Annotated in this window: 49 protein-coding genes and 1 tRNA gene (1 of these 50 running past the window's edge); 25 read left to right on the top strand and 25 right to left on the bottom strand. The window is 32.6% G+C overall.

All coding sequences use genetic code 11. The features are described from left to right. Both mce and ABJD66_RS07515 read left to right on the top strand, forming a co-directional pair. Positions 1-370 carry the 3' portion of a methylmalonyl-CoA epimerase gene (gene mce, locus ABJD66_RS07520; RefSeq protein WP_100894434.1) on the top strand. It extends 44 nt beyond the left edge of the window, so the window shows 370 of its 414 coding nt (coding positions 45-414); its start codon lies beyond the left edge, outside the window; it ends in the stop codon at positions 368-370. Positions 371-443: 73 nt separating this feature from the next. After that, positions 444-517 (top strand) — tRNA-Ile (locus ABJD66_RS07515). A gap of 68 nt (positions 518-585) precedes the next feature. Here ABJD66_RS07515 and ABJD66_RS07510 read toward each other — a convergent pair. Further along, entirely contained in the window at positions 586-1599 is a 1014-nt protein-coding gene (locus tag ABJD66_RS07510; RefSeq protein WP_348129980.1) for a WYL domain-containing protein, read from the bottom strand. Positions 1600-1759: 160 nt separating this feature from the next. Between ABJD66_RS07510 and ABJD66_RS07505 the strand changes: the two genes are divergently transcribed. Beyond that, complete coding sequence (locus ABJD66_RS07505; protein WP_348129977.1) at positions 1760-3139, top strand: RtcB family protein; 1380 nt, start codon at positions 1760-1762, stop codon at positions 3137-3139. A gap of 79 nt (positions 3140-3218) precedes the next feature. Here ABJD66_RS07505 and ABJD66_RS07500 read toward each other — a convergent pair whose 3' ends face one another. Next, on the bottom strand, positions 3219-3554 hold the full coding sequence (locus ABJD66_RS07500) for a YegP family protein (RefSeq protein ID WP_303542253.1): 336 nt from the start codon (positions 3552-3554) through the stop codon (positions 3219-3221). Positions 3555-3887: 333 nt separating this feature from the next. Here ABJD66_RS07500 and ABJD66_RS07495 point away from each other — a divergent pair, with 333 nt between their 5' ends. Further along, positions 3888-4703 (top strand): endonuclease/exonuclease/phosphatase family protein, encoded by an 816-nt coding sequence (locus ABJD66_RS07495; protein ID WP_348129973.1) that lies wholly within the window; start codon positions 3888-3890, stop codon positions 4701-4703. A 17-nt stretch (positions 4704-4720) separates the two neighbouring features. Here ABJD66_RS07495 and ABJD66_RS07490 read toward each other — a convergent pair whose 3' ends face one another. The 3 genes from ABJD66_RS07490 to ABJD66_RS07480 form a co-directional block, all read right to left on the bottom strand. After that, positions 4721-5386: a DNA-binding response regulator gene (locus tag ABJD66_RS07490; RefSeq protein WP_348129970.1), complete on the bottom strand. Its 666-nt coding sequence runs from the start codon at positions 5384-5386 to the stop codon at positions 4721-4723. Between the two features lie 14 nt (positions 5387-5400). Further along, positions 5401-7344: a hypothetical protein gene (locus tag ABJD66_RS07485; protein WP_348129967.1), complete on the bottom strand. Its 1944-nt coding sequence runs from the start codon at positions 7342-7344 to the stop codon at positions 5401-5403. Between the two features lie 69 nt (positions 7345-7413). Further along, positions 7414-7590 carry a hypothetical protein gene (locus ABJD66_RS07480; protein WP_157811082.1) on the bottom strand — a complete coding sequence of 59 codons (177 nt, stop codon included), beginning with the start codon at positions 7588-7590 and terminating at the stop codon, positions 7414-7416. A gap of 387 nt (positions 7591-7977) precedes the next feature. Between ABJD66_RS07480 and ABJD66_RS07475 the strand changes: the two genes are divergently transcribed. The 6 genes from ABJD66_RS07475 (at position 7978) to ABJD66_RS07450 (ending at position 17706) form a co-directional block, all read left to right on the top strand. Further along, a complete protein-coding gene (locus tag ABJD66_RS07475) occupies positions 7978-8727 on the top strand; it encodes a hypothetical protein (RefSeq protein WP_348129964.1) in 750 nt (249 codons plus the stop codon). 77 nt (positions 8728-8804) lie between these two features. Then, positions 8805-9884: a metallophosphoesterase gene (locus ABJD66_RS07470; RefSeq protein WP_348129961.1), complete on the top strand. Its 1080-nt coding sequence runs from the start codon at positions 8805-8807 to the stop codon at positions 9882-9884. Positions 9885-9987: 103 nt separating this feature from the next. Further along, positions 9988-11163, top strand: a complete 1176-nt coding sequence (locus ABJD66_RS07465) for a dicarboxylate/amino acid:cation symporter (protein ID WP_348129958.1) — start codon at positions 9988-9990, stop codon at positions 11161-11163. A 263-nt stretch (positions 11164-11426) separates the two neighbouring features. After that, entirely contained in the window at positions 11427-14570 is a 3144-nt protein-coding gene (locus ABJD66_RS07460; RefSeq protein WP_348129955.1) for a SusC/RagA family TonB-linked outer membrane protein, read from the top strand. 13 nt (positions 14571-14583) lie between these two features. Beyond that, positions 14584-16065 (top strand): SusD/RagB family nutrient-binding outer membrane lipoprotein, encoded by a 1482-nt coding sequence (locus tag ABJD66_RS07455; RefSeq protein WP_348129952.1) that lies wholly within the window; start codon positions 14584-14586, stop codon positions 16063-16065. Between the two features lie 48 nt (positions 16066-16113). Beyond that, a complete protein-coding gene (locus ABJD66_RS07450) occupies positions 16114-17706 on the top strand; it encodes a fibronectin type III domain-containing protein (RefSeq protein ID WP_348129949.1) in 1593 nt (530 codons plus the stop codon). Positions 17707-17843: 137 nt separating this feature from the next. Here the strand turns inward: ABJD66_RS07450 and ABJD66_RS07445 are convergent, their stop codons facing one another. The 10 genes from ABJD66_RS07445 to ABJD66_RS07400 all read right to left on the bottom strand — a co-directional run bounded on the left by ABJD66_RS07445 (position 17844) and on the right by ABJD66_RS07400 (position 35630). Then, entirely contained in the window at positions 17844-19481 is a 1638-nt protein-coding gene (locus ABJD66_RS07445) for a sulfatase (protein WP_348129946.1), read from the bottom strand. A 2-nt stretch (positions 19482-19483) separates the two neighbouring features. Continuing rightward, positions 19484-20413: a carboxylesterase family protein gene (locus ABJD66_RS07440; protein WP_348129943.1), complete on the bottom strand. Its 930-nt coding sequence runs from the start codon at positions 20411-20413 to the stop codon at positions 19484-19486. A gap of 9 nt (positions 20414-20422) precedes the next feature. Then, complete coding sequence (gene bglX / locus ABJD66_RS07435; RefSeq protein ID WP_348129940.1) at positions 20423-22687, bottom strand: beta-glucosidase BglX; 2265 nt, start codon at positions 22685-22687, stop codon at positions 20423-20425. A gap of 58 nt (positions 22688-22745) precedes the next feature. Further along, positions 22746-24128, bottom strand: a complete 1383-nt coding sequence (locus tag ABJD66_RS07430) for a glucoamylase family protein (RefSeq protein WP_348129937.1) — start codon at positions 24126-24128, stop codon at positions 22746-22748. Then, a complete protein-coding gene (locus ABJD66_RS07425) occupies positions 24118-25455 on the bottom strand; it encodes a glucoamylase family protein (protein ID WP_348129934.1) in 1338 nt (445 codons plus the stop codon). The genes ABJD66_RS07430 and ABJD66_RS07425 overlap by 11 nt, the downstream gene beginning before the upstream one ends. Positions 25456-25490: 35 nt before the next feature. After that, positions 25491-27215 (bottom strand): LamG domain-containing protein, encoded by a 1725-nt coding sequence (locus ABJD66_RS07420; RefSeq protein WP_348129931.1) that lies wholly within the window; start codon positions 27213-27215, stop codon positions 25491-25493. A 12-nt stretch (positions 27216-27227) separates the two neighbouring features. After that, the gene (locus tag ABJD66_RS07415) at positions 27228-28778 is read right to left on the bottom strand and encodes a RagB/SusD family nutrient uptake outer membrane protein (protein WP_348129928.1); all 1551 of its coding nucleotides are present in this window, start codon (positions 28776-28778) and stop codon (positions 27228-27230) included. A gap of 5 nt (positions 28779-28783) precedes the next feature. Next, the gene (locus ABJD66_RS07410) at positions 28784-31810 is read right to left on the bottom strand and encodes a TonB-dependent receptor (protein WP_348129925.1); all 3027 of its coding nucleotides are present in this window, start codon (positions 31808-31810) and stop codon (positions 28784-28786) included. Between the two features lie 232 nt (positions 31811-32042). Continuing rightward, positions 32043-34808, bottom strand: a complete 2766-nt coding sequence (locus ABJD66_RS07405; protein WP_348129922.1) for a Two component regulator three Y domain-containing protein — start codon at positions 34806-34808, stop codon at positions 32043-32045. A 66-nt stretch (positions 34809-34874) separates the two neighbouring features. Next, positions 34875-35630, bottom strand: a complete 756-nt coding sequence (locus ABJD66_RS07400; RefSeq protein ID WP_348129919.1) for a sulfite exporter TauE/SafE family protein — start codon at positions 35628-35630, stop codon at positions 34875-34877. Positions 35631-35704: 74 nt separating this feature from the next. On the opposite strand from ABJD66_RS07400, the gene ABJD66_RS07395 reads away from it, so the two are divergent. Next, a complete protein-coding gene (locus ABJD66_RS07395) occupies positions 35705-37516 on the top strand; it encodes a sodium:solute symporter family protein (protein ID WP_348129916.1) in 1812 nt (603 codons plus the stop codon). A 68-nt stretch (positions 37517-37584) separates the two neighbouring features. Here ABJD66_RS07395 and ABJD66_RS07390 read toward each other — a convergent pair whose 3' ends face one another. Then, positions 37585-38169, bottom strand: a complete 585-nt coding sequence (locus ABJD66_RS07390; protein WP_348129913.1) for a riboflavin synthase — start codon at positions 38167-38169, stop codon at positions 37585-37587. Between the two features lie 55 nt (positions 38170-38224). Between ABJD66_RS07390 and pdxA the strand changes: the two genes are divergently transcribed. The 12 genes from pdxA (at position 38225) to ABJD66_RS07330 (ending at position 49952) form a co-directional block, all read left to right on the top strand. After that, a complete protein-coding gene (gene pdxA, locus ABJD66_RS07385) occupies positions 38225-39277 on the top strand; it encodes a 4-hydroxythreonine-4-phosphate dehydrogenase PdxA (RefSeq protein WP_348129910.1) in 1053 nt (350 codons plus the stop codon). A 166-nt stretch (positions 39278-39443) separates the two neighbouring features. Beyond that, positions 39444-39977, top strand: coding sequence for a DUF177 domain-containing protein (locus tag ABJD66_RS07380; protein WP_348129907.1), 534 nt, complete (start codon positions 39444-39446; stop codon positions 39975-39977). A gap of 9 nt (positions 39978-39986) precedes the next feature. After that, on the top strand, positions 39987-40184 hold the full coding sequence (gene rpmF / locus ABJD66_RS07375) for a 50S ribosomal protein L32 (RefSeq protein ID WP_100894471.1): 198 nt from the start codon (positions 39987-39989) through the stop codon (positions 40182-40184). A gap of 174 nt (positions 40185-40358) precedes the next feature. Beyond that, positions 40359-41354, top strand: a complete 996-nt coding sequence (locus ABJD66_RS07370; RefSeq protein WP_100894472.1) for a beta-ketoacyl-ACP synthase III — start codon at positions 40359-40361, stop codon at positions 41352-41354. A 41-nt stretch (positions 41355-41395) separates the two neighbouring features. Beyond that, the gene (accB, locus tag ABJD66_RS07365) at positions 41396-41881 is read left to right on the top strand and encodes an acetyl-CoA carboxylase biotin carboxyl carrier protein (protein WP_100894473.1); all 486 of its coding nucleotides are present in this window, start codon (positions 41396-41398) and stop codon (positions 41879-41881) included. Between the two features lie 66 nt (positions 41882-41947). Further along, on the top strand, positions 41948-43303 hold the full coding sequence (gene accC, locus ABJD66_RS07360) for an acetyl-CoA carboxylase biotin carboxylase subunit (protein ID WP_100894474.1): 1356 nt from the start codon (positions 41948-41950) through the stop codon (positions 43301-43303). Between the two features lie 144 nt (positions 43304-43447). Further along, positions 43448-44212, top strand: coding sequence for a DUF2314 domain-containing protein (locus ABJD66_RS07355; RefSeq protein WP_100894475.1), 765 nt, complete (start codon positions 43448-43450; stop codon positions 44210-44212). Between the two features lie 97 nt (positions 44213-44309). Then, positions 44310-44999: a hypothetical protein gene (locus ABJD66_RS07350; RefSeq protein WP_348129900.1), complete on the top strand. Its 690-nt coding sequence runs from the start codon at positions 44310-44312 to the stop codon at positions 44997-44999. Between the two features lie 4 nt (positions 45000-45003). Further along, the gene (locus ABJD66_RS07345) at positions 45004-46935 is read left to right on the top strand and encodes a hypothetical protein (RefSeq protein ID WP_348129897.1); all 1932 of its coding nucleotides are present in this window, start codon (positions 45004-45006) and stop codon (positions 46933-46935) included. Between the two features lie 12 nt (positions 46936-46947). Continuing rightward, positions 46948-48345, top strand: coding sequence for a hypothetical protein (locus ABJD66_RS07340; RefSeq protein ID WP_348129894.1), 1398 nt, complete (start codon positions 46948-46950; stop codon positions 48343-48345). Positions 48346-48390: 45 nt separating this feature from the next. Beyond that, a complete protein-coding gene (locus ABJD66_RS07335; RefSeq protein WP_348129891.1) occupies positions 48391-49509 on the top strand; it encodes an FAD-dependent oxidoreductase in 1119 nt (372 codons plus the stop codon). Next, the gene (locus ABJD66_RS07330; RefSeq protein ID WP_348129889.1) at positions 49503-49952 is read left to right on the top strand and encodes a 3-oxoacyl-ACP synthase; all 450 of its coding nucleotides are present in this window, start codon (positions 49503-49505) and stop codon (positions 49950-49952) included. Before ABJD66_RS07335 ends, ABJD66_RS07330 begins: the two co-directional genes overlap by 7 nt. Before the next feature lie 68 nt (positions 49953-50020). Here ABJD66_RS07330 and ABJD66_RS07325 read toward each other — a convergent pair whose 3' ends face one another. From ABJD66_RS07325 to ABJD66_RS07285, 9 genes are all read right to left on the bottom strand, one after another. Further along, on the bottom strand, positions 50021-50407 hold the full coding sequence (locus ABJD66_RS07325; RefSeq protein ID WP_348129886.1) for a plastocyanin/azurin family copper-binding protein: 387 nt from the start codon (positions 50405-50407) through the stop codon (positions 50021-50023). Between the two features lie 45 nt (positions 50408-50452). Next, positions 50453-50986: a carboxymuconolactone decarboxylase family protein gene (locus tag ABJD66_RS07320; protein WP_348129883.1), complete on the bottom strand. Its 534-nt coding sequence runs from the start codon at positions 50984-50986 to the stop codon at positions 50453-50455. Positions 50987-51039: 53 nt separating this feature from the next. Next, positions 51040-51201, bottom strand: coding sequence for a hypothetical protein (locus tag ABJD66_RS07315; RefSeq protein WP_157811084.1), 162 nt, complete (start codon positions 51199-51201; stop codon positions 51040-51042). A 98-nt stretch (positions 51202-51299) separates the two neighbouring features. Continuing rightward, the gene (locus ABJD66_RS07310; RefSeq protein WP_348129880.1) at positions 51300-52142 is read right to left on the bottom strand and encodes a helix-turn-helix domain-containing protein; all 843 of its coding nucleotides are present in this window, start codon (positions 52140-52142) and stop codon (positions 51300-51302) included. A gap of 127 nt (positions 52143-52269) precedes the next feature. Next, positions 52270-53718: a pyruvate kinase gene (gene pyk, locus ABJD66_RS07305; protein ID WP_100894482.1), complete on the bottom strand. Its 1449-nt coding sequence runs from the start codon at positions 53716-53718 to the stop codon at positions 52270-52272. 2 nt (positions 53719-53720) lie between these two features. Then, positions 53721-54185: an IPExxxVDY family protein gene (locus tag ABJD66_RS07300; RefSeq protein WP_303542199.1), complete on the bottom strand. Its 465-nt coding sequence runs from the start codon at positions 54183-54185 to the stop codon at positions 53721-53723. Positions 54186-54295: 110 nt separating this feature from the next. Beyond that, complete coding sequence (gene rnc, locus ABJD66_RS07295; RefSeq protein WP_100894484.1) at positions 54296-55036, bottom strand: ribonuclease III; 741 nt, start codon at positions 55034-55036, stop codon at positions 54296-54298. A gap of 4 nt (positions 55037-55040) precedes the next feature. Continuing rightward, positions 55041-56291, bottom strand: coding sequence for a beta-ketoacyl-ACP synthase II (gene fabF / locus ABJD66_RS07290; RefSeq protein WP_100894485.1), 1251 nt, complete (start codon positions 56289-56291; stop codon positions 55041-55043). A 114-nt stretch (positions 56292-56405) separates the two neighbouring features. Continuing rightward, entirely contained in the window at positions 56406-56639 is a 234-nt protein-coding gene (locus ABJD66_RS07285; protein WP_008269813.1) for an acyl carrier protein, read from the bottom strand. Between the two features lie 162 nt (positions 56640-56801). Here ABJD66_RS07285 and purN point away from each other — a divergent pair, with 162 nt between their 5' ends. Together purN and ABJD66_RS07275 are read left to right on the top strand one after the other, a co-directional pair. After that, the gene (gene purN, locus ABJD66_RS07280) at positions 56802-57368 is read left to right on the top strand and encodes a phosphoribosylglycinamide formyltransferase (RefSeq protein WP_348129874.1); all 567 of its coding nucleotides are present in this window, start codon (positions 56802-56804) and stop codon (positions 57366-57368) included. Beyond that, positions 57369-57671: ribonuclease H family protein (locus ABJD66_RS07275; RefSeq protein WP_348129871.1), on the top strand; the 303-nt coding region annotated here is incomplete at its 3' end.

Here is a 57671-nt window from a genome sequence, read left to right as displayed (position 1 = left end):
AGCGTCTAATTTGCTGTTTGAAAAATTGTTGGGCACACCAAGTTATAAAGAAGAAGAAGTAGCGTCTGAGGGTGTTAAAACCTCTTTTTTTATGCAAGGCCCAAATAAAATTGAACTGTTAGAGGCAACTAAAGAAGATAGTCCTATTGCAAAATTTATAGCTAAAAAAGGTGAAGGTGTACACCATATAGCATTTGCAGTAGATGATATTGTTGCAGAAATTGCACGTTTAAAAGCCGAAGGTTTTGTGGTTTTAAATGAAACACCTAAAAAAGGTGCAGATAATAAACTAGTTGCTTTTTTACATCCAAAGGGTACAAATGGCACATTAATAGAGCTTTGCCAAGAAGCACCAGCACCATTAAAATAAAAAAGTTAATATAACTACAATCTTCTTTTGGATTGTAACAAAATAAATAGTAATATTGCATCCGCAATTTGCGGGTCCTATAGCTCAGCTGGTTAGAGCACCTGACTCATAATCAGGGGGTCCATGGTTCGAGCCCATGTGGGACCACAAGCAAACAAAAGCCTTTACAGAAATGTAAAGGCTTTTTTGGTTTTAACTAGTTTATAATAAAATTTTTAGTTACGCTTTTTATAGAGCTTATTAGCATTTTGCAACTTTGTATGTATTCTATCTCTTAAGTTTTTTGGCTTAATAACTTCTATAGAGTCACCAAAACCTAAAATTATTCTTTCTAGTTCAAAGTTTATTTTTACAAAAATGTTAAAAATAACACCATCATCTTTTTTTTCAATTATTCGTTGAGATTTATGAAAGGGTTTTGTCTCTACATAGGGAGCATTTTTTTTATCTACCCAAAATTGTATACGTTCTGCTCTTTTGTTTGTAACGGTAACACCAATTACGTCTTTATAATATTTATCACCGTTAAAATTTTCTAATATATACTCTATAGATGTATTATAATCTATATCAATAATTCTATCTAAAGCAAAAGTTACTATTTGTTTATATTTAGAGCTTCTACCCACTAAAAACCACCTATTATTAAATTCTTTTAAAATATAAGGATGAAAGCTAATTACAGAGGGAGTCTCTGCTTTAAAGGATTGATAAGTTAATTTTATTACTATTTTTTTTAATATTGCTTGATATAGAACATCTAAAAACTCAAGTCCTTTTAATTTTTCATTTTTGTCTAAATGAATAATTGAAGACTGTTGAGTTTTTTCAGAATAGACTTTGTCTTCTAACCTTTGTATAATTCCACCAAGTTCACTAAAAAGCGAAAAATCTTTAAATTGTTTTAGCATTTCAACTGTTTCAGATAACACATTTATGTCATTTTTATTTAAAGGGATATTAGTTATTGAAAAGTTTTCATCTTCATATTTATAAAATTTTTTGTCATAAACTACTATTGGAGCATTGTAACCAAGTTTATCACTCCTCATCATTTGTATATCTAATTGTACGGTACGCTTGCTTACATTAATTTCTCTCCCTTCGTATTCATAAAGGGCATCAGAACAAGAAGAAATTAAACTTTCTAAAGTCCATTTACGGTATCTATTTTGAAGGCATTTATCAATTGTTTTATACCTAATTAGAGCATTTTTGTTAACAGACATAGTTTATTTTTATAGAAAAGTATAACTTTTTTTTAACTACGCAAAATGATTGCGTACTTGGGTTTAATATTTGTACCGGAATCATAATTAAGACCTTAACTAAGGTTATAAGTAGTACTCCGCCGAACGAGGAGTCGGCGGAGTTAAAAGAAAAATTAATATGGAAAACAAAAACAGAATTACAGGAGAAGATTTAATTAAAATGGGTTATACGCCAGCTAAATGGTTTAAGGAAGCTCTAAATTTTATTAATGAAAACGATTTAAAAGGAAATGAATTAACAACATATTTAGCCAATTTTAAATTTCCAAAGCCTATAGGGTTGAATATCAATAAAGTTCCATTTAATATTAATATAAGAGCAGAGAATGAGATAGAGGAGATAAATGTAAAGAATGTTACAGATACAATGGTAGAGTTAATGAGAACACCAACCATTGTATCAGGAGCTATAATGCCAGATGCTTGCCCAACTGGTCCAACAGGTACTATTCCTGTAGGTGGAGTAGCTGTAGCAAATAATGCAATTCATCCAGGTATGCATAGTGCAGACATTTGTTGTTCCGTTATGTTAACTGACTTTGGAAAAGTTAGTCCAAAAGATGTTTTAGATATAGCACAAAGTATTACACATTTTGGACCAGGTGGTAGGTCTAGAGATTCTCAGTTCAGGTTACCCTCAGATTTACTGAAAGAAATAGAAGGTAATTATTTTTTAAATAATCAAAAATGTATATCTGTTGCTAGATCGCACTTAGGAACTCAAGGAGATGGTAATCATTTTTTATTTGTTGGTACATCTAAAAAAACAGGAAATACTATGATGGTTACACATCACGGTAGTAGAGGTTTTGGTGCTAATCTGTACTCTAAAGGTATGAAAGTAGCAGAACGTTTTAGAAAAGAGTTATCTCCAGAAACATTAAAACAAAACGCTTGGATTCCTTATAACACAGAAGAAGGACAAGAATATTGGAAAGCTTTACAAATTATAAGAAAATGGACTAAAAAGAATCATGAATGTTTGCATAACACTACTTTAGAAAAGCTTGGTGTAGAAAGGAAAGATAGGTATTGGAACGAGCATAATTTTGTTTTTAAAGATGGTGATTTGTTTTACCATGCAAAAGGAGCAACTCCGTTGGATAAAAAATTTATGCCAGACATTACAGGTCCTAGATTAATACCGTTAAATATGGCGGAACCGGTTTTAATTGTTGAAGGAGAAACCACCTCAACAAATTTAGGATTTGCACCTCACGGAGCAGGCAGAAATATGAGTAGAACACAGCATAGAAAAAGTAAATTAGGTACTTTAGAAGATATTTTTACTGAAGAGACTAAAAATTTAGATGTTCGTTTTTATTCTAATGAAATTGATATAACGGAATTACCAAGTGCATATAAAAATGCAGCTAGTGTACGTAGGCAGATGAACGATTTTAACTTAGGAAAAGTTGTAGATGAAGTTTTACCATATGGTTGTATAATGGCGGGTAACTGGAAAAAGAATGCCCCGTGGAAGAAAAAAAGAAAATAGTTAAGACCTCTCTAATTTAGAAATTATGAGAGGTTTTTTATGCAAAATGTTTGTCATAATAACAATAATCTACTTTTTCTCACTTAAAATGCTTAATAGTAGCTATTGTTGCGTATAACATTACTGTTGCTATGGCCATTTCTTTAGCTTCTATAGTTTTATATTTTTTACTTTTTCCTAGTAGCGTATCTTCATTTAAACACAAATAAAAATAGTACTCGTTATTTTGGGTTACTTTGCTATGGTAGTAATCATAGTCGTAGGCGTGTTGTTTTACAAAAATAATTTGTTGTTTGCACTTGGCTATATTTTTAAAAGTTTCGCCATATAATACTATTTCCCCTTCACTATTTTTTAAGTTAAAACAGTACTCATTAGTATTGGTTTTTTTAATTTCATAAAATGGTTTGGACATAGTGTTTGTGAGTAGAAAAATACAAATTTACATTATTTAACTTACAATAAAATACAGAAACTAATAAAGAAAAGGTCTTACCTACTAACTTGAATAACTTCCCCATTACCGCATTAGCAAGCAGACCAAATACTTTAATAATTAGAACTATTAATAATAACATTGCAAAAATAAACTTACTGCTAAAAATAGTTTTACGGATATCCGTAATGATGTTTGTTATTATTGGTTATTGGCTATAAAGAAAAACAAGTATTGCTACCTTTTTACTACGTGTTTAAGTAATACCAAGCATTCTTTTTTAGTTACTTTTACGTTTAAATATTAATTAATATGCTAAAAAAACTATTATTACTGTGTATACTATCTTTTCATTTTTCTACATATTCTCAGTCTAGAGAAGTAAAAATAATTTCTTGGAATATTAGAGATTTTGGTAAGACAAAAAACAGTGAAGAATTAGATAAAATAGCAGATATTGTTAGAGATACAGATATTTTAGCAATACAAGAAGTTGTATCTGGTTACGGCGGTGCACAGGCAGTTGCCAAACTAGCAGATGCTTTAAACAGAAAAGGTAGTAAGTGGGACTATGTAATTAGCAACCCCACCAACAGCTCTAAATATGTAACAGAGCGATATGCCTTTATTTGGAAAACTAAATACATAAAAATAAAAAATAGAGGTTTTTTGGTAAAAGAATTAGACGAGAAGGTAGAGAGAGAACCTTTTTTATTAGATTTTTATGTAAACGGAGACAAGTTTACGGTTCTTAATTTTCACTCCAGACCATATAACAAAGACCCCGAAAGTGAAATAAAAGAAATATCAAAATATATATTAGATAGGTTTACTTCTCCAATATTGTTTGTAGGAGATTTTAATGTAAATAATAAAAACACAGCGTTTACCAACCTTAAAGATAAAGGCTACAAAGCAGCAGTAGTAAATAAGAAAACAACACTAAAAAAGAAGTGTTATAGAGGGCAGTATGTAAACCATGCTATTGATAATATTTTCTACTCTAAAAAAATAAATAAGGTAGATAGCAAGGTTTTAGATTTTATTAAAAATTGTACCAACTTAGAAACAGGAAGATATTTATCAGATCATCTTCCTGTGTATATGAAATTTTCTATTGTTAAATAGGTTCTATAGCTTAAAAACTATATAATTCCGTCTCTAGTTAATTTAGCAATTAGGTGTGTTGTATTCTTAGCCTCAAAATCATCAAATAACTTGCCAATTCTTTTGTCTATTGTACTTTCGCTATTAGGAGTAATATTGTTTTGTTTAAACTTTAATACAATTTCTTTTTTACTTAAGCCTTCTGCTAGTTCTTTTAACATAAGTATATCAAAATCATCTAACTCTATAATAGTAGTGTTAGAAGACATATTTATTTGTGGAGATACGTAGTTGGTACCGTTATAAACATCTTGTATAGCAGTCATAAGTTCGTTTAGGTTTTCTCTGCCTTTACATACAAAACCATTTATTTTTTGCTCTTCAAAAAGAGCTTTTATTTTTGTTGGGTTATCTTCCATAGAATTTACAATAACCTTAATATTTGGCTGTACTCTTTTTATAGCATTTATAAGCTCTATGCCAGAGGTAAGTTTGCGGTCTGTGTAACCTTCTTTAAATTGTAAATCTGTTACCAAGAGCTGAAAAGGAACGTTGTTTTTATATGCAACTACGGCACGGTTGTAAGCTTTGTCGCAGTACAACTCTTCTTTAATATCTGTAATAAAGAGCTTATTTGTTATGGCAGCTACAATACCATTGTTGGTGTCCTGAAAATCTTCGGCTATTAACACTTTAGTAAACATAAAACAGCTATTTTTTAATTAGGAATTTCAATTACGGATTTAAAACCCTCGTTTTTCTTGGTTTCAAATATAATTGTTCCGTTTATGGCTTTAATACGCTTTTCCGTATTCAGGAGTCCATTTTTTGTATTTAGTGCTTTTTTTGTTGCTCCAATGCCATTATCAGAACATATAATTTCTAATTTTTTAGAGTTTTGCTTAAAACTAATGTTAATAGCAGTAGCTTTACTATGCTTATTTGTATTTATTACAAGTTCTCTAAGTACCTTATAAAGTACAGTTTTGTTTATTTTATTTACAATAGTCCAGTCTATATTTTTACCACCAGTAATTACTAGTTTTATATCTTGATTATTGTTTTGTTGTAACATACCATATAAATGGTCTTTATAATTTTCACCTGTATCTACATCATTTATTTCTCTAGAAAAATCTCTGCTTTGCTTGTATAAATCTTCTAAAGAATCTAAAACCTTTGTTGTTTCTGTATTGTTTTGTAACAATACCATTGCGTGATTTATTTTTGCTCCAAAATCGTCATGTAGTTTTCTAGACAGTTGTGCTTCGGTTTCTAAAGTAGCCTGTAATTTGTCTAATTTGTTTTGTTGTTTTAGTCTTTTATTACGCTGCATATAAAAGTAAAACAGAAAGCATAAACTTAATAAAAGAATAGCAATACCAATACTATATCCTTGTTTTTGTGCACGTTGTTGGGTTAGTTCTAGTTCTTTTTGAGCTTTTTCTTTTTCAAGTTGTAAAATAGATTCTTCTTTTAAGGCATCATCATATTTATACTTAGCAAACTGAGTTTTTACTTTTAAATCATTTTTATAAAGACTATCCTGTATAAATAAATACCGATCTCTATAATTTATATTTTTAGGGTGTATTTTAATTAAAAAATTTAATGCGTCTTTTTCAGCTTTAGGGTTTTTTACCACCTTAGATAAGGTAATAACCGAATCTAAATATGAAGAAGCTTTTTTAGGGTTTGTACTCGTATAAAACTCACCCAAATGTGTATAACTAGCAATTTTACCCTTTAAATCTTTATGCTTGGTTCTTTGTAGTAAAGCGTTTAGCAAGTCTGTCTCTATATTATGTGTACTGCCGTTTAACCATTTAGTATAGGCTAAATTATCTAGTACCCTTGCTGCTTGTTTTTTATCATTTTGGGTTAAATCATTTTCATATACCTCAGTTAATAAAGTAATTGCTTTAGAATATTTTTTACTGTCTATGTAAGAAGCAGCTAAATTATTTTTATAAATAAGTATACTTTTATAGCTTGTAGTTAAATTAATAGCCTTTTTATAGTACAGTTCTGCATCATCAAAATTTAATAATTTTCTGTGGTCACTAGCCAATGTATTATAGGCATGGGCAGCGGTTATACTGTCTTTATTTGGGTTTAAATAATGCAATGCTTCTGTAATGGTTTCTTTACTCCCAAAAAAATCGCTTTTATTTTTTTGAATATTACTAATGCTAATTAAGTTTTTAGCTATCCAACTACTATCATTAACAGCTTTATACTGGTTTTTAGATAAATTGTAGTTTACAAAAGCACTATCTATATTATTAGCTATAGTGTGAAAATAGTATGCCTTTAAATAATATATAAACCCTAGATTTGTTTTGTTTTTTGTGTACTTAGAATGATTTATAAACAGTTTACTGTAAAACAACAAACTATCATATTGTTGTAGAAGAAGGTGAGTATGTGTTTTTTGAGTTAAAACAGTATTGTATAATTCATCATCTGTAAACTTTACCAGCTTATAGGCTTTGTTAACAATCTCTATTTTTTTAGAAGGTTTAAGTTTTGTGTTGGCAACCTCATTAAGGTAAAATGAAACACTATCTAATTTAGATGCTGTACTTAGTGTAGTAGCGTTTTGTTTAGAAGTACAGGAAAAAAATAGGAGAACTACTATAAGTGCAAAAAACTTACCCAAAATATAATTTTTTGTATAAATGTATTCAAAAAAAGAGAGCCACACCAAAAGGTGTAGCTCAATTTTTTTTTAGTTACCAGTATTAGGTATTGGAGGTGGTTCTGGTAAAGGAATATCTTCTCCTTCATCACCTTCTGTTGCCTGTGTTTCATACAACGCATCGTTAGCATCAGCAGAATCTACAGAGCAAGAAAACATAGACATGTTAAGAACTAGTGCCATTAAGGCTATAAATACTTTTTTCATAATTTTTTTTAAAATTTTTAGACATAGGCGTTGCTGTCCGATCTTCCGTTCGAAAGTTTTTTATAGGTTGCAACAACCCTTTAAAATGGTAGGATTACTCCTGTTTTTTGAGAAGTAGAAATTGTAATGCAGCAGTTTTTAACTACTTCTCGTCCGGCTAATCACCAACCGCATTACAGATTTCCGTAAGAAAGATTTTTCTAGAATAGCTATGTTAGCAACACACAGCTGTAAACCAATCTTGGGGCAAAGTAAATTGATTAAGAAAGTTTTGTTATAGACACAAAACAGACTTATGTAAGACAATTAGCAGACACCAATGTTTACAGCGTTTGTAGAGGGTTGTGTCTGTACTTTGTCTAATTGATAATTTGTATTTTTGAAGTAATGGAGCGTTGTTATTTAAGAGAAATTGTTTGTGAATCATTTAAAAAAGCGGAAAGTGAAATTCCATCGCATTCTAGGTATGCATTGGCTATGCATATTGCAGATAAAACAACTTTAAGCTCAAAAACGTTAGAACGGGCTTATGATAAATATGTGAGCAATAAGGAATCTAAATATAAAAAGATAGGAGATGCTAGTGTTAACTTACTATGCGAGTATTTAGGGTTTAACAATTACCAAGAATATGTAAAATCTAAGAATAGAAATATTCAAAAAAAAGAAGATGTTATAAATGGCTCTAAGCCAATTAATGTTACTAAAAACAATAAAAAAAACTTATTAATAAAAATAGCAAGCATAATTTTTATAGTTGTTGCTATAGGTTATTTTTTTAGTCAAATTACAGGTGCAAAAATTGCTAAATGTATGGTTTGGGTAAAAATGGAATATCAACAAGTAGATTGCAACACTAGTCTACAACCAGAGTATGAAGCTGATATAATGCCTTTTGATGCTAATAAATTGAAGAATTTTAAAAAACTAAACGTAACAATCACTACAGATTTTTTTGACAAAGTAACAAATAAACCACTAGTTTGGTATATTAAAAATAATGATGAAATAGAGTATTTTTCTAGTCCAGGACTGCATCCAGTTACCGGTAAAACATTAAGGGCTATTACGCCGTACATTATTAATAAATATGTGCCTGTACATACAAATAATAAAAACTCTTTTATTAGCGAGTAAATTATTTTTTGATTTATTTTGATGACTAAACAAAGAAAACAATTAACCCTTTTAAGGTTAATAATAATTACGTTGGTATGAAAAAGGTTTATCAGTATACAGCAGTCGTATTTTTAATAATAGCAGTACAGCAAGCTGTATTAGCTCAAAAAAAGTATGAAGCTCCAAAGTTATCCAATCCTAATTCTTGGACACTAATTTTAGTGCCAGACACACAAAACTATGTAAAGTACCAACGCAACCAAGGAACATTAGATTTAATGACAGCTTGGATTAGTGAAAACATAGATTCACTAAACATAAAAATGGTGCTGTGTACCGGAGATTTAGTAGAACAAAATGATATGATTGTTCCAGACGGTAAAAACGGAAACCAAACAAGCAGACAACAATGGTTGGCTGTGTCTAGAATGTTTGGTAGGTTAGATGGGCAAGTTCCTTATGTTTTAGCTGCGGGTAATCACGATTATGGTTATAAAGGAGTAGAGCACAGAGGTTCTAATTACAATACTTATTTTCCGGCACATAAAAACCAAGCTAATTATAAATTACTTAGTGCAGCTGCTAAAAATGCAGGTGGACACCCAAGTTTAGAAAACTCAGCTTTTGATTTTACAGCACCAAACGGACGCAAATTTTTGTTTATGACCTTAGAGTTTGCACCAAGAGATACTATTGTGCAATGGGCAAAAAATGTTGTTGATGAAGAGAAATATAAAAACCATACTGTAGCATTACTTACGCACTCGTATTTAAACTCTAAAAACGAGCGAATAAAAAAAGAAAATTACCCAATAAAAGATGGTAATTACGGAGAAGCTGTGTGGCAAAAATTGGTAGAACCATCTAAAAATATACAACTTGTTTTTTCTGGCCACATTGGTGGTGCAGATGATTTTAAAGCACATGTAGGTTTTAAAGAAGATAAAAACAAAGGAAGAAAAAAGGTAAATCAAATGGCATTTAACGCCCAAGCTATGGGTGGCGGTTGGCAAGGTAATGGTGGTGATGGTTGGTTACGAATTTTAGAATTTTTACCAGACAATAAAACAATTAAAGTACATACATTTTCTCCGTTTTTTGCAGCATCACCAGTAACAAAACACTTGGCTTGGAGTACAGAAAGTTACAACGACTTTACTTTTACTTTAGATTAAGAATAGTTTATAAACCTAACTAGTTAATAACTAACTGTCATTATAAATTAGTCACTAGCGTACTTAGGCTATATTTGTGTTTTTATAAACATAAAATTAAACTATGCTTAAAAAAATTACATCAAACCTGCTATTTAAAGTGTTTATCGCAATCATTTTAGGTATACTTATAGGTTTGTATTTACCAGAATCTATAAATAGGTTATTTAATACTTTTAAAGCTGTTTTTAGTCAGTTTTTAGGTTTTGCTATTCCTTTAATAATTTTAGGTTTAATAATGCCTGCTATTGCAGATTTAGGCAAAGGAGCTGGTAAACTATTACTTATTACAGCTGCTATAGCTTATGGTTCTACTTTGTTCTCTGGATTTTCAACTTACTTTGTAGCATCTGGTTTTTTCCCTTCGTTTATAGAAGCACAAACCGTAGAAAATGTTGGTGATGGCGTAGAAAAATTAAGTCCGTTTTTCTCTATAACAATTCCACCTGTGTTAGATGTAATGTCTGCCTTAGTATTGGCATTTGTTATAGGTTTAGGTTTAGCATCACAAGGAGAAAGTAGTTTAAAAAAAGTAGCTAACGATTTTCAGAAAATAATAATGATGGTTATAGAGAAGGTAATAATTCCTCTACTTCCTTTATACATCTTAGGTATTTTTTCTGCCATTGCTTATAATGGTCAAGTAGAGTCTGTATTAAGTGTGTTCCTAAAAATTATAGGAATTATTTTTGTAATGCACTTTTTACTAATGTTAGTACAGTTTATCATTGCTGGAGCAATAACCAAACAAAATCCAATAAAAGCATTGCTTAATATGGCACCTGCATACTTAACAGCTTTGGGTACACAGTCTTCTGCAGCTACCATACCAGTTACATTACAACAAGTACAAAAAAATGGTGTTTCTCCTAAGGTTGCTAATTTTGTGGTTCCGCTTTGTGCAACCATACATTTGGCTGGTAGTACAATGAAAATTGTTGCCTGTGCAGTAGCGCTTATGCTTATGCAAGGTTTAGATTTTAACTTTACAATGTTTGCAGGTTTTGTAATGATGTTGGGTATAGCAATGGTTGCTGCTCCAGGAGTTCCTGGTGGTGCAATTATGGCAGCTGTTGGTATTTTGCAAACAATGTTAGGTTTTAATGCAGAAGCGCAAGCGTTAATGATAGCACTTTACATTGCAATGGATAGTTTTGGTACTGCTGCTAATATAACAGGCGATGGTGCAATTGCACTTATTGTAAATAAGATAGTAAATAAAGATGAGGTTGTAGTTTAACCTTAACTTTTTAAATTATATGAAAAGAGCCTTGCTGTAGAGTAAGGCTTTTTCTGTTTCTTGTTTTTTAATTAACAAGAATAATTTTTCAATATATATAGTATAAAACATATGGTAACACACAAGTTATTAGGATTTTACTATTTGTTAATGTTTTTAACAAAAACCTTTTAATTACTTAATCTGTACAGATACATTACCTAACAATGAGATTTGATATTTGCGAAAGAACAACTAATAAAAGTTTCCAAATATTAAAGAAAATGAAAAAAAACCAACTAACTCTAATTATTGCTTTATTGGCAATTTTAGTAGGCTATTCCCAAGGTTCGCTTAAAGGAAAAGTCTTAGACGAGAGTAATGTTCCATTGGGTGGGGCATCAGTTATTATAAAAGGAACCAAAACAGGTGTAGCTACTGATTTTGATGGTCGTTTTGAGATTAACTCCCTGCAAGAGAACACAGTAATTTTAGTGTCATACATAGGCTATGTAACAAAAGAAGTTACTATTACTAATGAAGCTTTTGTAACAATTCAGCTTTTTCCAGATTTAGAAAAGTTAAATGAAATTGTTGTTACCGCATTGGGAATTACAAAATCTGAAAAAAAGATTGGGTATGCAACACAGAAGATAGAAACAGAGATTATAGATGAAATAAACGCTCCTAATGTTGGTAATTTATTTACAGGTCAGGTAGCAGGCCTTTCTGTTAGTAACCCAACAGGTCTTTTACAAAGTCCATCTTTTTCTTTACGAGGTAAAACACCTTTAATTGTAATAGATGGTATAGCTGTAGAAACAGATTTCTTTGACGTGTCTGCTAACAACATAGCAGATATAAATGTACTTAAAGGTACTACAGCATCTGCTTTATATGGTTCTAGAGGTAGAAATGGAGCTATTTTAATTACAACAAAAAATGCTAAAGTAGAAGGTCTAGAGGTTTCTGTAAGTCATAATACAATGGTATCTGCAGGTTTCACAGTTTTTCCAGAAACACAAACAGAGTACGGTAATGGTTCTAATGGTAAATATGAGTTTTGGGATGGTAAAGATGGCGGTATTTCTGATGGAGATATGATCTGGGGGCCAAAATTTGAGCCAGGTGTAGTTGTATCACAATGGAACAGTCCAATTTATGATAATGTTACTGGTGAAACTACACCTTGGTGGGGAGATGTTGCAGGTACACAATATGATGATAAATCTCGTTATTCTAGAGTTCCAACTCCTTGGGAATACCATAATAACTTAAAAGACTTTATGGAGACAGGAGTTATTTCATCAACAGATTTTTCTATAGCTAGCAAGTCAGATAAAGGTTCTTTTAGGTTGTCTGGTAATTACTCATCGCAAAAAGATAGGGTGCCAAATTCCGAGTTAAAAACTGGTGGTTTAAGTTTTAAAAGCAGAACTAACCTAACCAACTCACTTACTTTAGATAGTAAACTATCATATAACAAAGTTTACTCTCCTAATTATCCACGCCATGGTTACGGACCTAAAAACCATATGTACACTATTCTTATTTGGATGGGAGATGATGTAGATGGCCAAGATTTAAAAAATCATTTATACGTACCAGGTCAAGAAGGTTACAGACAAGCAAACTGGAACTATGCTTGGTATAACAATGTGTACTTTGCTGCTAATGAGCTCAACCAAAAGTATGATGCTAACCTTATTAATGCGCAGTTAAAATTAAATTATAAGATAACGGATGACTTTAAATTACAAGCCAGAGGATCTGCAGTTTTGAAAGATGTTTTTGAAGATAGAGAAAGTCCTAAAACATACTTAAATTATGGTGATGCAAGAGAGGGTGATTATAAAACTTGGAATAATGAAAGGTTAACAGTAGATTATGATATTTTAGCATCATACAACAAAGCTATTGATGATAATATTTCTTTTGATATAAATGCTGGTGCGTCTACTTTTTACAGAAAATATCAACAAGAATATAACTCTACAGATGGTCTAGTAGTTCCTTTTGTGTACAGTTTAAATAATACAAAAGGAAACTTAAACGCCAGTACGTATTTAGAAGAAAAAGCTATAAACAGCGTATATGGTACCCTAGGTTTAGACTTATATAATGCAGTGTTTTTAACCGTTGCTGCAAGGAACGACTGGTCTTCTACTTTACCAAAAGAGAATAGGTCTTATTTCTACCCTTCGGCCTCATTAAGTACCATTGTGTCTAACTACATAACAATGCCAAAAGCTATAGATTATGTTAAGTTTTTTGGATCTTGGGCAAAAGTATCTAACGATTTGAGTCCGTATAACACAGAAGCATATTACTCTAATAATGGTGTTTTTGGTGGTAATGTAAAATTACAATATCCTAATGGGTTGGTTAATGCAGATATTAAACCAGAAAGCTCTACATCTTTTGAGTTAGGTATGTCTACCGCGTTCTTAAAAAACAAACTTAGTTTAGATGTAACTTATTACAATGTAGTAGATACAAACCAGATTATAGATTTACCAATATCTAATACTTCTGGATTTGAAAACAGAAAAGTAAACGGTAATGAGTATACAACTAATGGTTTAGAAGTGGTTTTAAACGCAACACCTATACGTACAGATAACTTTAGATGGGATATTGGTACAAACTGGAGTAAAAAAGTAAAAAAAATCACTGAAATTTATGGTGATAATGATAGGTATAATAATTTAAAATTAAACGAAAGAGCAGATAGTTATTATGCTACGGTTTGGCAAAAATCTGCAGATGGTGACTTAATATTAGGATCAAACGGCTTACCTATTAAAGATAATTTCCAGAGAAACTTAGGGCATTCAGATCCTAGCTGGACATTAGGATTGCAAAACTCTTTTAAGTTTAAAAATTTATCTGTAAATGTTGGTATAGATGGTGTTTGGGGAGGATTAATGAGGTCTTTAACAGTAGAGAAAATGTGGTGGGGTGGTAAACATCCAAATTCAACCGAATTTAGAGATGCAGAATATGCAGCAGGGCAACCTGTTTATGTGCCAAAAGGAGTAAATGTAACAAGCGGAGAGTTGGTTACAGATACAGATGGTACTGTAATTTCTGATACAAGAGAATATCAAAAAAATACAACGGCAGTTAGCTGGCAGACTTGGTCGCAAAATTATCCATATAGAGCAGCTGTATCTTATAAAGAGAATAAAAAGTTTGCCAATATTTTTGATCGTAGCTTCTTTAAACTACGTACACTTTCTTTTAAGTACAATTTTACAGAGTTAGTAAATATAGAAAGTATTAAAAACCTAGATGTAACACTTAGTGGTTACAATTTATTTGTATGGAAAAAGGCAGATATTATAGACCCTGATTTTGGTAATGATAATAATTTACAAGATCCCTCTACAAGATATTTAGGGCTTGGTGTTAACGTTAAATTTTAGAAAAGAAACAAAAATGAAAAATATAAAAATTTTATTCGGTGTACTTATTTTGATAGTGGTTTCTGCTTGTCAAGATTTATCAGACATAAATGACAATCCAAATAATGTCAATCAAACTCATCCGCAGTTATTATTAACAAACATAGCGAGTAGTGCTTTTAGTGTTAATGGCACATCTTCTTTATATGCATCTCGTATGTTGGTACAAACAGATGGTGAAAATAACAATCAATATTACAATTGGGATAGAGCCAGTTTTGGCAATTACAATATGTTAGGTGAGGTTACCAAAATGATACAAGAAGGTAAAAGAATAGAAAGTAATGAATACGTAGCTATTGGTAAATTTTTTAGAGCTTATTATTTTTATAATCTAACTTTAACCTTTGGCGATATACCATATAGTGAAGCTTTACAAGGAGAGACAAATGATAGTTTTAGTCCTAAATATGACTCTCAAAAAGAAGTTTTTATTGGTATTTTAAAAGAACTTAAAGAAGCAAACACACTTTTAAAAGAGAATAATGCTATTGTAGCAGGAGATATTATTTATAATGGAGATACGTCTCAGTGGCAAAAACTTATAAATTCGTTTAGGTTAAAAGTGCTTTTAACGTTATCTAACAAAGAGGGAGATTCAGATTTAAATGTAAAAAGTACTTTTTCGTCCATTTACGATAACGAATCTATTATGCAGTCTATAGAAGATAATGGCCAGCTTGTATTTTTAGATCAAGAAGGCAGTAGGTATACAGAGTTTAATTCTAGTGGATATGGATCTGGTATGTATATGTCCTCTACATTTATTAAAAGGTTACAAGATAGAGAAGATCCTAGGTTATTTATTTTTTGTGGAAGAACAAAAAATGCTAAAGAAGCTGGCTTAGGTTTAGATGATTTTAGTGCTTATGAAGGAGGAGATCCTCTAGCTCCGTATGCAGAGGTTAATGATAAAGCTGCTGCTGGTGATGTTTCTAAAGTAAATTTAAGATATACAACAGACCCAACAACAGAGCCACACAATTTATTAAGTTATTCTGAAGTAGAATTTATTTTAGCAGAAGCAGCAGTTCGTGGTTGGATTTCTACAGATGCCAAAATGCATTATGAAAATGGAATCAAGGCGTCATTTAGTTTTTACAATACTTATGCCAATGGTTATGAGTCCTACGTAGAATCTACAGATGCAGAGACATATATAGCAGGCTCTTTGGTTGCTTTTAACACTAGTGCCAGCTTAGCAGAGAAGTTGGATTTTATTTTAACGCAAAAATATTTTACTTCTTTTCTTCAATCAGGGTGGCGTATGTATTTTGATCATTTGAGGACAGGTTATCCTACATTTGTTCAAGCTCCTGGGGTAACGCCACCAACAAGATGGATTTACCCTTTGTCAGAATACAACAACAATTCAGATAATGTCGCAAAAGCAATAGAGTCACAGTTTGGTGCTGGTAATGATAAAATTAGAGAAACAACGTGGTGGTTAAAATAAGGCAATTATAAGATAACTACAGTAATTAACATTCTAAATAGAACATTTATGAAAATAAGACACAACCTGTTATTTTTAATATACTTTACAGTTATTTTAGGTACAGCCCAAGTGGTTAAACCAGAAATAATAATTAAGCCATACATACAAGATGCTACACCCAATTCTATTATAGTTAAATGGGAAACATCTACAGGAGAAGAAAGTATTGTGGAGTATGGTTTAACTCCTAAATTAGGTAAAAAAGCTAAGGGTACAGCTTATGATATTAATTTTAGTGAAAGTAGAATTCATGAAGTTAAGTTAACCAGTTTAAAAAGGTTTACTCCTTATTATTATAGAGTTATAACAGGTAAATTAAAGTCAGATATATATCAATTTAAAACACCTCCTTTTGCAAGCGATAATAAGTCGTTTAATATTGTTGCTATGAGTGACATGCAGTATGATAGTAGCGAACCAGAAAAATTCTCAGAAGTTGTAAATCAAGGGGTTCTAGAGTATATTAAAAAGGAATATAAAGGAGATTTACCAAATAACTTAGCAATGGTTATGATTCCTGGAGACTTAGTAGTTACAGGGTCTAAATATTACCAATGGAAAGAACATTTTTTTAACCCTGCAGAAAAATTATTTGCTGAGGTTCCTTTATATCCTGTACCTGGTAATCACGAAAAGAACTCTATTTTCTATTTTAAATACTTTAGCCTACCAGAAAATGGTTCAGCTGCTTATGCAGAACATTGGTGGTACAAGGATTATGGAAATACTAGAATTCTTGGTTTAGACTCTAATAGTGGTTACCGTGATCTTAGTGAACAATTAAATTGGTTGCAAAAAGTATTAGATGAAACAGCTAAAAATGATGATATAGATTTTGTTTTTGCACAAATGCACCATCCGCATAAATCGGAATTATGGATTCCTGGTGAAGAAGATTTTTCAGGTAAAGTAGTAGCAAAACTAGAAAAATTTTCAACTAAAACCGGGAAACCAAGTGTGCACTTTTTTGGGCATACACATGGCTACTCTAGAGGGCAGTCTAAAGAGCATAAACATTTATGGGTAAACGTTGCATCTGCAGGTGGAGCTATAGATAATTGGGGTGAATTTGAAGGTAGAGATTATGACGAATTTACAGTAACGCAAGATGAGTATGGTTTTGTTATGGTAGAAGTAGATGGTAGTAAAGACGACCCTAAATTTACACTAAAAAGAATAAGTAGAGGAAACACTGTTTATCCACGTAATAATGAGCAAACAGATAGCATTACAGTATGGAAAAAAGATAGAAGACCTGAATCTCCCAAATCACTAAAAGTAATTGCTATTACAGACGGATTTAAAAATATTATTTTAAAGGCAGGGGATTTTAAAAGCAGTTTTGATAATGCGTTTCATGCAGCATCTCATTGGCAAGTCTCAGAAAAGTATAATTTTGAGAAGCTTTCTTATGATAGCTGGAAACAGTTTGAGAATTGGTATTATAAAGAGAACAGGCAAAAAGATGATGATTTAACAGACGAAAAAATAAAAAGACTAAATCCTAATACCACATATTACTGGCGAGTACGTTATAGGGATCAGAATTTAAACTGGAGCAATTGGTCTAACGTAGAAAAGTTTAAGACCCTGAAATAATTAAATAAATTATTAATACAACTTTGATATTAAATTAACATTTAACAATCCAAAAACCTTAACATTTGCGTTAGATTAATTGTTCTTTTATTAATCTAATTTAAGTCAGTTAAAGTCGGTGTGTAAGCACCGACTTTTTAATTTATTGGTGTTCCTCTTAATTTTTTAAATTGCTTGTATGCCTTGTTTATAGAAGCCTTACTGGCTTTTGTAAACTCTTTATTAGTTATACTGTATTCTTTTTGAAGTTCTTTCAATTTAGTATGCATTAGTTCAATTTCTTCTGCATACGTAGTATTATTAATTTGGTTAATCTGCTCTTTCGGGTCTGTTTTTAAGTCGTAAAATTCCCAAGTATCAATATCATCATAAAAATGAATAAGCTTATAGCGCTTTGTTCTAATACCATAATGCTTTTTTACCATATGAAAAGCAGGATAGTCATAATAGTGGTAATATATAGCATCTCTAAAGTCACTCTCATTAACAGAACCATCTAACAAACCCTTAAAAGATAATCCCTGCATATTTTTTGATTTATTGGGCACACCAGCAAAGTCTAAAATTGTAGGTGCGTAATCTAAATTTTGTACCATAGCGTTTATTTGTGTGCCTGGTTTTATTGTTTCTGGATACTTTATGAGTAGTGGTGTTCTAAAAGAGTCTTCATACATAAAACGCTTGTCAAACCAACCATTTTCACCCATATAAAAGCCTTGATCAGAAGTATAAATTACAATAGTGTTTTCTTCTAAATTATTCGTTTTTAAATATTCTAAAATTTCACCTACTCCTTCATCTACAGATGCAATAGTAGCCATATAATCTTGTAAATAGCGTTGAGCTTTCCAAATGGCAATTTCTTCATTACTAAAATTGGCATTGTAAAAAGCATTGTTTTTTGGTAAATATGCCTTGTCCCAAGTAGCTCTTTGCTTGGTAGACATGCGTTCAAAATCTGTTTTCCAAGGATTATGAGCCAGTGTAGTTTTGTTTAAGCCGCTAGATAATTTTAGGTCGTGACCCTCATACATATCTTTGTAAACGGTTTGTAACTGAGCTGTACTTGCTTGCTGATTTTTAAAATCTGGAAAGTAACTGGTTGGCAAAGGAAAACTAACCGAATCATATTTGTTTAAATGACGTAAAGCTGGCATCCAATTTCTATGAGGAGCTTTATGTTGTACCATTAAAAAGAAGGGCACACTGTCTTTCCTTTTATTTTTAAGCCAGTCTATAGCATCTGCTGTTATTAAGTCTGTAGCATAGCCTTTAACACGTGTAGTGTCTCCGTTTTCTATAAAATCCGGATTGTAATAATTACCTTGGTCTACTAGAATTTTCCAATCGTCAAAACCTTGTGGGTAATCATGTAAATGCCATTTACCCATTAAGGCAGTATGGTAGCCTTCATTTTTTAAAATTTTAGGTAGCGTTTCTTGGCTTCCATCAAAATGATCTCCGTTTTGTCTAAATCCATTTATATGGCTGTGTTTACCAGTTAATATTACGGCTCTGCTTGGCCCACAAATAGAGTTGGTAACGTAGCTACCATTAAAAATTGCACCTTCTGTAGCTATTTTATCTATGTTTGGCGTTGGTGCCAATTTACTAATAGGGTGGTTGTATGCGCTTATGGCTTGTACTGCATGATCGTCAGACATAATATAAATAATATTAGGCCTTTTGTGTACTTGCTTTTTAGGAGATTCTTTTTGCTTACAACTAATAACCGTTAGTACTAAAACTACAATATAGAACTCCTTTTTAAACATAATTAATTTTTGTGTTTTACCTTAATTGTGCTTTGTATATTTTGTTTTTCTAAAACGCTTTCTGTAATAAATTTAGCAATAAGGTTAGTGTAACTGTAAGGTATGTTAGCCCAATTATGGCTCCCATCTTTATCGCTTAAAAGTGTGTGTGCAACATCCAATTTTTCTAATTTTTCTGCAATAGTATAAGAGCCATCTAGCATCATAAAACCAGGTTTATTTTCTTCACATAAATGGTGAGGTGCTGTTGCGTATGGTACCAAATTATCTTTAGCTCCGTGAAAAAGCATTGTTGGTATAGCTGTATTTTTAGTAATGTAATTTGCATTAACTATTGCACCAGCAAAAGAGATAGCTCCCGCGTATTTAACAGTAGCATAAGGTAATTTTTTAAAGGCGTATTCATTCTTCATAAATACTGTGTTTAAAACAGCTTCTGCCCCAGCGCTACTACCAACAAGTATTATACTTTCTGGATTAAATTTTAATTTATCTTTCTTATCAATTAAAAACTGTGTTGCTTTAATAATATCTCTAGATACAGATACAAATGTTTCTATTTTTTGATCTGCCGGACAATTACAACCAAAACCAAGTGGGTTGCCTTTACGCACCAATCTATAGCTCATAGAGGCCACTGCGTAGCCTCTTTTTGCCATATCTTCACAAAACTTCACCTCTAACGGATTATCGCGTTTTCCCCCACTGAAACCGCCTCCGTGAACTAAAATTAGCAAAGGTTTGTTTGTAACTGTATCTTTTTTAATGCTATAAAAATCTAACTTTAGAGTATCTGCATAGCTATAAGTTTTTACCTTAATGTCTGAAAATACTTTTTGCGTATACCTTGTTTGCGCATAACCAAAAGTAGTTGTAAGTACAATTAAAATTAAAAAAGTAGCACGTTGTAAAAAAGTTAAATAATTAGGCATTTGTATTTTCTATTTTAAGGTTAAAGTCGCCTTTAATTGGGCGGTAGAATTTGTGCCTACAAATATCTCAAAACTCCCAGCTTCTGCAACAAAATCTAAAGTACTGTTGTAAAACTTTAAGTCGTCTGCAGTAAGTATCAATTTTACAGTTTTAGATTCTCCTTTTTTTAAGAATACTTTTTTAAATCCTTTTAGCTGTCTCATTGGCGGCGTAATACTACGTACAACATCTCTTAAATACAATTGCACAACTTCTTCACCATCAAAATTACCAGAGTTTTTTACTGTTACAGATACTGTTACGTCTTCTCCTTGTGCAATTTCTTTTTTAGATAGGTTGATGTTAGAATACTCAAAGTTGGTATAGCTAAGCCCGTAGCCAAACGGTAGTAAAGGTGCATTTTTAACATCTAAATAATTACTTTTAAACTTTTCAAAAGCAGGAGAAGGAGCTGGTCTACCTGTATTTTTTGTACTATGATAGATTGGAATTTGCCCTACGTTTCTTGGCCAAGTAGCTGTTAGTTTACCAGACGGATTATAAGCACCAAAAATAACATCAGCAACAGCATTACCTGCTTCTATACCAGGATGCCAAACCTGAAGAATACTAATAGGAAGATTAAACTCTTCTTCAATAGTTAACGGTCTGCCGCTCATTAAAACCAATACTACTGGCTTACCCGTTTTAACGAGTTCTTGTATTAGTCTTTTTTGACTATTAGGAATAGAAATATCTGTTCTACTAGCTGCTTCACCACTCATTTCTGATGCTTCACCAACTACAGCAACCACAACGTCTGATGTTTTAGCAACATCTAAAGCTTCTTGTAAAAGTTCGTCAGAAGAACGTTTATCTATGTCTACACGTGTACCAAAAACATTGACTTTTTTAGCTAGTTCGGTATCATTTGTAATATTTGCTCCCTTGGCATATGTTATTTTTGCCTTTGGCGCAACACTTTTAAAACCTTCTAAAACAGGAATAGATAATTGCGGATCTCCTGTAGGAGCCCAAGTACCCAACATATTATTTTTATTGTTAGCTAAAGGTCCAACTAATGCAATTTTAGTTGTTTTTTTAAGCGGTAATATATTGTTATGGTTTTTAAATAAAACAAAAGAACGCTTGGCTGCCTCTCTAGCTACAGCTCTACTATCTTTAGTTAGGATTTCCTTTTTAGGTCTCTTGGCATCAATATATTTATACGGATCATCAAAAAGGCCAAGTTTGTATTTTGCTTCTAAAATTCTGCGACAAGCGTTTGTAATTTCTTCTTCAGTAACACGACCTTCATCTAAAGATTTTTTAAGTGTAGTTAAAAAACCTTCGCCAACCATATCCATATCTAAACCAGCTTTTAAAGATAAAGCAGATACATCTTGTAAATCTCCAAGACCGTGTGCAATCATTTCATTTACAGAGGTGTAATCTGACACTACAAAGCCTTTAAAACCCCATTTTTTACGTAATAAGTCTGTAAGTAACCATTTGTTACCACTTGCAGGTATACCATCTACATCATTAAAAGAAGTCATAATACTTGCAGCACCGGCATCTATACCTGCTTTGTAAGGAGGTAAATATTGATTAAACATTTTTGTTCTGCTCATATCTACAGAATTATAGTCTCTACCAGCTTCTGCAGCACCGTAAAGTGCAAAGTGCTTAATTGTAGCTATCATAGTATTTTTAGCCGTTAAATCTGTTCCCTGGTAGCCGTGTACCATAGCTTTTGCAATGGCAGAGCCTAGGTAAGGATCTTCACCAGCTCCTTCTGCAATTCTTCCCCATCGTGGATCACGAGCCATATCTACCATAGGAGAAAAGTTCCAGTTTATACCATCTGCAGTAGCTTCTTGTGCTGCAATTTGAGCCATTTTTTTAATCAAATCCATATCCCAACTAGATGCAGTACCAAGTGGAATAGGAAATGTGGTTTTGTAACCATGTATTACATCAGAACCAAAGAATAAAGGAATTTTTAATCTGGTTTCTTTTACAGCAAAGTCTTGCGCTATTTTTAATTTTTCTGGACCAGAAATACCAAACATACCACCTACCTCAGCAGCTTTAATTTTTTCTTCTACATTGCTACTTACAACAGATCCTGTAGCAATACCACCACCTGGTGTTACTAAGTTTAATTGTCCAATTTTTTCCTCTATTGTCATTTTAGCAAGCAAGTCTTCTATAAAAGGAACTTTAGTTTGCCCTATAGCTAAAAAGCTGCTACAAAAAGTGACTACTAATAGTAGGTTTATTTTTTTCATATGCTGTAATTTTATTTTCCCGATACGGGTATTTTTTTATCTTTTAGATTGATGTTTTTTATTCTGTATAGCTAAATTCTAATTTGTCTAAACCGTTTTTAACATCAGTATTTTGCATAAACAGTTTCCATAGTAAACCAGTTCTGTGGTTTTCTATCATAACTATAATTGGTCCTTGGTCTATAGCTAAATATTGTTCTGCAACCCAATAATTATATTCAGGACTAAAGGCATCGTAGAAGCCAGCCGGACCCATTAACTTGTCTTTGTTTTTATAAAAATAGTGTAGTGCCTGCATAGACTCTGTTGGTGTATACGGCATAGAACTAATTGCTGCTGTTGGCGATATTACACCAGTATCGTTAGACGGACTATGAGCATTATACCCAATTGTGCCATCTGCATTTCTAGTATAACTAGCTGTTAATCCCCAGCAATCTTTTCCGTAATCTGTAAATTGCTTTGGGTTTTCTACACTATAACTGTAATTTATTTTAGCGTGATTTGTGTTTACGTTCCAGTAATTTAAATACTCATCTGATAATCCCTTAGGGTTTAAACCTAAGTACGAGTAATGTGCCCAGAATAATGGTCCGCCATAAGTTTGATTGCCAGCATGTTTAGCCAACAAAGGAAACCCATATTTTGTGTTAGATGAAGTGATGCTACCATTAGATGCCCAACCGTTTGTATACAACTCTTTAGAAACTGTATAATTGGGTGATGCAGCAGCTAAAACATAAGTAATTAGTACTTCATTATATCCTTTTAACTCTAAATTAATAGCAAAATCGTTGTTAGGAGACCAGTGCCAATACAGCGTATTTTCTCCTTTTGTATACCAATTCCACTCAACACCTTTCCATAACTCATCTGCTTTGGCAGCTATAGCTTTTTCTGTATCAGAGCCATTTTTTAAATACTCTTTTAAACAAATTAAACCTTGAGCTAAAAAAGCGGTTTCTACCAAATCTCCACCGTTGTCTAAATCGCTAAATGGCATAACCTTAGCCGTTTCTCCATTAATCCAATGTGGCCAAGCTCCGTGAAAACGATCTGCTTTTTCTAAAAAATCTAAAATTTTAGCAAACCTATCTACGCCTTCCTCTTTGGTAATAAAACCCCTTTCTATACCTACAATAAGTGCCATAATACCAAAACCTGTACCACCTGTTGTAACTGTATATTCACTATTACTTGGGTCGTTAGGATGGTAGCGTTCTCTTGCTGCGCCAGAATTTACCTCAGCAAAATTCCAAAAATATTTAAAGGTTTCAGCCTGCGTAATATTTAGCAGCTCCTCGTCTGTTATTGTAGGCGTAGAAACAGGATCTTCATCCGTAGGAAATTCAATTGGAGTATACTCGTAATCATCTCCACTTTTACAAGAGATAATTACAAGTATAAGTAGTGTTGTAAAAAGACTATTTTTAATTGTCATTTTTGTGTTTTGTAGAGAAACCAAGTTTTTCTAATCCTTTATGCAAGTCTTTGTTTTTCATAAATAAATCCCATAGTAAACCTGTTCTGTAGTTTTCTATCATTACAGGAATAGGACCTTGGTCTATAGCTAAATAGCGAGGTAAAGACCAATCACTTTCTAAACTAAAAGCATCATAAGGACCATATTTACCAATAAGAGAATCTTGTTCTGTGTACATATAGCGCAAAAATTGTAAACTCTCTTCTGGTGTATAGGCTATAGAAGATAATGCTGCAGTAGGTGATATTACACCTAGATCGTTATCTGGTCTGTGGCCAGCGTAGCCTTTTACAGAATAACTAGATGTTAACCCCCATAAATTTTTGCCATAACCTTTATATTTATTTGGATTTTCTACTGCGTGTCTGTAGTGTATTTTAGCGTGATTTACATTTAATTTCCAATAGTCTGCGTAGGCATCTGTTAACCCTTTAGGGTTTAAACCTAAGTAAGAGTAATGTGCCCAAAATAAAGGACCAACAGGTGATGCATCATGCTCATAATGATTTAACTCAGTTTCTAAACCATAATAAACAGTGTCTTTAGCTATTTCGCCTTTTAATGCCCAACCCTCGTCATAAACTTCTTTAGATACTGGGTGAGTTGGTGATGCAGCTGCAAGTATGTACATTATTAATGCTTCATTGTAACCACCCACAGGGAAATTCATTTTCCACGTTACATTAGGAGACCAGTGCCAGTATAAGGTATTTTCTCCTTTTGTGTACCAATCCCATTCTACTTCTTCCCAAAGTTTCTGAATTTTAGCAACTAGTTTTTGCTCACGTTCTCCGCCACTTGCATAGTATTCTTTTACGGTTAATAAACCCTGAATTAAAAAGGCAGTTTCTACTAAATCTCCACCATCATCATACGTACTAAAAGGAGCAACTTTACCACTTGGTAGTAACCAGTGTGGCCAAGCACCATGAAAACGATCTGCTTTTTCTAAGAAATCTACAGATTTTTCAAATCTAGATAAAGCTTCTTCTTTGGTAATATAACCACGCTCTGCACCAACAACTATTGCCATTAGTCCAAAACCAGAACCACCAATAGTTATAATGTCTTTATCGTGTGTTGGGTAAATGCTATCTAAATGTATACGTTCTCTAGCCAAACCAGAAATAGGCTCTGCACCATCCCAGAAATAGCTAAATGTTTGTTTTTGTACAGTGTCCATTAAGGCTTCATCTGTCCAAACTTGTTTTTGTACTTTTTTTGGCTTGTTGTTGCATCCTGTTAACAAAGATGCAACGGCCAATACTACTAAAATTAATCTCATATATATGAATAACTAAAAACTAAAAAATGTATTTATTATAAATCTGCGTCTCTAATAGACTGTATTTCTTCTTGTGAAAGTGCTTTGTTGTATAGGCGCAGTTCATCAATAGAACTATTATCTGATTTATGATCCCAGTAACTAAATGTTTCACCACCAGAACCAACAGTAATTAAGTCGCAGCCTGTCCAATCTATAGGAGCAGCCAAATCTGTAGAGTTAACTGCAACACCATCAAAATAAATGGTGCTTTTTGTGGAAGAAATAACTAGTGATACAAATACCCATTCATTATCTGCTACGTTTATAACATCACCATCATTCCAACTTTCATCAGTACCAATACCAATATTTGCTTTTATTCTCTGTTCTGTGTCACTACCTTCTCTAAATAGTCTTAACCCTTGAAAACGATCATCTGCATCATCACCAATAACTAAAATACCTGCCCTATCTGGATTAGCATCTACTTTGTACCAAAATGTTGCGCTAAACTCTGTACTGTTTAATAAATCATTTGTAGGATAGGTTATATAAGAGTCTGTTGTACTAGCAAAAGAATTACTACCAACAACACTTTCATCTGCAAAGCCAGGCAATCCAATTACAGTTGCTTCTTGCGTTGTAAATTTGTTTTTAGTGTCGTTATCAAAAGGAGCATAAAACATTTCACCATCATAAACGCCAGTGTATGGATTTGTAACGTTTATCATATTTTCTATGTCATTAGTGGTTAGTGCTCTATTAAAAAAGCGTAATTCATCTATAGCACTGTTGTCTGACTTATGATCCCAGTAACTAAATGTTTCTCCGCCAGCACCAATAGTAACCGTATTACAATTTGTCCAGTCTACAGGAGCTGATAGGTCTGCAGTATTTACTGGTATGCCATTAAAAAATATGGTACTTTTTGTAGCAGAAACAGCAAGTGTAATATAAACCCATTTATTATCTGCAACATTAATAACAGCTCCATCATTCCAACTTTCTCCTGCTCCAGTACCAACATTAGCTTTAATTCTTTGTTCAGCACCATTACCCTCTCTAAATAATCTAATACCTTGAAAACGGTCATCTACATCATCACCAATAACTAAAATACCAGCTCTTTCTGGACTGGCATCTACCTTGTACCAGAATGATGCACTAAACTCTGCACCGTCAATTAAACCGTCTGTAGGGTATTTTAAATAAGCATCTGTTGCACCAGAATACGCATTAGTGCCAACAACGCTTTCACCAGCAAAACCGGGTACGCCAACTTTTTCTGCTGATTGTAAACCAATAAGGTCTACGTAATCACCATCAAAAGGCATATAAAGAGTTTCCCCAGCAAATAGTGACGTGTAAGCAGGCTCTTTTTCAAAGTTTACTGATGCTTCAGTGGTCTTGCCTTCTAAATCTGTAGCGGTAATAGTTAGTTGGTGTGTACCATCAACTAAATTATCAAAAACTAAATCATCTATTAAAACACGTCTGTAGTCTTTAAAGCTTGTAAAAGATTGAATATTGTTATTATCTATAGCTACGTTAATAGAGGCAACTTCTATATCATCAGTAACTTCAAAATCTATAATAATAGAAGTAACAATGTCTAGTACCTTAATTTTTGTGCCTTCTGTAGGGTAATTTATTTTAACTGTTGGTGCCGTAGCATCTTTTCCCGGTGCTACTTGTGTAATATCATCTATACCTTGATCACAAGAATAGAAAAACAATGCAGAAACCAAACAGGTTATTGTATATTTTAAATTTTTCATTGCTTTTTGTTTTTAGTTTGATGGGTTTCCTAATATTGGAAATTGATCTACCTGTGGTTGTGGGTAAGGAAGGTATATTTTATCTTCAGAAAATGTTCTTCCGTCATAGCTTAATTCGTTATACCTACCAAGTCTAACCATATCATAATAGCGTTTGCCCCACTCCATACCTAGTTCTGCAAATTTTTCATCTATTACATCGTCTAATGTTACACCCGTAAGTGATGGCATACCAGCTCTCTCCCTTACTAAGTTTACAGCATTATCTGCAGTTATAGATGTTGCTGTTGCTCCTTGTGTAACCGCTTCTGCATACATTAATAAAACTTCTGCGTAGCGTAGTAAGTTGTAGTTTTTATTACTACCGTACTCTGTTCTGCCCTCTATAAGTTGGTTTGATGGTAAGTAGTGCTTACCGCTAGAAAAAAGTGCTCTAGCATAGTCCTCTATAACATCACCATCTCTAGTAGTTTTATTTACAAAACTTGGTAAAGTTGCGTAATCTGGATCTGTTTGAAGCTCGGCAATACCACGATCTGTAAAAAGTACGCTAGTTTCTAAACGAACCGCTTCTCCACGATCTAACATAAACTTTATAAATTTGATGCTAGGTTCATAAAATCCCCAGCCAGAACCAGCACCAGTAACTGCAGGTGTCCAGTTTTGTGGACCATAAGGTTGAAATAAATGACCTTCACGATCTCCTTCTCCCTGTCCAAAATCTGAGTACTGTAAATCCAATATGCTCTCATCACTTAACTTACCAGGAGTTTTAAAAAGTTCATAATAATCTGAGAATAAACTAAACTTACCAGAATTAATAATTTGCCCTGTAGCAGAAGCAACTTCTTGGTAATTTTTAAGCTCTTGGTTTGCTAAAGCTTTAATTGTTAAAGCAGTGTATTTAGTAACACCACCTGGGATGTCTGTACGCTCATTAGGTCTTGCGTCTGGTAAAAATGTAATTGCCTCATCCATCTGGTCAGATATATGTTGCATAACCTCATCTTTGCTAGGCAATTCTGTAACACTTAAAAGAGCACCTGTATCTGAAGATTCTGGAATAAAAACATCTCCCCATACCTGAGAAATTTGAAACAACATCATTCCTCTTAAAACTTTTGCTTCAGCAATATATTGGTTTCCTTTTTCTACACCTTCTGCATCTGCAAATTCTTGGTAACGAGCAATTTGTTCCATTGCAGTGTGTGCAGTAATTACGTCTACGTACACATTTTCCCAAAGAGAATTGTACATCCAGTAATCCTTATTGTAGGTAAAAAGGTCTGTTTCAGAAAAATCTTGTTGATCTCCTAAACCACCAGCATTAACATCATCTCCACGAACAGAAATTAATAAAGGTTGTTCCCATCCACGAGACTGAAAAGCATCATAAACACCAATGACAGATAAAATCATATCCTCGGTTTTTGTAAAATCTGTGCCACCAGCAAAATTGTTATTTTCTTGTGGCTCATCTAACTTGTCTGAACACCCTACAAATACCGCTGCAATAAATGCTAGTATAAGTAGAGGTGATATATGTTTTTTATACAGTTTCATAAGTCTTATATTTTAATGTTAACTCCCATTGTATATACTGCAGGGATAGGATATGTTTGGTTATCTATACCATTAGCAACCTCTGGGTTAAACCCGTTATAACCAAAAATGGTTAATGGTTTTTCTGCTGTTAGGTAAATACGAGTTCTAGGAACACCTTTTAGTTTACCGTTTTTGTTAATAGTATACCCAAGTGTTATGTTCTGAATTCTAAAGTAGTCACCATCTTCTACGTAGTAATCGTTTAATTTTTGGTTCCATCCTTTACGTACTGCGGCTGCAGATGGGTAAGAGTTTGTAGTACCTTCACCGTGCCAACGGTTTACAGCAAAGTCTCTGTCCCAGTTAGTATCACTAGTAAAAATTACCTCTAATCTTTTACGGTTAAGTATTTTGTTGCCACCTTGACCAGAAGCAGTAGCTGTAAAGTCAAAATTTTTGTAGTTAAACCCAAAGTTAAATCCGTACGAGTATGTTGGCAGGTAAGACCCTAAAACTACGCGGTCATCATCATCAATAGTAGTAGGGTCACCACCGTTTTCTTTGTATTTAAAATCGCCAGGAACTAAGTTATTAGCTACGGCAACAGGGTCTGCAAGTATTTCTGCTTCATTTTGGTAAATACCAACAACTTCGCGACCATAAAAAGCGTAAAGAGGTTCACCAACTATAGAACGCTGACGAAATTCTGCTGAGCCAGCATCTATGTATTGTTGGCCATCTAAACTTAATACTTCATTTTTAAGTGTAGAAAAATTACCGCCAATGTTATAACTAAAATCATCTGATACTTTTTTACTCCAGTTTAAAGACATTTCAAAACCAGAGTTTCTAATTTCCCCTACGTTTTGTCTGGTAGAACCAGGTATTAATGGTCTTTGTACAGGAATAACTGCGTCTTTTGTATCTCTAACATAATAATCTGCCTCTAAAGATAAATTGTTAGCTAAAAAACTAGCATTTATACCAATATTAGTTTCCTCTGTAACTTCCCATTTTAAAGAAGTAAAATCACTACCTGTATTTAAACCGCTAAACATAGTGTCTCCTAGCGCAGTTGTAACTACAGAAGAAGTAATAGAGCCGTTACTACCAGCAACATTGTCATTACCTAATTTACCCCAACTACCACGTAGTTTAAGAAAATCAAAAACACCATTGTTTTGCATAAAAGGTTCTTCAGACACTACCCAACCAGCACCAACAGTAGGGAAGTAACCCCATTTTTCTTGGTATTTGTTAGTTCCGTCTGCTCTAAAAGTTCCGTAAAGCAGGTATTTTCCATCATAATTATAAGATACTCTACTAAAATAAGAGAAACCATATTCTCTTGCTCCACCATCACCAACACTATTCTCTACAATAGTTTGTGCTTGGTCTAAATAATAAGCTTCTTCACCAGACAACGGAAAGTTTAATCCTGTGGCAGTTAAAAACTGATAAGACTCGTCTCTAAACGAAGTACCAGCTAAAACAGTTACATCATGATTACCAAAAGATTCTTTATAGGTTAATGTATTATCCCATATTTGGTTTGATATTGTTGTGTTACTTTTTGTTAATGAGGCATCTGGTCTCTGAAAACTATCACCAATATAGTATGGTAAATTAACACTTCTGTACTCAAAAGTTTGGTAGTTGTGATTGTATGCAGTTTTAAACTTAAGTTTAGTAGGTATTAAGTCTAGCTCTGCATAAAAATTAGCAAGTACATTTCTAATTTTTGTTCTGTTTTCATTAAAATCTAAAAGGGGAAAAGGGTTTTGGCCACCTCTGTAGCCTAAGTCTTGAGCATTAGCGTAGTTTGTAGGGAAAACATCTGGGTCGTTAGCTAAAGCCTCATCATATACAGGTAAAATAGGAACAGCAAAGTAAGCTGCACGCCAAGCAGAGTTATCACCATCATACCTAGTAGCGTTACTAATTACCGTGTTAGCACCAACTTTTAACCAGTCGTTAGCATTAAACTCTATTTTACTTCTTAAGTTAAAACGCTCGTATTCATTTTTAGTGTCTAATATACCTTGTTGTCCAAAGTAATTTGCACCTACAGAATAACTAACATCTTCACTACCACCAGTTACACCAATACTATGGTTTTGTATTAGTGCTGGCCTTATAATTTTATCATACCAATCTGTGTTAACATTAGGTATATTTGGATTAACTCTACTACGACCGTAGCGTTGCATTGCATTTAAAATATAGTCTGCATCTGGTGCAGAACCAGATTCTAAGGCTAAGGTTGTAAACTGTTCTGCATTGGCAACTTTTAAAACGTTTTGTGCAACCTGAAAACCAGTATAGCCATCATATGTAATCTCTGCTTTTTTGTTAAAAGCTCCAGATTTTGTTTCTATTAAAACAACACCGTTTGCGGCTCTAACACCATAAATTGCAGAAGCAGAAGCATCTTTTAAAACAGAAATAGATGTTATATCTGCAGTATTTAAAAAGTCTATATTGTCAAAAAACATACCATCTACAACATATAAAGGAGCAGAAGCTCCCGTGTTGTAAGATCCTATACCCCTTACTCTAATAGTTGGTCCTTGCCCAGGAGAACCACTACTTACTACTTGCATACCAGCAACCTTGCCTTGCATAGCTTGCATTGCAGAACCTGTAGGTACAGCTGCTAATTCCTCGGCTTTAACAGTGGTTATAGATGAGGTTAAATCTTTAGACTTCATTTCACCATAACCAATTACAACAACTTCATCTAAAGACTCTGCATCTTCTTCTAAGGTTATATTAATTGTGCCGGAACTATTTACAGCAATTTCTGATGTGATAAAACCAATATAGCTTACAACTAAAGTTCCGTTGTTAGGAACGCTGTTTAATTGGTAATAACCATCAAAATCTGTTTGTGTTCCTGTTGTAGTACCTTTAATAATAATACTGGCACCAAGTAAAGGTGTACCATTATTGTCTACTACTTGTCCTTTAACCGTTATATTCTCTTGGGCGTAGGCAGATATCCCGAACAGAATAAAGCAGATTAATAATATTTGATTGAGTATTTTCATAATACATTAAAAATTGAGTTAGATTTTTACTAAATTAATAAAACAAGGTGTCCAGAGGTGTTTTGGTAACTACATAAAAACTACATCAACACCTAAAATGGGCTATATACCGCCAATAGTATGGTTTGCAGTAGTGTTGTGACTTTGTTTTTTATACACTTTTAACACTTTGATGTAGTAATGATGTACCTCGTGTTAGGTAATTGTTAAGCCGTTTTTGAAAGAAAAACCTTTATTTAAAGGTGATTAAGAAGTTAGATATGTTTTCTGAACTGTCTATGTTTAACTTTTTACGTAAACGGTAACGATGTATTTCTACACCTCTAATTGTAATGGCCATTAATGGCGCTATCTCTTTGGTAGACAGGTTCATTTTTAAATAAGCACACAATTTTAAATCTTTAGGAGTTAACTTAGGGTATTGTTTAAGTAAGTTTTCAAAAAAGTCGCTATGTAACTCTTTAAAATTCATTTCAAAACGTTTCCAATCCTCTTTATTGTTAACAGAATTGTTTAACCTTTTCATAAAAGATTTATAACGTTGTTGGTTAGGGAACTTATCTTTATTTTGAGTTAGTAAGTTTTTAAGATCAAGAATTATCTCGTTCTTTTTGGCAATATTAAGTGTGGTATTAGCTAACTCTTTTTGTTTAAGTTTTATTTCTTTAGCTAGCTTTTCCTTTTCTAAAAGCGCAATTTTTTCATCTTGTTCATGCTGCAAGCGTTCCTTTAGCTTATTATGCTTTATATTTAGCTTATACTTATTATATTTTCTGATAAGAATTACGCAGACTATAGTTAGTAAAAAGTAAATTAATATTGCTGGACCAGATAAGTACCAAGGTGCTTTTATAGTAAAGTTGATGTTATTTGGAACCGATTTTTTATTATCTATACCAACACCAAATACTTCTAAAGCATAACTACCGTAGCCTAAATTTTGAAATGATATAAGTCCGTTATTTAGCTCTGCAAACTGCGCATCCTTACCATTTAAACTATAATAGTACTTTGGATGCATTATGCCCGAAGATGCAATTTTTACAGTAATGTTACGAGAATCTTTATAAGGTAAAGTTATACTTTTTGTGTGTATTGGGTAGCTATTTTCCTTACCATTAAAACTAATTAGTTTAGGAACTGGCAACCTGTTGTTATCTTTTAATTGATTGTTTAGCTTGTTAAAGTTTATTTGACTGTAACCGTCTACTAAAGTAAAATAAAATGTAGAGTCGTTTACTTTTATAATGTTTTCGGCCTCAGGAATTATACGTTTTTTTAAGCTTTGGTTTTCAATAATAATATTGTCTTCCTTAAAGTTGGTGTAAGTAATTTTTTTACTGTTTTCGTTATCTATAAACCAAAAGTGATCATTGTTGTAATACAACAGCTCATTGTTTTTAAAAGAACTAAACTCTTCTAATGTTACAATTTTGTCTAAAATAGGATCGTACTTATACCAATTTCCTTGACTGTAAAATACTATCTGGTTTTTAATATTGTATAGCTTAACATTGTATTTGTTAGGTGCGTCTTGTCCGTTATACTCTTTAGTACTAATTACAGAGTCGTAAGTACTGTTTAGTTTAAGTTTATAAAAACCTTTATATGGGTGTGCAACCCAAAGCGTTTTATCATCTTCAAAACACAATTTTTTAACAGGTAAATTAAAACCTTTGAGTCTTTCTACAGACCATTGGTTGTCATTGTCTTTACTATATTTTGCTATACCTGTATAAGTGCCTTGTAAAAAGGATGACTTATTCTCTGGTATTTTTTCTATTTGATAGCCTCCAGAAATAGTGGATACTTTAACCAAGCCATCTTTATTTAGCTTAAACGTTCCTGTGTTATGTCCGCAAAAAAGTTCATTGTTAACAACGGCAATATCCCAGACGTGACCTTGAGTTCCTTTAACAAAATGCAATACATCATTATCTACATAATACAAACCCGTATTAGAACCTAAGTATACTTTATTATTGTACAAGGCAATATCGTAAACAGTACCTAAAACACCTGTAAAATCTGTATAATAAGTAACTGCATGATCTAATTGTATATGGTCTATTCCGTTATCTAAACCAAGCCAAAGTTGATTTTTATAAGGAACCATAGATAAAATAGTGTTATTTTGTAACCCTACTTCACGGTTAATGCTTTTGTAGGTTTTAGAGTGGTTATCATATAAAAAAAGTCCGTTTTTTATAGTGCCAAAAGCAATTTTATTTTGATTTAATACTATTATTTTATTTAACTGATGTTGTTTTAATGTGTCGTTAATAGTGCTATTCCAAGTTTTAATTTCATCATTCTTAATTATATAACAACCATTTAACTTAGTGCCAATTAATAAACCTTCATTAGTAGAAGCCATATCTACTACAGTTTTATTTACAAAAGATATGTTGTTCTTTAGTACAAGAGGTTTTAGTGTGTCTCCTTTTAAATAAAATAGCCCGTCATCACCGCCAGCAACTATAATTTGGTTATTGTGTTTTGTAATGTTGTTTACTATAATATCAGCCTTAATTACTGTTATTTTATTGTCTTTGTAAACATATACTTTAGAGAAAGATCTAAATACAATAGCATCATTAAAAGGAATAATTTGCCAAAATTCTTCACTAGTAAATACGTGGTTTTTTATAAGATGAGTTAATGATGTGTATTTTAAAACACCTAGGCTATCTTTTTCCCAAAATCCAAATTCTTCATAAGAACCTGTGTATACTTTATTATTGATACAGGCAACAGAGCGTATGGTAGTTTTACTAGGCAAGGTGTTAAGTTTCCACTCCTCACCATTAAAGTGTAAAAGGCCTGCGTTGTTGGCAGAAAATAATTCGCCATCTTCATTGGTGGCTAACCCCCAATTTTTACTAGCGGCATTATAATCAAATATTTTATAATTGTGTATTGGAGGAAAAAGATTTTGACCAACAATAATGTAGCTACTAATAAAGAAAAGTAAAATAAGCGAGGTTAAATTTTTCATAGGGGATATAGAAAACTTAATGATTTTACGTATGAATATAAGATTATTACAGGGAAAACCAATTAATTATCTAAGCAAGATTAGTAAAGCGCCTATAGCTGTAAGAATTAGTATCATTTTTCTGAAAAATTTATCCTTAATGTACTTTACTAAAAAGGTGCCAACAATAAAACCAACAAAAATAGCAGGTAAAAGTTTAAGGTTTAATGTAAGCGATTCTTTTGTGATCGTATGCCAAACAAAAATGTGAAAAGGTAGCTTAAAAACATTGGTAATTAAAAAAAGCCATGCAGCAGTTCCTATAAACTGGTTTTTAGGTAAGCGCATTGCTAAAAAGTAGATATTAGAAAAAGAGCCTGCCAAATTACCAATCATAGTAGTAATACCAGCAAGTAAGCCCATAGAACCTGCAAAAGCCCAATGTGTAGGTACGTTTTTAGATTTTTTTTGGTCCCACCAAAGCATCATTAATACAGTAACTAAAATAATGCCTCCCATACAGTATTTAAAAGAGGCTTCTGGTAAGTCTTTGCCAACAAATACACCTATTAATATACCGCCAACCATCCAAGGTAAAAACTTAATAATATATTTCCATTGGGTATATTTACTATAATAAATTACGGCAAAAATATCTCCAATAACAAGCAACGGAACAAGCAGGCCTGTAGATGCTTTAGATCCAAAAGCCAAAGCCATAAGAGTAACTACAATTATAGAAATACCTTTTAGTCCAGATTTAGAAACACCCATTACAAATACGGCTGTAAAAGCCAAGACCCATGCAGTTGTAGAAATATTTGCTGTTATTAATAGACCCATAATTGGCGTTTAGCTAAAAAAGACAAAAGTATTGTAAAAAATAATATCTTTACTAATTAACCAACTACTAAAAAATGGAATTAAGTGCACTGGATTATACGCTAATCATTGTTTTTTTTACAATTGTTTTGGGTATTGGGATTGTAGTTTCTAAAAAATCAGGAAAAAGTTCATCAGAATATTTTTTATCAGGAAGAACAATGCCTTGGTGGTTGTTGGGTTTATCTATGGTTGCAACAACTTTCTCTACAGATACACCTAATTTAGTTACAGATATTGTTAGGACAGATGGTGTTTCCGGTAACTGGGTTTGGTGGGCATTTTTAATTACTGGTATGTTAACCGTTTTTGTGTACGCAAAGCTTTGGCGTAAATCTAATGTAAATACAGACTTAGAGTTTTACGAGTTACGCTATGGAGGAAAACCGGCCAGCTTTTTAAGAAAATTTAGGTCTATATACTTAGGTGTTATATTTAATGTAATTACAATGTCTGCTGTAACACTAGCAGCAATAAAAATTGGAGGAATAATGCTAGGTTTAGAGCCTTGGCAAACAGTAGTAAGCGCAGGTTTAATAACGGTTACTTTTAGTGCATTAGGCGGATTTAAAGGTGTTGTGTATACAGACTTTTTATTGTTTTTTGTAGCAATGGGTGGTGCTATAGGAGCAGCGTATTACTTAGTAAATTTACCAGAGGTAGGCGGAGTAACAAACTTACTAACACATGAAGATGTAAAAGGAAAACTATCTATTTTGCCAGATTTTAGCAATACTAAAGCTGTAATTACTTTATTAGTTATTCCTTTGGCAGTGCAATGGTGGAGTTCTTGGTATCCAGGAGCAGAGCCAGGCGGTGGCGGTTATATTGCACAGCGTATGTTAGCTGCAAAAGATGAAAACCATGCAATAGGAGCTACTTTCTTTTTTAATATTATGCATTACGCATTGCGCCCTTGGCCTTGGATTTTAGTTGCTTTGGCATCTATAGTTGTGTATCCTGATGTTGATAGTATAGCAGAAGCTTTTCCTAACATAGCAGCAGATAAACTGGGGAACGATTTAGCCTATCCGGCAATGTTAACAAAATTACCAAGCGGATTACTAGGTTTGGTTTTAGCATCTTTAATAGCTGCTTATATGAGTACAATTTCTACTCAGCTTAACTGGGGATCATCTTATATAGTGTACGATTTTTACAAACAACAAGTAAACCCAAATGCATCAGAAAAACAATTGGTAGCTGTTGGTAGACTTTCTACTGTTGTACTAATGGTATTAAGTGCTTGTTTGGCTTTATTAATGCAAAATGCTATGGAGGTTTTTGATATGCTATTGTTGTTTGGAGCCGGTACTGGACTAATTTTTATTTTACGTTGGTTTTGGTGGCGTATTAATGCTTGGACAGAGATTGCAGCAATGTTTGCATCAGGAGTTTTATCTATAGTGTTAAAAGTGACTCCGCTAGGAAACTACCTTTTTGCTTTAGATACAGGAGTTTTTCCAGATTGGTTTCAAATACCATTTGTAGTATTAATAACAACCATAATTTGGGTAGCAGCTACGTTTATGACTAAGCCAGAGTCTAAAGAAGTCTTAAATAGTTTTTATAAAAAAATACAACCAGGAGGCCCAGGCTGGGAAAAGGTTGTAATAGATGCTAAAGCAGACAATATAGAAATTGTAAATCCAAATGAAAAATGGAGTGTGCCATCTGGTATAGGAGCTATGGTGCTAGGTTGTGTCCTTATATATACCTGTATGTTTGCAACAGGGTATTGGATTTATGGCGAAACAACAAAAGGAATAATATTTACGGGTATTGCATTAGTGGCAGGTTTTTTATTAGTAAAAGCTTGGAATAAAATGAAAACAAATATTCTTTAATAAAAAAATAAGCCGTGTATATTTCTAAAAGAGATACACACGGCTTTAATATTAAAAAATATAAGTTTTTATTTTGCAATTAGTTTAGCAACATACTTACCAATAACATCAAACTCAAGGTTTACAACTGTACCTACTTTATAGGTATTAAAAACAGTGTTTTCAAAAGTATAAGGTATAATAGCTACGCTAAACGTGTTTTTTCCAGAATTAAATACAGTTAAACTTGTGCCGTCTATTGTAATAGAACCTTTTTCAATAGTTACGTTGTTGTATTTATCATCATATTCAAAATTAAAAATCCAGCTACCATCTTGCTCTTCAATAGCAGTACAAACAGCAGTTTGGTCTACGTGCCCCTGCACAATGTGTCCGTCTAATCTTGTGCCCAATATCATAGCACGCTCTAAGTTTACCGTAGAATTTAATTCTAAAGCCCCAATACTTGTTTTTTGCAATGTTTCATCAATAGCAGTAACTGTGTAAGTATCATTTTCTATAGCAACAACAGTAAGGCAAACACCATTGTGGGCAACACTTTGATCTATTTTAAGCTCTGGTGTTAAAGTAGATTTTATAGTAATGTGTAGGTTGGTGTCTTCTTTACGTAATGCGGTTACTTTCCCTAAAGTTTCTATAATCCCAGTAAACATATCGTTTTAATTAAGTAGTTTTGCGGTGTAAATTTAGACATTATACAGTTGAATTATGCAAGAAGGCAAAAAAATTAAGGTAGGAATTTCTATAGGCGATTTAAACGGAATTGGCTGTGAAGTTGTTTTAAAGACTTTTGAAGACAACCGTATGTTAGATTTTTGCACTCCAGTTATTTTTGCATCAAACAAAACCATTTCTTTTCAGAAGAAAGAGTTAGGTTTAAATATAAACTACAATGGTATACCAGATGCAGACAAAACTATAGCAGGCAAAATTAATGTGGTTAATGTATGGAAAGAAGTTCCAAAAACTCAGTTTGGTGAAGCAACTAAAGAGAGTGGAGATTACGCACTAAAATCTTTGCAAGCAGCAACCAAAGCATTAAAAGAAGATAAGATTGATGTATTGGTTACTGCACCAATAAATAAAAATAATATTCAGTCTGAAGAATTTAATTTTCCTGGCCATACAGATTATCTGGCAAAAGAATTAGGTGGCAACAGCTTAATGTTTATGGTAACAAGCTCTTTAAAAGTAGGACTGTTAACAGACCATATAGCTGTTAAAGATGTTGCAACCGCAATAACAGCAAAGCTTATAAAAGAAAAAGTAGCTACAATAGAGCGTTCTTTAAAAGAAGATTTTGCAATACAAAAACCCAAAATAGCACTATTAGGTATAAATCCGCATAGCGGAGATAATGGTGTTATAGGAAAAGAGGATGATACTGTTTTAAAACCAACAATTACAGAATTAAAAAATCAGGGAAAAATGGTTTTTGGTCCCTATTCTGCAGATAGTTTTTTTGGGTCTGATGCTTACAGTAATTTTGATGCTATATTAGCAGCCTATCACGACCAAGGATTAATACCTTTTAAAACATTATCCTTTGGCAAAGGAGTAAATTATACAGCAGGTTTATCTAAAGTACGTACATCACCAGATCACGGTACCGCATATGAAATTGCAGGTAAAGGAAAAGCAGACCATAGTTCTTTTAAAGAAGCAGTTTTTACGGCATTAAAAATCTTTAAAAACAGGGAGGAGTATAAAGAATTAACTCAGAATCCTCTAAAAAAACAACGTTTAAAGAGGAAAGAGTAAAATATTTTTTATAAATTTAAGTGAAATTAGCCCCTAAAATAGGGCAAAACAATAGCTAAACTATTAAGTAGTAATATATTTACGCATAATAGTTGGGTTTAATTAAAAAAATAATATCTTTGCACCCGCCTTTAAGGAGGCTGGTACTTATAAATATAGTGTTGTTATGATGAAGCTAAAGGAGTTTTCCATTCCTTTTTCTGGATTAAAGCAGGGAAAGCACAGTTTTGAGTATAAAATAGACAATAAGTTCTTTGAATCTTTTGAGTACGATGAGTTTAATGATGCCAATATAGATATAGAGGTAAAGTTAAATAAAATGAGTACAATGTTGGAGTTAGAGATGATTGCAGAAGGAACAGTAAATGTTTTTTGTGATATTTCTAGTGAACCTTATGACCAAGCTATAAGTTCTACGTTAGAACTGGTAGTAAAGTTTGGCGAAGAGTATAATGATGAGAATGAAGAAATACTGATAATTCCTCACGGAGAACATCAGGTTAATATTTCGCAATATTTATACGAAATGCTGGTATTGGCTATTCCGTCTAAAAGAATTCATCCAGGAGTACTGGATGGCACTTTAAGATCTAAAGCCGTAGATAAGTTGGAAGAGCTACAACCAAGAGAAGAAAAGGAAAATAAAGAAGATATTGATCCCAGATGGGACGCATTAAAAAAATTAATAACGGATAAATAAAGTTTCATAATGGCACATCCAAAGAGAAAAATTTCAAAAACCAGAAGAGACAAGAGAAGAACGCACTATAAAGCGGTAGCTCCAACACTTGCAAAAGATGCAACAACAGGAGAAATTCACTTGTTCCACAGAGCACACTGGCACGAAGGTAAATTATACTACCGTGGACAAATATTAATTGACAAAACAGAAGAAGCAGTAGCTTAATTCTATCTTTGTACAATATTCAAAACTCTCACCGTAAAAGTGAGGGTTTTTTTATTTTTCATCAATTTTTATCAAAAAATAAACAGTTTTGGTAAAAAGTCGTAAAAATTGACTAATTTTCCATGATTTTTAGACTTTTTTGAAACTTTTTGATTAAAAAAATCAAACTTATATATGGGTAAAGTATCAGCGGCAATAACTGCAGTAGGTAAGTATGTTCCTGACTATGTTTTAACTAACAAAGAACTGGAAACGATGGTAGATACAAATGATGAGTGGATTACCACTAGGACAGGTATCAAAGAAAGGCGAATTTTAAAAGGAGATGACAAGGGAACTTCTTTTATGGCAATTAAAGCAGCTGAAGATTTATTGCAAAAAAGAGGCATAGATCCAACAGAGATAGATTTAATTATTGTTGGTACTGCAACTCCAGATTTACAAGTAGCAGCTACGGCAGCTTTTGTAGCCTCAGAGATTGGTGCAACTAATGCTTTTGCTTTTGATTTAGAAGCGGCTTGTTCTAGTTTTTTATACGGTATGTCTACAGCTAGTAGTTATGTAGAATCTGGTAGGTATAAAAAAGTATTATTAATAGGGGCAGATAAAATGTCTTCTATTTTAGATTATACAGACAGAACTACCTGTATAATTTTTGGTGATGGCGCAGGTGCCGCACTTTTTGAGCCTAATGAAGAGGGCTTAGGTTTTCAAGATGAATACTTAAGGTCTGATGGTATTGGGCGTAATTTCTTAAAAATTGATGCAGGTGGATCTTTATTACCAGCATCTGAGGAAACTGTAAAAAATAAACAACATTACGTTTTTCAAGACGGTAAATCTGTTTTTAAATATGCTGTATCTAATATGGCAGACGTTTCAGCAAAAATTATGGAGCGTAATAGTTTAGAAGAAAAAGATGTAGATTGGTTGGTACCACACCAAGCAAACAAACGCATTATAGATGCTACAGCTAACAGAATGGGTGTAGATTCTTCTAAAGTAATGATGAACATTCAGAAATACGGAAACACAACTTCTGCTACATTGCCATTATTATTAGCAGACTACGAAGATCAACTAAAAAAAGGAGACAACTTAGTATTTGCTGCATTTGGTGGTGGCTTTACTTGGGGTTCTATTTTCTTAAAATGGGCCTATAACTCTTAATCAAAAAATAAAAACTTACAACTAAACAAAATCTAATTTTTATGGATATTAAAGAAATTCAGAGTTTAATTAAGTTCGTTGCTAAATCTGGCGCTAGCGAAGTTAAATTAGAAATGGAAGACATTAAAATTACCATTAGAACAGGAGCATTAAACTCTGGTGGAGAGACAACTATTTTGCAACAAATACCAATGGGGCAACCTCAAATGGCTCCTGCCGCTGCTGCACCAGCACCAGCTGCTGCGCCTGAAGCTGCACCTGCAAAAGAAGAAAGTAATGACGATAAATACATTACTATAAAGTCGCCAATTATTGGTACTTTTTACAGAAAACCATCTCCAGACAAACCTGTGTTTGTAGAAGTTGGTGATACTATAGGTCAAGGAGATGTTCTTTGTGTTATTGAAGCAATGAAACTTTTTAATGATATAGAATCTGAAGTTTCTGGTAAAATTGTAAAAGTATTGGTAGATGATTCTTCTCCAGTAGAATTTGACCAACCTTTATTTTTAGTAGATCCATCATAAGAAATTTTAGACGCTAAATACTTTTAGTTTTTTAGAATTTAGAATTAAAATTTAAAATTTCATAAGATGTTTAAAAAAATACTTATTGCAAATAGGGGAGAGATAGCCTTACGTATTATTAGGACCTGTAAAGAAATGGGAATTAAAACGGTAGCGGTATACTCTAAGGCAGACGAAGAGAGTTTGCATGTTAGGTTTGCAGACGAGGCTGTATGTATTGGCCCTGCTCCTAGTAATGAATCTTATTTAAAAATACCAAATATTATTGCAGCAGCAGAAATTACAAATGCAGATGCAATACATCCAGGTTATGGTTTTTTATCAGAAAACTCTAAGTTTTCTAAAATATGTGCAGAGCATGATATTAAATTTATAGGCGCATCTGGCGAGCATATAGACCGTATGGGAGATAAGGCTAGTGCTAGAGAGACTATGAAAAAAGCTGGTGTACCAACTATTCCTGGTTCTGACGGTTTACTTAAAGATGTTGCTGAAGCTAAAAAAGTTGCTAAAAAAATGGGATATCCTGTTATGATTAAAGCAACTGCTGGTGGTGGTGGTAAAGGTATGCGTGCTGTTTGGTCTGAAGATAAAATGGAAGCTCTTTATGAAAGTGCTGTACAAGAAGCAACTGCCGCTTTTGGTAATGGTGCTATGTACATGGAAAAACTTATTGAAGAACCAAGACATATAGAGATACAAGTTGTTGGTGACCAGTACGGTAAAGCCTGTCACTTATCAGAAAGAGATTGTTCTATACAAAGACGTCACCAAAAATTAACAGAAGAAACTCCTTCTCCATTCATGACAGATAAGCTGCGTGATGATATGGGAGCTGCAGCAGTTAAGGCGGCAGAATATATTAAGTATGAAGGAGCCGGTACTATTGAATTTTTAGTAGATAAGCACCGTAACTTTTACTTTATGGAGATGAATACCAGAATACAGGTAGAGCATCCTATAACAGAACAAGTAGTAGATTACGATTTAATACGTGAGCAAATTTTAGTTGCTGGTGGAGTGCCAATTTCTGGTAAAAATTACTACCCTAAATTACACTCTATAGAATGTAGAATTAATGCAGAGGATCCTAGAAATGATTTTAGACCTTCTCCAGGAAAAATTACTACATTACATACGCCAGGCGGACATGGAGTACGTTTAGATACTAACGTATATAGCGGTTATACAATTCCTCCTTACTATGATTCTATGGTTGCTAAGTTAATTACAACTGCGCAAACTAGAGAAGAGGCAATTAATAAAATGAAACGTGCTTTAGATGAATTTGTAATTGAAGGTGTAAAAACTACAATTCCTTTTCATAGGCAATTAATGGATCATCCAGATTATTTGGCAGGTAATTATACCACGGCCTTTATGGAGAGTTTTGTTATGGAACCTAGTAAAGATGATGAATAAATTAAAAACTCCGATATAGCATCGGAGTTTTTTTTTGGCAATAACTAGCCTTCAGGTTTTCACGGTTTACAGGGTGTTAGTTACTTGTTTATGACTATACCTTTGTAGTGTTAAAAAAAATGAACTCAACAGAAATTAAAATATATGAGCAATTCAGAAAATAAGCAAGAAGTGTTTTTTGCGAAAGAGGATGATAAAATGTCATTAGCATTTAAAAGAGCGCAAGAGACTTTTAAATATTTTTGGAGAGAGTTGTATTGGGAGCACAGGCGTGTTATTCCTGGTCATGATTTAGCTATTGTGAAGTTTCCTTTTGAGCAAATGTTTGATGGGGAAGAAGAGCCAACTGTAGAGCATATGTGGGTTCGTGATATAAATTTTGATGGTGAAATAGTTACAGGTGTTTTGGCTAATAACCCAATGCAATTAACAAATGTTACAGAAGGTGAAACTGTTAGTTGTAATGTAAATAAAATAAGCGATTGGATGCTTGCTATGTCTGGTGAAACCTACGGAGGCTTTACAATACACGTATTAAGATCTGGTATGAGCCAAGAAGCTAGGCAACAACATGATAATGCTTGGGGTTTAAATTTTGGAGATTTTAATGCTATTTTATTAGTTCACGGTCAAAAAGAAAACCCAGAAAACCTTATAGAGCACCCAATGTGTGTAAACACAGCAGACCAGTTTTTAGAATTCTTTAAAGAAAACCCAGAAGAACTTACTATTAAAGATGAAGCTGGCTATACGGTTTTACACAGGCAAGTAATTGCAGGTAATAAAACTACTGTAAATATATTATTAGAGTTGGGGGCAGATAAAAACGTAACAACAAATAATGGTTTAACAGCACTTGATTATGCTAAAAAATTAAACTGGGAATATATTATTCCAATACTGGCGTAACAATATTAGGTACTAGTAGTCTAACTAATAAAATTAGTTTCAATTACAATTTTAACATTAAAACATAGTTTACTATTATAATTTAATGCCAATTCATATGCTTAAAAAACTATTTACGTACGTTCCTTTATTTATTTCCTTACTATTATGCACAAGTTGCTTTGAAATTTTAGAAGAAATTAGTTTTAATAAAGACGGTAGCGGACGTATAACCGTTACAGCTAACCTAAGCAAGAGTAAGTCTAAGTTGGCTTCTGTTATGCTTTTAGACAGCGTTAACGGTTATAAGGTGCCATCTAAAAAGGATATTGACTTAGCTATGAAAAATGCAGTGGATCATCTTAAAAAAACACAAGGCATATCTAATATAGAAAAAACAGCAGATTATGATAATTATATATTTTCTATAGCTTGTGACTTTACATCTGTAGAGAGCGTTAATTCAATTTTTAAAGAAATGATTAACAATCAAAATAGAAGAGAAAAAACAAGTTTTAGTACCACTAATTTTTCATATAATGATGTAAATCATCAATTTAAAAGACATTTTAAATATGATGGTAGTATAAAAAAGAAATTTAATTCGCTTAAATCCGAAGATAAAAAAGTTTTTAATGATGCTAGTTACACAACAATATATAGGTTTAATTCATCTGTAAAAAGTGTTTCTAATTCAGTAGCTAAAATAGCTCCAAATAAAAAGGCAGTATTTATGCGTGTGCCTGCATTGCCTTTAATAACAGGCCAACAAACTTTAGAAAATACCATACAATTAATCAACAATTAAAAGAATGAAAAAATTATTATTAAGCCTAACTATTTGTTGTGCTGCATATACAACGCAAGCACAAGATTTAATACAAAATATACCTGCCAACTCTAGTGCAGTTGTTACTATAAAAGGAAGTAATGTTACAGATTTGTTTTCTATTAAGGAGTTTGAGAACTCTAAAATAGGTCAAGAAATGGTAAAAGAACTAGCCAGAGAATCAGACGGTGACTTAACAAGTCTTAATGATTTAGGTATAGATTTTAATGCAAGCGCATACTATTTTTTGCAAGCAGAAAAAGGTATTTTTTCTAATTACTTTGCTATTCCGTTACGTTCTAAAAGTGGGTTTGATAACTTAATTAAAAAGAACAATAGTAGTACCGAAAAGATAAAAACTGACGGTGATATTACTTATATGCAAGATAATTATGATGGCATTACTGTAGCTTGGAATGATAGAATGCTTGTTGTTGTTATTTCTGAAGATGCAAACGAAGATAACGACTACTATAATTATAGTGATGCAGTAGAAGTTGAAGAAGTAGTAGAATCTGCTGTAGACGTTGCAGAAGATGCTGTTGAGGAGGTTGAAATTGAAGTTTCAGAAGTAGAAGAAACAGTAATTGAATCTACCGAAGATTATGTGATTGTTGAAGAAGCGGTAGTTGAATCTACCGAAGATGCAACATACTCTAATGATGATTACTATAAAAAAAGACAAGAGCGTTACAAAAGAGAACGACAAGAAAGAGAAGCAAGAAGAATAGCTAAAACTCAAAAAGCAAAAGTGCGTAATTTACAAAAAGCAAAAGCTTTTATAAATGGCGACCACTCATCCAATAATATTTTGCGTAACAAGAGTTATGTTGCTAGTTTAGGAAAGCAAAATTTTGAGGCACACGCTTGGGCAGGCGATTTCATAAATCTTTACCAAGAGTTAGTATTAACACAGGGTTTTAGTAATGCTTTTGGTATGTATAATGTAGAGGAGTTGTATAGAAACTCTTCTATGTCTTCTACCTTAGATTTTACTAACACTAGTGCTGTTTTAAACATAGATTATACTATGAGTGATGCTATGGCAAAACACGCCAAAGTTATGTACAATGGTAAAATGAATAAAGATTTTTACAAGTATTTTAACCAAGATAAGATGCTGGGCTATATGTCTGTTAATGCAAGTACAGAAGGTATACTTACAGAGTATCCAAAGCTTATGAAATCTATGTTTGCTAATTCTTATGATAAAGAAGTTGCTACCCTGGCGCCATTAGGAGCAGACTTATTATCTATTTTTTTAGATGAAGAAGCTGTTGGTGAATTGGTTAGAGGAGATATGTTATTTGTAGTTAATGATATTGCTAAAAAGCAAGTAACCTATACAACATATAAGTATGATGAAAACTACAATAGAATTCCAATAGAGAAAACTAAAGAAGAAACGGTACCAGATTTTATTTTTATGGCCACTTCTAACGGAGAAAGTATTTTTAACAAGCTTATGAATATTGCTGTTAAAGAAAACGAAATGACGGTAGATAACGGTATTTATAAGTTTAACACACCAAGAAGTGTACCTGTAAATGTATATGCAATGCACGCTAAAGGAGTGTTGTTTTTTGCAACGTCTAAAGACCATTTGTTAGCTATTAGAAATGGTAGTTTTAAAGGTAGTGTAAGTGGTGAGCACAAGAAAAATATTAGTAAAAATACTTCTGCGGCATATGTTAACGGTAAAAATATAATTTCTCAAATACCAGTTAATGAGTTGCCAAGAGAGTTTAAAAGAAAAATAAACTTTTTAACTAGTAATACAGAAGATCTTTTAATTACAACAGGTAAATTAAAGGGGAATAAATCTAGTACTAAAGTTGTTTTAAATACTCCAGAAGAAGGACATAAAAATGGCTTAGCATACTTTATTAATTTTATAGATGCATTTATAGATTAAGTTTTAAGCAATATGCGTTTAAAAAAAATAATAAAAATAGTAGTCCCAATAATTATACTTGCAGGTATAGTTTATTGGGGCTATAAGCTTGTAAACAACACATCATCTTTATTAGGTGTTGTGCATAAAAATGCAGATGCTGTTGTTAAAATAGATTTGCACGGTATAAAAGAAACTATAGTTTTAGACGCGCTATCTTCACCTAAGTTTTATTATGATAACATATCATTTTCAAGTAGTAAAAAAGAGAAAGATTCTACCTTAGAAAAAGGCATTAATCTAAAACCATATACTGTAGTTTTATATACACTTAAAAATGTAGAAAACACTGTTTTTTCTACATTTCCAATAGATAATTTTACAGGTTTTACTGCATATGTAAAAGAGTATGTAAAAAATAAAAAAGGAAAAATACTTGAAGCAGAAGGTTATAAATACGCAGTTTTAGAAAAATCTAAAGTTTGTATAGCTTGGAACTCTAAAAACCTTGCTGTTGCGGCTGCACCAGATAAAATAGATCTTACAAAGGTTTCTGTTGTTTTTACAGATGTTTTGGTAGGAGAAAAGTTGATTGTAGATAAAAATAATAGTCTAATTCAGAAATTAAAAAGTACTAAAGATCACATTGTATACGTAAAAGGAACAAGTGTAATTGGTTTAAATTTTGAAGACGGAAAATTAGCTGTAGCCGGACAATTAGAAGTTGATGAGTCCTCAGTTTTTTCAAAAGAAATTACAGTAAATAGTGTGCGCAATGCATCTTTGCAAATGTATTTAGATTATAATTTTGCTAATGAGAATCACAAGAGAGACTTTATATCAGCCTTTAAAAATAGCTCTTTTTTACAAAAAAGTAATTTACAAATAGATAGTATTGCAAAATACAGTAATGGGTTTTTTAGTTTGGCTGTAAGTGGTAAAACTAAACAGCAAGACACTATTATTACTTATGATTATGATGATAATTTTAATAAGGTAGAAAAGAAAACTGTACAAGAAAAAGAGGCACCAAAAATGTATGTAAATTTAGGTGTTAATAAAAATGGCTTGTCAACTTATTTAAAAACACAAGGGGCTATAGAGCAAGACGTATTTACTGCGTTGCCAATATATAACTTTTATGTGTCATCAACAGACAAAGTAAGTTTGTTTGCAACGGCTAAAAACAATCCCAAAACAGAGGTTTTTAAAAGCGCTAACTTTTTAGATATAACTGCAGATTTCTCTAAGTTAAATAACGATATAAGCTTTCCTAAGTCTAACTTATTATTTGGACTTTTAAATACGCTAGATGTTAAAGCTAATGTGGTTAAGAACGGAGTTGTTGGTGTAGAGGGTACATTATCAGCAAAAAAAGAAGATATAAATATTATAACCCAAATCTTTTTTGGGTTAGAAAATGCCAAATAACACTTTTGCATTCACTTACTTAGTTTTAGTTCTTATTTTAGTAAAATGAATTTTAGCTACTGGGAACATAAAACGTGGTTGTCTGCAATAGATTTTACTATTGTGGGCAGTGGTATTGTGGGATTAAATTGTGCATTGTACTTAAAAGAGCGTTTTCCTAAAGCCAAAATTTTAATTTTAGAAAAGGGAATGTTGCCGCAGGGAGCTAGTACTAAAAATGCTGGTTTTGCTTGTTTTGGTAGCATATCAGAAATAGTATCAGATTTAGACTCGCATACAGAAGAAGAGGTTGTGGAGCTTGTACAAAAAAGATTAGATGGTATAAACTTATTACGATCAAATTTAGGAGACAAAGCTATTGGGTATAAAAATTATGGAGGTCATGAGCTATTTTTAGATTCTAACTCTAAATTGTATCAACATTGTTTAAGTAAATTAAGTGGTGTAAACACGTTATTAAATTCTGTTTTTAAAGGTGATGCATTTGTGTCTACGCAAAATAAATTCAACTTTAATAAAATACAAAAAAACTACATTACACATATTTTTGAAGCCCAAATAGACACTGGTAAAATGATGCAGAGTTTGTTGGCAAAAGTCATTCAAAAAGGTATTTTAATTTTAAATAACACAAGTGTAAAAGCATTTACCACAACGGCTAATGGTGTAGCGGTAGAAACAAGTAATTTTACTTTACAGACTAAAAAGTTAGTGGTTGCAACCAATGGTTTTGCGGCAGAATTACTACAGGAAAAGGTTAAGCCGGCTAGGGCGCAAGTTTTGGTAACATCACCTATACCTAATTTACATATTAAAGGTACTTTTCATTTACACGAAGGATATTATTATTTTAGAAATATTGATGATAGAATTTTATTTGGAGGAGGACGAAATTTAGACTTTAAAGCAGAAGAAACATCGGTCTTTGGTGAAACCAAAATAGTGCAGCATAAGCTTGAAGAGATATTAAGAGAAACAATATTACCTAACACACCTTTTAAAATAGATAAAAAATGGAGTGGTATAATGGGTGTTGGGAGCCAAAAAAATCCAATAATAAAAGAGGTTGAACCTAACGTGTATTGCGGTGTGCGTTTAGGCGGGATGGGAATTGCTATTGGTAGCTTAGTGGGTAAAGAATTAGCAGATAAAGTAGTATGGTAAATAAAGAAGAGCTTTTAAAGTTTTGCGTAAGTTTTATAAACAATAGAGTTTCTAGAATACAAAAAAACATTGCAGGTGTGCAGGAGTCGTTAACATCAGAAACAAAAAGTAGTGCAGGTGATAAACACGAAACTGGAAGAGCAATGTTGCAATTAGAGCGCGAAAAACTTGGTGCGCAATTATTAGAGGCAGAAAAAATGCAACAGTTATTATCTAAGGTAACAGCAACTAAAAATGCAACAGTAATTGGCTTAGGGAGTTTGGTGTATACAGAAAAAAACAATTATTTTTTATCAATTTCTGCAGGTGAATATGCTCATAGTAGCAAAAAGGTGTATTGTATATCTGCAAATACACCAATAGGTAAATTGCTGTTAGGTAAAAGTGCAGGTGATAGTTTTGTTTTTAACGGATCTACAATACAAATAACAGAGGTTATTTAAAACAAAAAATCCTTGAGTAGCTTACAATAGCTAGTCAAGGATTTTATCACACAAAAAAAGATTAAACTTTACTTTACTGTAATTGTGTTGTCTGTTGCTGTTGGGTTTAACGGGCAAAAATATACGTATTCTCCTTTTTCTAAAACAGTAGCGTTAGACTTTTCTGTTTTACCGTTTGCAACTGCTTTTGTAACATAAGCAGTTTTAATGTGGTTTTCTGGTTTGCTAACATCTTGTCCTTTTTTAACAAGTACAAAACCTACATCATGACCAACGTTATTGTTTGCAATCTCAAAAACATAAGTGCCAGGCGTTACAGTTAAATTTTTCTGTGTAAACTCTCCTTTAGTTTGTTCTAAAGAAATTATTTTACTCATTTTATCTTGAGCGTTACTTGTAAATACAATACCTACTAATAAGGCTACTAATGCAATTGCGTTTTTAAAATTTTTCATCTTGTTTTTGTTTTTATTGTTTGTAATTGTGTTTAAGTTTATTTGTTATAAAGCTTGTGCTACAGGAAAATCTACAGGAACATTTGTTGTGCTGTGTATGTAGTTAGATATGGTTTTATCGCCAACTAATACAATAGTATCTATTAGGTTTTCTTTAGTGTAACCTGCGTTTAAAAAGTTGTCTACAATTGTAGCATCTGTAGCGCCTCTTTTTTCGGTAACGTTTTTAGCTAAAGCAGCCAATGCGTTTAATTTAGAGTCAAAAGAAGCTTTTCCTGCTCTTAATTCTAGTATTTCTTCATCAGTAAAACCATTCATTTTACCTATTGCAGTGTGTGCAGATAAACAGTAAATACAATTATTAACTTCGCTTACTGCTAAGTTTACTGCTTCTTTTTCTTTGGCAGATAAAGATGTTTTTGCTCCACTTAAATTAAGGTAGTTTTCTAATGCGTTGTTAGAGTATGCGTATGTTGCATATAAATTAGGTACAAAACCTACTTTTTTCTCTAATGAATCAAAAATTGCTTGATTTTTTTCGCTTACTTCTGCTCTTGTGGGTACGTTAAATTTGCTCATAATTATTTTGTTTAATGTCATTTATTTTAAAAGACAGTTAGTATTAATGTTTGTTATTGAAAATGTTGGATAAAAGGTTTTTCTGCATCACAGTAGAAATCGTGATGGTACTTTTTTTCACAATGATCTGTAGCTAATACAGTCTGTTGTTTACTTTTTTTATCTGACCTAAATATTTCAATTAGGTTAAAAATAGATGTATGTATTAAGTTCATAATTGCGTTGTTTTATAATTACAATGCAAAGATGCAATCTATTAAGAGCTATTTGTTAATAGCAATTTCCCGACGGCTTGTAGAAATTTCCCGACAGCCTATTTTTTGTGTATTTCTCGGTATTGGGTAGGAGAGTAGTTGGTCATTTTTTTGAAAAATGAACTGAAATGTGCAGGATCGTTAAAACCTAAGTCATAAGCAATTTCTTGGTTTTGTTTGTCTGTAAAATTCATAAGTCGTTTTGCTTCTAAAGCAATTCTGCTTAATATTATTTGTTGTGGTGAATTTTGATTGTAAAGTGCAAAAATATTAGAAAGGGTTTTTGGACTTTTAAAAAGCAGGTCTGCATAGTCACTTACTTTACGTTTGGTTTTAAAATGCTCATCAACCAAAACATTAAACCTACGTACAAGATCTATTTGCTCATTGTTTAACTTTTTTATAGTAAGTTGTTCTTTGGCTAAACGCGTACATATAATTATAAGCCTTTTTAAGAGCATTTGTAGCATATCTCCTTGTATTTTGTCAGATGTACTAAACTCATCTATAAAAATCTCATAGAGCGTGCTAAATTTACGTTCTTGGTCTTGTGGTATGGTTACTATTGGTAACTCTTGTGTTCCAAAAAATAAAATACCATTGCATGATACCTCGCTGTCATGATCTCTAATACAGTAAAAAGGCCTGTTAAACATAAAAGCGGTTAAAGGTTTTTCTGTTTTTTGATAAGATACATAGTGTAAATAGGTGGTTGTAATTAGTTGGTTGGGTTGTAGCTCTATAATTGTGTTATCTATTTCTAAAGTAACAGGGGTGCTATTTTGGTTCCATAAAATGCTTATGGTGTCTTTATTGGTGTTAAAGTAAGTTAGATTTTTTTTGATATCATCTGTCATTCCAAAAACAGAATCTACTTTTGTATCGGTGTATTTAAATTTCATAAAGACAGGTATTAATAAGGTAAATTAATAGTCTTTTAAATTAATACTAACTTACATTTGGGGTGGTTATAAACAAAAAAAATCCTGAGCGATAACTCAGGATTTATATATAAACTTAAATGGTTGTTTATTTTTTAATGTTACAAGATTCTATTTCTGTAACACGAAGTGTATTTACCATACCTTTGTTTGCAATTGGCATTGCAGCAAGGCTAATAAGCATATCACCAACTTCTAAAAATCCTTTTTGGCAAGCAATAGCATTTACATCATCTATAGTTTCGTCAGTAGTAACATACTTGTCATAATAAAAAGCCTTAACACCCCATAAAAGGTTTAATTGTGTTAAGATTCTTTTATTAGATGTAAAAACTAAAATATGCGCACTTGGTCTCCAAGCAGAAATTTGAAAAGCAGTATAGCCACTATTTGTTAATGTAGATATTGCTTTTGCCTTAATTTCGTTAGCCATAATAGCTGCGTGGTAACATACAGATTTAGTAATGTATCTACTAGTTTTAACATGAGGTGGGTTGTGAGGTACCGATATAAGATCAGATCCTTCTACGCTCATTAAAATGCTAGACATTTTTTCTATTACTTGTACAGGGTAATTACCAACAGAAGTTTCACCTGAAAGCATTACAGCATCTGCACCATCCATTACAGAATTGGCAACATCATTAACCTCTGCACGTGTTGGTGTAAGGCTAGTAATCATTGTTTCCATCATCTGTGTAGCAATAATTACTGGAATACGAGCTTTTTTAGCTGTAAGTACCAATTGCTTTTGAATTAATGGTACTTCATGTGCAGGAACTTCTACTCCTAAATCTCCACGGGCAACCATTAAACCGTCACAGTAAGCAACAATTTTATCTATATTTTCTACAGCTTCAGGTTTTTCAATCTTAGCTATAATAGGAATTTTATGATCTGTGTGTTTCTTAATTAAAGCTTGTAAGTCAATTAAATCTTGACTAAAACGTACAAAAGAAAGTGCTATCCAATCTACATCTTGAGAAATTGCAAAAATTGCATCTTTAATATCTTTTTCTGTAAGTGCAGGTAAAGAGATATTGGTATTAGGTAAGTTTACTCCTTTTTTAGATTTTAAAGGTCCACCTTGTACAACCTCTGCTTTAACTTCATCTTTCTTGTTTGTAGAAAGTACTTTAAACATAAGTTTACCGTCATCTAAAAGTACTAATTCTCCTGGTTTAACATCTTTAGGAAAAGATGCGTAATTCATATATACTTTTTCTGCAGTACCTTCAAAAGGCTTACCTGTTATAAAAGATATTTTATCGCCAGGAGCAACAACAACTTCGCCAGCCATAACCCCAACTCTAAGTTTAGGACCTTGTAAATCTGCTAAAATAGAAGTGTTAGAGCCTAGCTCATCACTTAATTCACGTATCATTTTAACACGCTCTGTAACATCTGAATAATCTGCGTGAGAAAAATTAATTCTGAAGACATTTACTCCAGCATTAATCATATCTCTTAAAACTTCTTTTTTGCTTGTAGCAGGCCCAAGGGTTGCTACTATTTTTGTTTTTTTGTTAGTTGGCATTGTTAAAAAATTAAGTTGTTTTTAGATTTTAGGTTATCAACATCTATATTATAAGCAGTCACAATTTTTGGTATACTTACAATTTGTTTTAAAATTGAAGTAACAATTTCTTTGTCTTCTTGCTCTATTTTTAAAAAGTAATCTACGTCCTTATATTCTGGGACTAGATAGTGTGTTGTGTATGATAGTTCGCTACCAAACAGACCTCCTTGTTCCTCTTGTTCTTCTATTGTACTATGGTTGCTAATTAAAGTCCAGTAATTATCATTATCTGTGTCTTCCCATTCAAAAAAAGGAAAAGAAATACGCTTATTTACATCTAAATCTATTTTGGCTCTTCTAAAATTAGATTTTAAAAATAAATTAAGATTATAGCCAATTGCGTAATCTTCTAGACTGCTGTGTAGGGCAATTAATGAAAAAGAATCTTCAAAAAAATCTTCAGAAATTTTATGTATAGCTCCCATATTCTTTATGTCTGAAAGAGTAAATATAGGATTAAAACTTATACTAGCCTAGTATGTTTTAAGGTTTAAGCAAGGTATTTAAAACGAAAACGTTTTAGTTAACAATTATTTTACTTAGACTTCTTAATTTTGTCTTGTAAAGCAAAAAAAGCACGTTTAGAAGCAGCTTCTTCTGCCTTCTTTTTTGATGTTGCTCTGGCTTTTGCAATTATATTATGATCTATAGATAGTTTTACGGCAAAGTGCTTTAGCGTGTCATTACCGGTGTCTTCATATACGTTATAATTAAATTGCTTTTTTTGTTTTTGGCACCATTCTATCACCAAGCTTTTGTAGCTAATTACTCGGCCTTCTAATTGTTCTATATCTACGTACGGGCCAATTACTCTTTCGCTTATAAATTTTTCGCAATAATCATACCCTCTATCTAAGTAAATAGCGCCAACAAGTGCTTCAAAAACATTACCGTGTATGTTATCTCCAAAATGAGATTTAGAAATTCTGCTCTCTACATACTTTATAAGTTCTAAATCTTTACCTAATTCGTTTAAGTGCTCTCTACTAACAATTTTAGAGCGCATTTTAGTAAGGTAGCCCTCGTCTCCTAACGGAACTTCGTTGTATAAATATTTAGAAATAATTGTACCTAGCATAGAATCTCCAAGAAATTCTAGGCGTTCGTAATTTAAAGGATTACCGTCTTTATCTTTTTTATTTGCAGACCTGTGCAAAAAGGCTTTGCGGTAAATCTCTATTTTTTTAGGCTTAAAGCCTAAAATGTGTGTTATTCCTAAAAAAAAATCCCCATCTTTTTCTGGATGGGAATTAAATATTTTGGAGATAAAACTCATTATCTTAGTTTAATTTTTTAAAAATTACACATGCATTGTGCCCTCCAAATCCAAACGTGTTGCTTAATGCAACATTTACGTCTCTTTTTTGAGCTTTATTAAGTGTAAGGTTTAATTTAGGATCTATATTTTCATCTACATTTTCATGGTTAATTGTAGGTGGTACAACACCATGCTCCATGGCAAGGATAGATGCAATTGCTTCTATTGCTCCTGCGGCACCAAGTAGATGCCCTGTCATAGATTTTGTAGAGTTTATATTTAAATTATGTGCGTGCTCACCAAAAACTTTACTAATAGCTTTTAGTTCTGCAACATCTCCTAACGGTGTAGATGTACCGTGTGTATTAATAGCGTCTACATCTTCTGGCTTTAAACCAGCATCTTTAAGACAGTTTTCCATAACACGTACAACGCCTATACCTTCTGGGTGAGGTGCTGTCATATGGTATGCATCACTAGATAAACCACCACCAGCAACTTCAGCATATATTTTTGCTCCTCTTGCTACAGCGTGTTCATATTCTTCTAATACAAGTGCACCAGCTCCTTCACCTAATACAAAACCATCTCTGGTAGCGTCAAAAGGTCTAGATGCTGTTTCTGGACTATCATTTCTTGTAGATAATGCGTGCATAGATCCAAAACCACCCATACCAGCTATAGTAACGGCAGCCTCACTACCTCCAGTAACAACAACGTCACAATGGCCTAAACGTATTGTGTTTAGAGCATCTATAATTGCATTAGCAGAAGATGCACATGCAGATACTGTAGTATAGTTAGGGCCCATAAAGCCATGCTTTATAGAGATATTTCCAGGCGCAATGTCAGCAATCATCTTTGGTATAAAGAAAGGATTAAACCTTGGTGTACCATCACCGGCAGCAAAGTTTAAAACTTCGTTTTGGAAAGTTTCTAAACCTCCAATACCAGCTCCCCAAATTACACCAACTCTAAATTTATCTAGAGTATCTAAATCTAATTTAGAATCACTAATAGCTTCATCGGCAGAAACCATTGCATATTGTGCAAACTTATCTAGTTTACGCGCTTCTTTTCTATCAAAGAAATCGGCAGGATTATAGTTTTTTAATTCGCAGGCAAATTTGGTTTTAAATTTTTCTGCGTCATAATAGGTAATAGGGGCACATCCGCTTCTTCCATTTACTAACCCATCCCAGTATTCTTCTATGTTATTGCCTATAGGCGTTAAAGCTCCAAGACCAGTAACTACAACTCGCTTTAATTGCATGAACTCAAATTTTGTTAAATCTATTTATTAGATATGTGTAAATTAAAAAAAAAAATCCATGCAGCAAGACTACCACATGGATATTTTTTTAAATCTTGTTCAAGATATAATAAATTACTTTGCTTCTTCTATATAACTTATTGCTTGACCAACTGTTGCAATGTTCTCTGCTTGATCATCTGGAATTTGAATATCGAATTCTTTTTCGAACTCCATAATTAACTCAACAGTATCTAAAGAATCTGCTCCTAAGTCGTTAGTAAAGCTCGCTTCTGTAACAACTTCGTTTTCGTCAACTCCTAATTTGTCAACGATTATAGCTTTTACTCTTGATGCAATGTCTGACATAATAATTTTGTTTTAATAATTTTAATTGAAGGCAAAAATAAAAAACTTTGGTTTAAATACACCATTTGTCGTTAAAATGTGTCAATTTTTAATTTAATTTAATATTGAAGTGTTAATTTTACACCTCATTTTTTATTCAATAATAACCCTATTTAGCGCTCTATGAAACGTATTGTTCTACTTGCTTCTGGTTCTGGTTCTAATGTAGAGAACATAGCAAATTATTTTAAAGACAACTCATTGGTTACTATTGCCAGTGTATTTACTAACAAAAGGGATGCCAAAGTAATTGACAGGTGTAACAGATTGAATATCAATTGTTTATTTTTTAATAGAGAGTCTTTTTCTAAGTCTGACTGTCTTTTAAACATAATTAAGAGTATGGATCCAGATTTAATAATTTTAGCAGGTTTTCTACTCAAAATACCTAAAAACTTCGTCACAGCCTTTCCTAAGAAGATTGTAAATATACACCCGGCACTACTTCCAAAATATGGCGGAAAAGGAATGTACGGAATGCATGTGCATAATGCTGTAAAAAATAATAATGAGGCCGAAACAGGTATCACAATTCATTATGTAAATGAAAATTATGACGAAGGAGCAATAATTCATCAAGCAAAAGCAAGTGTTTTTAAAGAAGATACTCCAGAGCATATTGCAGAAAAAGTGCATGCGTTAGAGTATGAGCATTTTCCTAAAGTAATAGATCAAATTTTATCAAACTAAATGGGTAAAAAAGGAAAATTTTATACCGTTTGGAAAGGTAAAAAGCCAGGGATTTACGATTCTTGGGCTGCGTGTAAAGCTGCAATTAATAAAGAAAAGGGTGCGCAATACAAGTCTTTTCCAACTTTTGAAGCTGCAAAAAAGGCCTTTAATGGTAGTTATGATGATTACAAAGGGAAAAAAATTACAACTACACTATCTAAATTAGAGTTAGATAAAATAGGGCAACCAAACTACAATTCTATTTCTGTAGATGCTGCATCTAGTGGTAACCCAGGTATTATGGAATACCGTGGTGTAGTT

Origin of the sequence: Cellulophaga sp., from assembly GCF_039943695.1 — a bacterium.
Classification (GTDB): Bacteria; Bacteroidota; Bacteroidia; order Flavobacteriales; family Flavobacteriaceae; genus Cellulophaga.
This window is presented reverse-complemented; position numbering and strand designations above follow the sequence as displayed.

What these genes read in the sequence shown, in the direction of transcription:
- ABJD66_RS07340 (WP_348129894.1), top strand. Translation starts at nt 46,948, where the DNA reads ATGCGTTTAAAAAAAATAATAAAAATAGTAGTCCCAATAATTATACTT.
- ABJD66_RS07330 (WP_348129889.1), top strand. Translation starts at nt 49,503, where the DNA reads ATGGTAAATAAAGAAGAGCTTTTAAAGTTTTGCGTAAGTTTTATAAAC.
- ABJD66_RS07495 (WP_348129973.1), top strand. Translation starts at nt 3,888, where the DNA reads ATGCTAAAAAAACTATTATTACTGTGTATACTATCTTTTCATTTTTCT.
- ABJD66_RS07470 (WP_348129961.1), top strand. Translation starts at nt 8,805, where the DNA reads ATGAAAAAGGTTTATCAGTATACAGCAGTCGTATTTTTAATAATAGCA.
- ABJD66_RS07430 (WP_348129937.1), bottom strand. Translation starts at nt 24,128, where the DNA reads ATGACAATTAAAAATAGTCTTTTTACAACACTACTTATACTTGTAATT.
- ABJD66_RS07440 (WP_348129943.1), bottom strand. Translation starts at nt 20,413, where the DNA reads ATGCCTAATTATTTAACTTTTTTACAACGTGCTACTTTTTTAATTTTA.
- ABJD66_RS07315 (WP_157811084.1), bottom strand. Translation starts at nt 51,201, where the DNA reads ATGAACTTAATACATACATCTATTTTTAACCTAATTGAAATATTTAGG.
- ABJD66_RS07450 (WP_348129949.1), top strand. Translation starts at nt 16,114, where the DNA reads ATGAAAATAAGACACAACCTGTTATTTTTAATATACTTTACAGTTATT.
- bglX (WP_348129940.1), bottom strand. Translation starts at nt 22,687, where the DNA reads ATGAAAAAAATAAACCTACTATTAGTAGTCACTTTTTGTAGCAGCTTT.
- ABJD66_RS07415 (WP_348129928.1), bottom strand. Translation starts at nt 28,778, where the DNA reads ATGAAACTGTATAAAAAACATATATCACCTCTACTTATACTAGCATTT.
- ABJD66_RS07310 (WP_348129880.1), bottom strand. Translation starts at nt 52,142, where the DNA reads ATGAAATTTAAATACACCGATACAAAAGTAGATTCTGTTTTTGGAATG.
- ABJD66_RS07405 (WP_348129922.1), bottom strand. Translation starts at nt 34,808, where the DNA reads ATGAAAAATTTAACCTCGCTTATTTTACTTTTCTTTATTAGTAGCTAC.
- ABJD66_RS07410 (WP_348129925.1), bottom strand. Translation starts at nt 31,810, where the DNA reads ATGAAAATACTCAATCAAATATTATTAATCTGCTTTATTCTGTTCGGG.
- ABJD66_RS07285 (WP_008269813.1), bottom strand. Translation starts at nt 56,639, where the DNA reads ATGTCAGACATTGCATCAAGAGTAAAAGCTATAATCGTTGACAAATTA.
- ABJD66_RS07320 (WP_348129883.1), bottom strand. Translation starts at nt 50,986, where the DNA reads ATGAGCAAATTTAACGTACCCACAAGAGCAGAAGTAAGCGAAAAAAAT.
- ABJD66_RS07395 (WP_348129916.1), top strand. Translation starts at nt 35,705, where the DNA reads ATGGAATTAAGTGCACTGGATTATACGCTAATCATTGTTTTTTTTACA.
- accC (WP_100894474.1), top strand. Translation starts at nt 41,948, where the DNA reads ATGTTTAAAAAAATACTTATTGCAAATAGGGGAGAGATAGCCTTACGT.
- ABJD66_RS07420 (WP_348129931.1), bottom strand. Translation starts at nt 27,215, where the DNA reads ATGAAAAATTTAAAATATACAATAACCTGTTTGGTTTCTGCATTGTTT.
- ABJD66_RS07345 (WP_348129897.1), top strand. Translation starts at nt 45,004, where the DNA reads ATGAAAAAATTATTATTAAGCCTAACTATTTGTTGTGCTGCATATACA.
- ABJD66_RS07480 (WP_157811082.1), bottom strand. Translation starts at nt 7,590, where the DNA reads ATGAAAAAAGTATTTATAGCCTTAATGGCACTAGTTCTTAACATGTCT.
- ABJD66_RS07350 (WP_348129900.1), top strand. Translation starts at nt 44,310, where the DNA reads ATGCTTAAAAAACTATTTACGTACGTTCCTTTATTTATTTCCTTACTA.
- accB (WP_100894473.1), top strand. Translation starts at nt 41,396, where the DNA reads ATGGATATTAAAGAAATTCAGAGTTTAATTAAGTTCGTTGCTAAATCT.
- rpmF (WP_100894471.1), top strand. Translation starts at nt 39,987, where the DNA reads ATGGCACATCCAAAGAGAAAAATTTCAAAAACCAGAAGAGACAAGAGA.
- fabF (WP_100894485.1), bottom strand. Translation starts at nt 56,291, where the DNA reads ATGCAATTAAAGCGAGTTGTAGTTACTGGTCTTGGAGCTTTAACGCCT.
- ABJD66_RS07355 (WP_100894475.1), top strand. Translation starts at nt 43,448, where the DNA reads ATGAGCAATTCAGAAAATAAGCAAGAAGTGTTTTTTGCGAAAGAGGAT.
- ABJD66_RS07325 (WP_348129886.1), bottom strand. Translation starts at nt 50,407, where the DNA reads ATGAAAAATTTTAAAAACGCAATTGCATTAGTAGCCTTATTAGTAGGT.
- ABJD66_RS07500 (WP_303542253.1), bottom strand. Translation starts at nt 3,554, where the DNA reads ATGTCCAAACCATTTTATGAAATTAAAAAAACCAATACTAATGAGTAC.
- ABJD66_RS07460 (WP_348129955.1), top strand. Translation starts at nt 11,427, where the DNA reads ATGAAAAAAAACCAACTAACTCTAATTATTGCTTTATTGGCAATTTTA.
- ABJD66_RS07455 (WP_348129952.1), top strand. Translation starts at nt 14,584, where the DNA reads ATGAAAAATATAAAAATTTTATTCGGTGTACTTATTTTGATAGTGGTT.
- purN (WP_348129874.1), top strand. Translation starts at nt 56,802, where the DNA reads ATGAAACGTATTGTTCTACTTGCTTCTGGTTCTGGTTCTAATGTAGAG.
- rnc (WP_100894484.1), bottom strand. Translation starts at nt 55,036, where the DNA reads ATGAGTTTTATCTCCAAAATATTTAATTCCCATCCAGAAAAAGATGGG.
- pdxA (WP_348129910.1), top strand. Translation starts at nt 38,225, where the DNA reads ATGCAAGAAGGCAAAAAAATTAAGGTAGGAATTTCTATAGGCGATTTA.
- ABJD66_RS07510 (WP_348129980.1), bottom strand. Translation starts at nt 1,599, where the DNA reads ATGTCTGTTAACAAAAATGCTCTAATTAGGTATAAAACAATTGATAAA.
- ABJD66_RS07490 (WP_348129970.1), bottom strand. Translation starts at nt 5,386, where the DNA reads ATGTTTACTAAAGTGTTAATAGCCGAAGATTTTCAGGACACCAACAAT.
- ABJD66_RS07380 (WP_348129907.1), top strand. Translation starts at nt 39,444, where the DNA reads ATGATGAAGCTAAAGGAGTTTTCCATTCCTTTTTCTGGATTAAAGCAG.
- ABJD66_RS07300 (WP_303542199.1), bottom strand. Translation starts at nt 54,185, where the DNA reads ATGGGAGCTATACATAAAATTTCTGAAGATTTTTTTGAAGATTCTTTT.
- ABJD66_RS07335 (WP_348129891.1), top strand. Translation starts at nt 48,391, where the DNA reads ATGAATTTTAGCTACTGGGAACATAAAACGTGGTTGTCTGCAATAGAT.
- ABJD66_RS07475 (WP_348129964.1), top strand. Translation starts at nt 7,978, where the DNA reads ATGGAGCGTTGTTATTTAAGAGAAATTGTTTGTGAATCATTTAAAAAA.
- ABJD66_RS07505 (WP_348129977.1), top strand. Translation starts at nt 1,760, where the DNA reads ATGGAAAACAAAAACAGAATTACAGGAGAAGATTTAATTAAAATGGGT.
- ABJD66_RS07465 (WP_348129958.1), top strand. Translation starts at nt 9,988, where the DNA reads ATGCTTAAAAAAATTACATCAAACCTGCTATTTAAAGTGTTTATCGCA.
- ABJD66_RS07370 (WP_100894472.1), top strand. Translation starts at nt 40,359, where the DNA reads ATGGGTAAAGTATCAGCGGCAATAACTGCAGTAGGTAAGTATGTTCCT.
- pyk (WP_100894482.1), bottom strand. Translation starts at nt 53,718, where the DNA reads ATGCCAACTAACAAAAAAACAAAAATAGTAGCAACCCTTGGGCCTGCT.
- ABJD66_RS07390 (WP_348129913.1), bottom strand. Translation starts at nt 38,169, where the DNA reads ATGTTTACTGGGATTATAGAAACTTTAGGGAAAGTAACCGCATTACGT.
- ABJD66_RS07445 (WP_348129946.1), bottom strand. Translation starts at nt 19,481, where the DNA reads ATGTTTAAAAAGGAGTTCTATATTGTAGTTTTAGTACTAACGGTTATT.
- ABJD66_RS07425 (WP_348129934.1), bottom strand. Translation starts at nt 25,455, where the DNA reads ATGAGATTAATTTTAGTAGTATTGGCCGTTGCATCTTTGTTAACAGGA.
- ABJD66_RS07400 (WP_348129919.1), bottom strand. Translation starts at nt 35,630, where the DNA reads ATGGGTCTATTAATAACAGCAAATATTTCTACAACTGCATGGGTCTTG.